The 57,671-nt window shown below is 31.5% G+C and carries 48 protein-coding genes (1 of these 48 running past the window's edge); 14 read left to right on the top strand and 34 right to left on the bottom strand.

The genetic code is table 11. The features are described 5' to 3' along the window. The 5 genes from arfB to G6N05_RS12400 form a co-directional block, all read right to left on the bottom strand. Positions 1-373: the 5' portion of an alternative ribosome rescue aminoacyl-tRNA hydrolase ArfB gene (arfB, locus tag G6N05_RS12420; protein WP_166129863.1), read on the bottom strand. Its footprint begins 29 nt before the window's first position; the window shows 373 of its 402 coding nt (coding positions 1-373); it begins with the start codon at positions 371-373; its stop codon lies beyond the left edge, outside the window. Next, complete coding sequence (locus G6N05_RS12415; RefSeq protein ID WP_166129859.1) at positions 373-1,926, bottom strand: DUF4301 family protein; 1,554 nt, start codon at positions 1,924-1,926, stop codon at positions 373-375. The genes arfB and G6N05_RS12415 overlap by 1 nt, the downstream gene beginning before the upstream one ends. Beyond that, positions 1,902-2,507, bottom strand: a complete 606-nt coding sequence (pnuC, locus tag G6N05_RS12410; protein WP_166129856.1) for a nicotinamide riboside transporter PnuC — start codon at positions 2,505-2,507, stop codon at positions 1,902-1,904. The genes G6N05_RS12415 and pnuC overlap by 25 nt, the downstream gene beginning before the upstream one ends. A 1-nt stretch (position 2,508) precedes the next feature. Next, positions 2,509-3,225: a geranylgeranylglyceryl/heptaprenylglyceryl phosphate synthase gene (locus tag G6N05_RS12405; protein ID WP_166129852.1), complete on the bottom strand. Its 717-nt coding sequence runs from the start codon at positions 3,223-3,225 to the stop codon at positions 2,509-2,511. 118 nt (positions 3,226-3,343) lie between these two features. After that, a complete protein-coding gene (locus G6N05_RS12400; protein ID WP_166129848.1) occupies positions 3,344-4,009 on the bottom strand; it encodes a 4'-phosphopantetheinyl transferase family protein in 666 nt (221 codons plus the stop codon). 147 nt (positions 4,010-4,156) lie between these two features. Here G6N05_RS12400 and ahcY point away from each other — a divergent pair, with 147 nt between their 5' ends. Beyond that, positions 4,157-5,473 (top strand): adenosylhomocysteinase, encoded by a 1,317-nt coding sequence (gene ahcY, locus G6N05_RS12395; protein ID WP_166129845.1) that lies wholly within the window; start codon positions 4,157-4,159, stop codon positions 5,471-5,473. A gap of 55 nt (positions 5,474-5,528) precedes the next feature. On the opposite strand, the gene G6N05_RS12390 is transcribed toward ahcY, so the two are convergent. The 3 genes from G6N05_RS12390 to G6N05_RS12380 all read right to left on the bottom strand — a co-directional run bounded on the left by G6N05_RS12390 (position 5,529) and on the right by G6N05_RS12380 (position 7,596). Then, positions 5,529-6,551: an alpha/beta hydrolase gene (locus G6N05_RS12390; RefSeq protein WP_166129842.1), complete on the bottom strand. Its 1,023-nt coding sequence runs from the start codon at positions 6,549-6,551 to the stop codon at positions 5,529-5,531. Between the two features lie 75 nt (positions 6,552-6,626). Next, the gene (locus G6N05_RS12385) at positions 6,627-7,025 is read right to left on the bottom strand and encodes a hypothetical protein (RefSeq protein ID WP_166129839.1); all 399 of its coding nucleotides are present in this window, start codon (positions 7,023-7,025) and stop codon (positions 6,627-6,629) included. Continuing rightward, positions 7,006-7,596: an RNA polymerase sigma factor gene (locus tag G6N05_RS12380; RefSeq protein ID WP_166129835.1), complete on the bottom strand. Its 591-nt coding sequence runs from the start codon at positions 7,594-7,596 to the stop codon at positions 7,006-7,008. The genes G6N05_RS12385 and G6N05_RS12380 overlap by 20 nt, the downstream gene beginning before the upstream one ends. A 148-nt stretch (positions 7,597-7,744) precedes the next feature. On the opposite strand from G6N05_RS12380, the gene G6N05_RS12375 reads away from it, so the two are divergent. The 4 genes from G6N05_RS12375 to G6N05_RS12360 all read left to right on the top strand — a co-directional run bounded on the left by G6N05_RS12375 (position 7,745) and on the right by G6N05_RS12360 (position 11,930). Further along, positions 7,745-8,089 (top strand): DUF6249 domain-containing protein, encoded by a 345-nt coding sequence (locus G6N05_RS12375; protein WP_166129831.1) that lies wholly within the window; start codon positions 7,745-7,747, stop codon positions 8,087-8,089. A 31-nt stretch (positions 8,090-8,120) separates the two neighbouring features. Then, complete coding sequence (locus G6N05_RS12370; protein ID WP_166129827.1) at positions 8,121-8,888, top strand: CPBP family intramembrane glutamic endopeptidase; 768 nt, start codon at positions 8,121-8,123, stop codon at positions 8,886-8,888. Between the two features lie 71 nt (positions 8,889-8,959). After that, positions 8,960-10,489 carry a serine hydrolase domain-containing protein gene (locus G6N05_RS12365; RefSeq protein WP_166129823.1) on the top strand — a complete coding sequence of 510 codons (1,530 nt, stop codon included), beginning with the start codon at positions 8,960-8,962 and terminating at the stop codon, positions 10,487-10,489. Between the two features lie 346 nt (positions 10,490-10,835). Continuing rightward, complete coding sequence (locus tag G6N05_RS12360; RefSeq protein ID WP_166129819.1) at positions 10,836-11,930, top strand: DUF4407 domain-containing protein; 1,095 nt, start codon at positions 10,836-10,838, stop codon at positions 11,928-11,930. 179 nt (positions 11,931-12,109) lie between these two features. On the opposite strand, the gene rpmA is transcribed toward G6N05_RS12360, so the two are convergent. Together rpmA and rplU are read right to left on the bottom strand one after the other, a co-directional pair. Beyond that, complete coding sequence (gene rpmA, locus G6N05_RS12355; RefSeq protein WP_091310265.1) at positions 12,110-12,370, bottom strand: 50S ribosomal protein L27; 261 nt, start codon at positions 12,368-12,370, stop codon at positions 12,110-12,112. A gap of 31 nt (positions 12,371-12,401) precedes the next feature. After that, positions 12,402-13,076: a 50S ribosomal protein L21 gene (rplU, locus tag G6N05_RS12350; RefSeq protein ID WP_166129815.1), complete on the bottom strand. Its 675-nt coding sequence runs from the start codon at positions 13,074-13,076 to the stop codon at positions 12,402-12,404. A 179-nt stretch (positions 13,077-13,255) separates the two neighbouring features. On the opposite strand from rplU, the gene G6N05_RS12345 reads away from it, so the two are divergent. Next, positions 13,256-14,581 (top strand): M16 family metallopeptidase, encoded by a 1,326-nt coding sequence (locus G6N05_RS12345; RefSeq protein WP_166129812.1) that lies wholly within the window; start codon positions 13,256-13,258, stop codon positions 14,579-14,581. A gap of 14 nt (positions 14,582-14,595) precedes the next feature. After that, complete coding sequence (locus G6N05_RS12340; protein ID WP_187003026.1) at positions 14,596-16,656, top strand: insulinase family protein; 2,061 nt, start codon at positions 14,596-14,598, stop codon at positions 16,654-16,656. A gap of 105 nt (positions 16,657-16,761) precedes the next feature. Here G6N05_RS12340 and G6N05_RS12335 read toward each other — a convergent pair whose 3' ends face one another. From G6N05_RS12335 to rplM, 8 genes are all read right to left on the bottom strand, one after another. Then, positions 16,762-19,650: a T9SS sorting signal type C domain-containing protein gene (locus G6N05_RS12335; protein ID WP_166129808.1), complete on the bottom strand. Its 2,889-nt coding sequence runs from the start codon at positions 19,648-19,650 to the stop codon at positions 16,762-16,764. Between the two features lie 269 nt (positions 19,651-19,919). Continuing rightward, on the bottom strand, positions 19,920-22,148 hold the full coding sequence (locus tag G6N05_RS12330) for a C25 family cysteine peptidase (RefSeq protein ID WP_166129804.1): 2,229 nt from the start codon (positions 22,146-22,148) through the stop codon (positions 19,920-19,922). Positions 22,149-22,224: 76 nt separating this feature from the next. Beyond that, positions 22,225-23,118 (bottom strand): DMT family transporter, encoded by an 894-nt coding sequence (locus tag G6N05_RS12325; RefSeq protein ID WP_166129801.1) that lies wholly within the window; start codon positions 23,116-23,118, stop codon positions 22,225-22,227. A gap of 187 nt (positions 23,119-23,305) precedes the next feature. Next, on the bottom strand, positions 23,306-24,580 hold the full coding sequence (locus G6N05_RS12320) for an NHL repeat-containing protein (RefSeq protein ID WP_166129798.1): 1,275 nt from the start codon (positions 24,578-24,580) through the stop codon (positions 23,306-23,308). 317 nt (positions 24,581-24,897) lie between these two features. Then, on the bottom strand, positions 24,898-25,722 hold the full coding sequence (tsf, locus tag G6N05_RS12315; protein WP_166129796.1) for a translation elongation factor Ts: 825 nt from the start codon (positions 25,720-25,722) through the stop codon (positions 24,898-24,900). A gap of 138 nt (positions 25,723-25,860) precedes the next feature. Then, complete coding sequence (gene rpsB, locus G6N05_RS12310) at positions 25,861-26,628, bottom strand: 30S ribosomal protein S2 (protein ID WP_166129794.1); 768 nt, start codon at positions 26,626-26,628, stop codon at positions 25,861-25,863. Positions 26,629-26,808: 180 nt separating this feature from the next. After that, positions 26,809-27,195 (bottom strand): 30S ribosomal protein S9, encoded by a 387-nt coding sequence (rpsI, locus tag G6N05_RS12305; RefSeq protein WP_091310242.1) that lies wholly within the window; start codon positions 27,193-27,195, stop codon positions 26,809-26,811. After that, positions 27,195-27,650: a 50S ribosomal protein L13 gene (rplM, locus tag G6N05_RS12300; protein WP_166129790.1), complete on the bottom strand. Its 456-nt coding sequence runs from the start codon at positions 27,648-27,650 to the stop codon at positions 27,195-27,197. Before rplM ends, rpsI begins: the two co-directional genes overlap by 1 nt. 211 nt (positions 27,651-27,861) lie before the next feature. On the opposite strand from rplM, the gene G6N05_RS12295 reads away from it, so the two are divergent. Next, entirely contained in the window at positions 27,862-28,893 is a 1,032-nt protein-coding gene (locus tag G6N05_RS12295) for a LacI family DNA-binding transcriptional regulator (protein ID WP_166129786.1), read from the top strand. On the opposite strand, the gene surE is transcribed toward G6N05_RS12295, so the two are convergent. Beyond that, on the bottom strand, positions 28,888-29,643 hold the full coding sequence (surE, locus tag G6N05_RS12290; RefSeq protein WP_166129782.1) for a 5'/3'-nucleotidase SurE: 756 nt from the start codon (positions 29,641-29,643) through the stop codon (positions 28,888-28,890). The two genes, G6N05_RS12295 and surE, sit on opposite strands and share 6 nt — an antisense overlap. Before the next feature lie 133 nt (positions 29,644-29,776). Here surE and G6N05_RS12285 point away from each other — a divergent pair, with 133 nt between their 5' ends. Further along, positions 29,777-31,993, top strand: coding sequence for a carboxy terminal-processing peptidase (locus G6N05_RS12285; RefSeq protein WP_166129779.1), 2,217 nt, complete (start codon positions 29,777-29,779; stop codon positions 31,991-31,993). Positions 31,994-32,065: 72 nt separating this feature from the next. Here the strand turns inward: G6N05_RS12285 and G6N05_RS12280 are convergent, their stop codons facing one another. Then, complete coding sequence (locus G6N05_RS12280; RefSeq protein ID WP_166129776.1) at positions 32,066-32,635, bottom strand: hypothetical protein; 570 nt, start codon at positions 32,633-32,635, stop codon at positions 32,066-32,068. A 61-nt stretch (positions 32,636-32,696) separates the two neighbouring features. Between G6N05_RS12280 and G6N05_RS12275 the strand changes: the two genes are divergently transcribed. Then, complete coding sequence (locus G6N05_RS12275) at positions 32,697-33,494, top strand: DNA/RNA non-specific endonuclease (protein WP_166129773.1); 798 nt, start codon at positions 32,697-32,699, stop codon at positions 33,492-33,494. Here G6N05_RS12275 and G6N05_RS12270 read toward each other — a convergent pair. The 7 genes from G6N05_RS12270 to purH all read right to left on the bottom strand — a co-directional run bounded on the left by G6N05_RS12270 (position 33,491) and on the right by purH (position 41,197). After that, positions 33,491-33,910 (bottom strand): hypothetical protein, encoded by a 420-nt coding sequence (locus G6N05_RS12270; RefSeq protein WP_166129770.1) that lies wholly within the window; start codon positions 33,908-33,910, stop codon positions 33,491-33,493. The two genes, G6N05_RS12275 and G6N05_RS12270, sit on opposite strands and share 4 nt — an antisense overlap. An 18-nt stretch (positions 33,911-33,928) precedes the next feature. Beyond that, positions 33,929-35,185, bottom strand: a complete 1,257-nt coding sequence (rodA, locus tag G6N05_RS12265) for a rod shape-determining protein RodA (protein ID WP_166129767.1) — start codon at positions 35,183-35,185, stop codon at positions 33,929-33,931. Continuing rightward, on the bottom strand, positions 35,182-37,149 hold the full coding sequence (locus G6N05_RS12260) for a peptidoglycan D,D-transpeptidase FtsI family protein (protein ID WP_166129764.1): 1,968 nt from the start codon (positions 37,147-37,149) through the stop codon (positions 35,182-35,184). The genes rodA and G6N05_RS12260 overlap by 4 nt, the downstream gene beginning before the upstream one ends. Beyond that, positions 37,146-37,652 (bottom strand): rod shape-determining protein MreD, encoded by a 507-nt coding sequence (locus G6N05_RS12255; protein ID WP_166129761.1) that lies wholly within the window; start codon positions 37,650-37,652, stop codon positions 37,146-37,148. Before G6N05_RS12255 ends, G6N05_RS12260 begins: the two co-directional genes overlap by 4 nt. After that, positions 37,652-38,488 carry a rod shape-determining protein MreC gene (mreC, locus tag G6N05_RS12250; protein WP_166129758.1) on the bottom strand — a complete coding sequence of 279 codons (837 nt, stop codon included), beginning with the start codon at positions 38,486-38,488 and terminating at the stop codon, positions 37,652-37,654. The genes G6N05_RS12255 and mreC overlap by 1 nt, the downstream gene beginning before the upstream one ends. Before the next feature lie 11 nt (positions 38,489-38,499). Beyond that, positions 38,500-39,528, bottom strand: a complete 1,029-nt coding sequence (locus tag G6N05_RS12245; protein ID WP_166129755.1) for a rod shape-determining protein — start codon at positions 39,526-39,528, stop codon at positions 38,500-38,502. A gap of 142 nt (positions 39,529-39,670) precedes the next feature. Continuing rightward, complete coding sequence (purH, locus tag G6N05_RS12240) at positions 39,671-41,197, bottom strand: bifunctional phosphoribosylaminoimidazolecarboxamide formyltransferase/IMP cyclohydrolase (protein WP_166129751.1); 1,527 nt, start codon at positions 41,195-41,197, stop codon at positions 39,671-39,673. A gap of 157 nt (positions 41,198-41,354) precedes the next feature. On the opposite strand from purH, the gene G6N05_RS12235 reads away from it, so the two are divergent. Beyond that, on the top strand, positions 41,355-42,605 hold the full coding sequence (locus G6N05_RS12235) for an ABC transporter permease (protein ID WP_166129748.1): 1,251 nt from the start codon (positions 41,355-41,357) through the stop codon (positions 42,603-42,605). Between the two features lie 67 nt (positions 42,606-42,672). Further along, on the top strand, positions 42,673-44,541 hold the full coding sequence (asnB, locus tag G6N05_RS12230; protein WP_166129745.1) for an asparagine synthase (glutamine-hydrolyzing): 1,869 nt from the start codon (positions 42,673-42,675) through the stop codon (positions 44,539-44,541). A gap of 50 nt (positions 44,542-44,591) precedes the next feature. Here the strand turns inward: asnB and G6N05_RS12225 are convergent, their stop codons facing one another. Further along, complete coding sequence (locus G6N05_RS12225; protein ID WP_166129740.1) at positions 44,592-47,309, bottom strand: TonB-dependent receptor; 2,718 nt, start codon at positions 47,307-47,309, stop codon at positions 44,592-44,594. Positions 47,310-47,380: 71 nt separating this feature from the next. Next, a complete protein-coding gene (locus tag G6N05_RS12220; RefSeq protein WP_166129737.1) occupies positions 47,381-48,304 on the bottom strand; it encodes a GLPGLI family protein in 924 nt (307 codons plus the stop codon). A gap of 94 nt (positions 48,305-48,398) precedes the next feature. Here G6N05_RS12220 and G6N05_RS12215 point away from each other — a divergent pair, with 94 nt between their 5' ends. Beyond that, positions 48,399-49,163 carry a hypothetical protein gene (locus G6N05_RS12215; protein ID WP_166129734.1) on the top strand — a complete coding sequence of 255 codons (765 nt, stop codon included), beginning with the start codon at positions 48,399-48,401 and terminating at the stop codon, positions 49,161-49,163. A gap of 3 nt (positions 49,164-49,166) precedes the next feature. Beyond that, a complete protein-coding gene (locus tag G6N05_RS12210) occupies positions 49,167-49,781 on the top strand; it encodes a deoxynucleoside kinase (protein WP_166129730.1) in 615 nt (204 codons plus the stop codon). A gap of 72 nt (positions 49,782-49,853) precedes the next feature. Here G6N05_RS12210 and G6N05_RS12205 read toward each other — a convergent pair whose 3' ends face one another. From G6N05_RS12205 to G6N05_RS12185, 5 genes are all read right to left on the bottom strand, one after another. Then, entirely contained in the window at positions 49,854-52,484 is a 2,631-nt protein-coding gene (locus G6N05_RS12205; RefSeq protein ID WP_166129726.1) for a sodium-translocating pyrophosphatase, read from the bottom strand. A gap of 110 nt (positions 52,485-52,594) precedes the next feature. Continuing rightward, the gene (locus G6N05_RS12200; protein ID WP_166129723.1) at positions 52,595-53,125 is read right to left on the bottom strand and encodes an inorganic diphosphatase; all 531 of its coding nucleotides are present in this window, start codon (positions 53,123-53,125) and stop codon (positions 52,595-52,597) included. A gap of 79 nt (positions 53,126-53,204) precedes the next feature. Further along, positions 53,205-53,795 (bottom strand): DNA-3-methyladenine glycosylase family protein, encoded by a 591-nt coding sequence (locus G6N05_RS12195; protein ID WP_166129720.1) that lies wholly within the window; start codon positions 53,793-53,795, stop codon positions 53,205-53,207. A 6-nt stretch (positions 53,796-53,801) separates the two neighbouring features. Continuing rightward, positions 53,802-56,282, bottom strand: coding sequence for a DUF5686 family protein (locus G6N05_RS12190; RefSeq protein WP_166129716.1), 2,481 nt, complete (start codon positions 56,280-56,282; stop codon positions 53,802-53,804). Between the two features lie 188 nt (positions 56,283-56,470). Continuing rightward, positions 56,471-57,448, bottom strand: a complete 978-nt coding sequence (locus G6N05_RS12185; protein ID WP_091310144.1) for a pyruvate dehydrogenase complex E1 component subunit beta — start codon at positions 57,446-57,448, stop codon at positions 56,471-56,473. Between the last annotated feature and the right edge of the window lie 223 nt (positions 57,449-57,671).

The following is a 57,671-nucleotide window of genomic DNA, read 5'->3' as shown; positions in this document are numbered from 1 at the left end:
TAATTTCACCAGCTTTTTTCTTTTCTTGAATACGTCTTTCGTTAGCGCCTTTTGTTGATTTTGTAGCTATTCTTTTTTTAGGTTTTACTAAAGCTTTTTCTAACATTTCGAAAAATCGTTTGATGATAATTCGTTTGTTTTTAAGTTGACTTCGGTCTTCATCGCAGGTTAAAATCAATAAATTTTCTTGAGAAATTTTTGTTTTTAATTTGGTTTGAAGTAGAAGTTTTTCAGCATCATCTAAACCTTGTGAAGTGGCCACATCAAAAATTAAAACCATTTTTGAGGAAACTTTATTTACGTTTTGTCCGCCAGCGCCACTGCTTCGTACTGCTTTAAAATTTAGTTCTGAATTTAAAATTTCAACTTTCATTATAAAGTAGAATTAGTGTCCAAATTACTAGGTTGGTGTGCTGGTTTCAATAAATCGTTTACTTTTTTTACAGGATTGAAGGTTTCAATTGGAACTTCAACAAAAATAGTCGTCCATTTTGCCATGGCACCATTCCATAATCCCGGTAATTCAAAGGCTTTTATAGGTTTTCCATTTTTGGTTTTTTCCGTAATAAAAGCTGCTTTGTTATCTACAAATTTGGTTAAATCAAACTTATTGTTTTCAAAATCTTTGATACTACAAACGATATCAACTGGATTAAAATGGGTAGAGTTTTTAAAAATTTTGCGTTGGTTTTCATTTGTTAAATCTACCTGAGAAGATTCCACAATTTGTAAATTATGACGCCCTTTTTCGTCTTGAACCCAAAATGGTCCGCCACCAGGTTCTCCTTCGTTTCTTACCATTCCACAAACACGAATCGGTCGGTTTAGAATTTTAATTAAATATTCTTTTTGATATTCAAATTGAAACATTTTAAATTCGCTCGGTAAAGGAAACGACATTTTTTCTTCCACAAAAGCAATAATTTCTTTAATATTGTTTTCGTTGATTTCGTTGTTTACTAGTTTTTTTAATGAGATTTCGACTTGGCGTTTTGTGTAAAGTAAAATCCCGCCAATTAATTTTTTATAATTTAGAATAAGTTCTCTATTATTTTGCGAAACATTATCAATATTCTTAATAAAAACTACATCTGATTGTAATTGGTTAAGATTTTCAATCAAAGCGCCATGTCCGCCAGGACGAAAAAATAACTCATTTTCTTCCGTACGAAATGGAGAGTTATCGGCATTTACGGCTATCGTATCGGAAGTTTCATTTTGATAAGAAAACGTAATTTCTAGGTTGTCATATTTATTGGTAATGTTCAAAAAATCGTTTTCAAATTCTTTTGAAATGGTGAAATGTATTTTCGATTTCTCATTAGGTTTCTTATAGAAATCCGTTTCAAAAACGTGTTCATCTATTGGTGTTAAAATTTTATCAATTTGAATATGGAATGGTAAAATCCCTTTTGGTTTATTGGCGAAATTTAAACCTTCTTCTGTTAGTAATGTTTTGACAATCGCATACACTTTTTGATCAGAATTATATGTTGGATACTCTGTAAAAAGTGCTTTAGTTTTTTCTTTTAAATCTTTATAAAAAGGAAAACTTCTTAATCCGACTATAAAAAGTGATAAATCTTTGTCTTTGTTAAGATTAACATAAGAATTTATCGTGTCTTTTTTTGGATTAAAAGCGTTTAGAAATTCGTTTAAAGAATTAAACATTCTTGTTGCTGCGCCACTTGCAGGAACAAATTTTTCTATAGTATATTTGTCTTTGTGTTTGTCGAAATAAGTGCAAAATTCTTCTATTTCCGATTCAGAAAATTGAAAAATTCCATCTTTTAATGATGCAATTTTATATAAGTTGATATTTGGAATTCCGTTTTTGAAATAATGCAATTGTTGCATGATTTTTTCAAGAGAATTTCCGCGTGTAACTATTTGTTTTAAATCTATTTCGCTAAATATTTTTTCCATTCTAAGTAAGCTGAGATGGCTAAAATAGTAAAAATTATGTATTGAATGGCAATTATGTAAAGTTGTCTGTCGAAAAATATATAAACACAAATCGCATCACCAATAATCCAAAGAGTCCAATTTTCAATTTTTTTACGAGCCATATACCACATAGCTGTGAAAAATATTGCGGTGGTGAAAATGTCTAAATAATTGTTAATCTGTAATTTATAATCGAAAAATTGATAAATAAAAACACAAACTATAGCTGTAATAATAAATAAAATTACGCCAATACATTTTTCTTTAGTGTTGGTTCTAGAAATGGAAAGAGTTTCTCCATTTGTGACTTTTTTCCATTCATACCAGCCGTAAATACTCATTACAGAATAATAAATATTAATGCTCATGTCTGCAAAATATTTAGCATGGTACATGATGTAAATTGAAAAAATTGTTGCAATAATTCCGGTTGGATAGACTAAAATATTCTCTTTTTTCGCAAAATACACGCTTAAAATACCGAATATAAAAACGATAATTTCAATGCTAATTTGCCAATTTGGAATGCTTTTGTATTGATTGATGATGGTTTCGAACATGTTATGTAGTAAAAAAGTTTGAATCGTTTTCAAAAGCTGTTCCAATTACTACTAAATCTGCTCCAGCTTTAAAAATTTCTTCAATTTTTGTTAGATTTCTAATTCCGCCACCAACTATTAAAGGAACAGAAATATTTTTAGAAACAAAAGAAACCATTTCTATTGAAACGTGATGATTGGCGCCACTTCCGGCTTCTAAATAAATGAGTTTCTTACCTAAATATTCGCCTGCTTTTGCGGTTTTGTAAACTAATTCGATATTTGTATTTTCGATAGGTAAAGTCTGACTCACACGTTGAACAGCAGTTTCGTTTCCGCCATCGATTAAAATGTAACCGGTTGAAATAATTTCTAAAGTTGAATTGGTTAAAATATCTACGGAATTGATATGAAGTTCAATTAAATAATCTGGATTTCTGCCTGAAAGTAAACTTAAAAACAAAATCCCATCCGCTTCATTTGAAATTTGCGATGGATGCCCGGGAAAAATTAGAATAGGTAAGTGGCAATATTTTTTGATTTCGATAATTAGAGAATCGATGCAAATTTGTTCCACAATACTACCGCCGATAAAAATATGAGTGGCTGGAGATTCATTTATTTTTTGAGATAAATTTTCAATTTCGCCGACTTTAGTCTTATCTGGATCAATCAAAATAGCCAACAATTTTTTGTTTGCTTGTTTGGCAGCTAAAATATTTTGGTAGATGTTTTTCATTGCTTTGCGAAAGTAAGAATTATAACGCAAAGATTCGCAAAGAGATTTCGCAAAGATTCACGAAGTTTTTTAATTTTTGTGAATCTCTGTGTTGACTCTGCGTAACTCTGTGAAATAGCTAAACATTCATGACACAAACGAAAACATAATCGTCTACAAAATCAAACTGAAATAGAAAATCTTCTGATGCGTTATTAAAATTTATATGAGCTTTTCCCTTTTTATCTTCTAATTGAAAACGCGATTCGGAAATATGATTTGGGAAACTAATTCCTTTTTCGTTTTTTAATTTAAAAACACTCTCTTTTACGCCCCAAACAACAGTTGCTTTTGCGATTTTATCTGCTTCTGAAAGGTTTTCTAAATGCGAAATATCCATAAATCGGGGTGCGATTTTTAGGGTTTTTTCTTTGCGTTTTTCTAAATCAATTCCAATTGATTGATTGCTAATACAAATACAAGAAAATTCATGAGAGTGTGAAATGGAAATATGTTGGTTATTAGATTCTAAACTTTTGCCTTTTGCCTTTTTACTTTTATCTTCTAAATGAGGCTTTCCGAATGCATCATAAAACAAATCAAAATCAGTAAAACCAATATGTTGTAATAACATTCTCACCGTTAAAAATCCTTTTTTATGTTCGATGGAACTCATCGTTTGCAATCTAGTACTTGACTTTTCATTAAGTGGAACATTTTCAAAAAGCCAATCGATATCTTCGGAAATTTTCCAAAAATAAGCGGTTGTATGTTCGTTAATCTTAATTTCTTTAAAAAAAGGCATATTTATTCTGAGTTATAAAAATTTTATATAATTGTTAGTCAGTTGTTTAGCGATGTGAACAAAACATAAATATCAATAATTTATTTCTGAATTTGAAACTTATGTTGTACCTTTGCGGACTTAAATTAAAATAAATATACAAATATAATGAGTACAACAACAATTCCTTACGTACCATACAAAGTTAAAGATATTTCTTTAGCAGCATGGGGAAGAAAAGAAATTTTATTAGCAGAAGCTGAAATGCCAGGATTAATGGCGCTTAGAGAAGAGTTTGGTGCAAGTCAACCTTTAAAAGGTGCTCGTATTGCTGGATGTTTACACATGACAATTCAAACTGCGGTTTTAATTGAAACATTAGTAGCTTTAGGAGCGGATGTTACTTGGTCTTCTTGTAATATTTTCTCAACTCAAGATCACGCTGCTGCTGCAATTGCTGCTGCTGGAATTCCAGTTTATGCTTGGAAAGGTATGAATGAAGAAGAATTTGATTGGTGTATTGAGCAAACGTTATTCTTTGGTGAAGAACGCGCGCCTTTAAATATGATTTTAGATGATGGTGGAGATTTAACAAACTTAGTGTTTGATAAATACACTGAATTAGTAAAAGGAATTAAAGGTTTATCTGAAGAAACTACAACTGGAGTTCACCGTTTATACGAAAGAATGAAAGCAGGAACTTTATATATGCCAGCTATCAACGTAAATGATTCAGTTACTAAATCTAAATTTGATAACAAATACGGTTGTAAAGAATCTGCAGTAGATGCAGTTCGTAGAGCAACTGACGTAATGTTAGCAGGAAAAAGAGTAGTAGTTTGTGGATACGGAGATGTTGGTAAAGGTACAGCAGCTTCATTCCGTGGCGCTGGTTCTATTGTAACAGTTACTGAAATTGATCCAATTTGTGCTTTACAGGCAGCAATGGACGGTTTCGAAGTTAAAAAATTAGATTCTGTTGTAGCTAATGCTGATATTATCATTACCACAACTGGAAACAAAGACATCGTTTTAGGTCGTCACTTTGAAGCAATGAAAGATAAAGCTATCGTTTGTAACATTGGTCACTTCGATAACGAAATAGATATGGCTTGGTTAAACGGAAACTTCGGACATACTAAAAACGAAGTTAAACCACAAGTTGATATTTACACTGTAAACGGAAAAGAAGTTATTATTTTAGCTGAAGGACGTTTAGTAAACTTAGGTTGTGCTACAGGTCACCCAAGTTTTGTAATGAGTAACTCGTTTACTAACCAAACTTTAGCGCAGTTAGAGTTATGGGCAAACAGTGCGAACTACAAAAATGAAGTATATATGTTGCCTAAACATTTAGATGAAAAAGTAGCTGCTTTACACCTTTCTAAATTAGGAGTAGAGTTAGAAACATTACGTGACGATCAAGCTGCGTATATTGGAGTTGAAGTGGCTGGACCATTTAAACCAGAATATTACAGATACTAATTTTATATTTAAAATTAGATTAAAACAAAAAGCCTCTCCAATTGGAGAGGCATTTTTATTTTAAAAACAATTTCATGGCTTCTAAATATTCGTTAGGCTTTTCGATATACACATCGTGACCTGCCTTTTCTATTATTTTTAATTGGCTATTTTTGAAAATTTCAATATATTCATTTGTGTTTCCCCAAGGAACATTATCGTATTGTCCTTTTATTATTAAGGTTGGAATAGTATTGTTCTTAAGTTTTGGTCGTGGGTCTTTGAGTTTACTATAGCTTGGTGGCGTTTTAATGTTACAATAACCGCCTCCGCCTCCTTCTTCTGGCAATGTTTTTGTAGGATCATAAACAAGTCCCTTAGTAAATCCCGATGCCATTTTGTTTAAATAACTATCAGCTTCTTCATCTGTTCCAATTTTTTTTCCTAGGAAAGCCCAAAAGCGAATTGCGACGTATCTTGGTTTTAACGCAAAAGCAATTGTTTCACTGTTAACATCTATTGGGTCTTTAAGATTTAGACTATCTGGAGCTTTTAATTTTTCTACTGATTCATCAATTGGTTTAATTGCTCCTGGACAAGTTAGAATTAATTTGTCAACTTTGTTAAGATTATCTCCAGCATACATTGTTGCTAAAGCTCCGCCCCAAGATTGTCCCACTAAAATTACTTTTTTTGCATTTAAAAGTGCCACAATTGATTCAAGGTCTTTTTGATGACGAGTTGCGGAATACTCATTTACATTTTCGAGTCTTCCAGATAAACCACTGCCAATTTGGTCATATAAATAAACATCGTAACCGTTTTCTGAAAGCTGTCCAAGCACTTCAATAACTTTTGAATGTATATATCCGCCTGGACCTCCATGTAAATAAATAATTGGATATGGTTTTTTGTTACCTTTCCCTTCAATAAAAGTATATGCAATTTTAGAACCTGTATTTAGGCTCCAATATTTGGTTGATTGCCTTGGTTTAATTACAGCTGTGTCTTGTTTTGAAGGAATGCAAGCTCTAATGAAAAACTGACAGATAAATAGTAAGAATCCCCATTTTATTATTTTTTTTATTTTTTGTTTCATTTTTTTAATGATAATTTTTTATGATTTTATATTGAGATGTTACATCCGATATTTTAAGAGGGATTTATCAGCAACTCAGACTTTTTTGAAATGATTTTTTAAAAATGAAATTTGTATAAAAAACATGGCAGTAGCCACTACAACACTGTAAATAGTTATTTTTGAAAAGCGTATTGATTTCAAAAAATAATTATCATAAAGCAAACTAAAATCGATATAAGTTAACTGCTGATTACCAGTGTTTGGCTGTTCATTTAAAGCACAGTAGGCGATCAAAGCAATAATAAATCCAATAATACCTATCAAAATAGGTTTTGAAATTAAGGGTTTATATACTTTGACTTCATTTGTTTTAGCAGCGGTCATTTGCGCCATTACTTTTGAAGTAAAATCGATAGAAGGTGCCTCTAAAGTTTGATCTTTCATTATATGATCAACCAATTTTTCTAAATATTTATCTTCGTCCACTTTCATAATAATCTAATATTTCTGGTTCTAATTTATTCTTAAAAATAATTCCTACTTTTTTTCTAACTCTAAATAATTTTACCTTAACATTATCTGTACTTGCATTAATAACTTTTGAAATTTCATCAACCGATTTCCCATCAAAATAATACAACGTTAATAAAAAGGCATCTTCAGGAGGAAGTTCTTCCAAGCAATCTTGGATGGCTTTATTTCTTTCATTTTCATCAATTGAATCTAAAATCGTTTCAATAGCCTTTGCCTGATGCTCGTCAAAATCTTCTAAATAAGAAACTGTTTTTTCTTTTTTCTTTTTTTTCAAACGATCTAAACAAGAGTTGTAGGTTATTTTATAAATCCATGTGGAGAATTTAGAATCACCTTTAAAGTTGTTTAACGAGTTGTATACTTTGATGAAAGTGTCTTGTGCTACTTCTTCTGCTTCTTCTCTATTATTTAGTATTTTTAAAGCCAATGTAAAAACCAAATTCTTATAACGGTCAACTAATACAGTAAATGCATTTTGATTTCCGTTACGGATTAAATTTATATAATGTTGATCTTCTATATTAGCCATATAACTGTAAGACGACTAAAAGTCAAAATAGGTTACAGAAATATTTAAAAAAAAAATATTTTTATTATTTCTGTAACCAAAATGGAACTCTTGTCGTCATAGCTTATGAACAAATAAAATAATTTATCAATTTTTAAATCAATCAATCATGAACGAAGAAATTTTAATTCCAATTAGCTTATTCTTAGTAGTTTTCGGTATTTTTTACCTTTATTTATCAACAAGAAACAGAGAGCGATTAGCTCTTATAGAAAAAGGCATAGATGCTAGTATTTTTATGGGGAACAACAAAGGTTCAAACTCATTTTCTAAAATACTACTGCTAAATTTATCATTATTATTAATGGGTATTGGATTGGGTGTTTTTGTAGCATTATTGCTTTCAACTTATACTTCTTTAGATCAAGGCGCCTTATACCCTGCAACAATTTTCACAACGGCTGGAGCTGCGCTTTTTGTAGGTTATAATATGACTAAAAAACTTGATAACTAATATTATTTAAAAGTTATAAACTAAAAAAATCATGTTTAAAAATATTGCTTTTAATTCTGAGAAGAAATTAAGAAATGGTTGGTGGATGTTAATTTTCTTTCTTGTTTTAGCTTCCTTTTTGTTTCCGCTAATTTTTTTAGCCAATCGATTTTCTTTTGAAATAACAATGACGCATCAAACGATACTTATTTTGATTGCCTCAGTAATTTGTCAATTATTAAGAAAAGATTCCATAGCTAATTTGGTTGGGAAAATCAATAGTTGTTGGTTTAAAGAACTTTTTTTTGGAATTGGAATTGGTTCAGTGTTAATGGCTTTACCCGCATTAGTATTAACTTTTTTAGGTTATATCAACTGGGATTTAAATGTTTTTTCAGTATCAACATTGCTATCAGGGCTTGCGCTTTGTTTTAGTGTTGCCTTAGCAGAAAAATTATTTTTTAGAGGTTTTCTATTTCAACGATTTAAAGAGGGGTTAGGAATATGGCCAACACAAATCATTATAGCGGGTTTGTTTTTACTTACTCATATTAACAATCCAGGAATGATAGGTGTTGTAAAAATGTTTGCTTCAATTAATATATTTATTGCATCCATTTTATTTGGTTTAGTTTATTTGAAAACTAAAAGTTTAGCAATGCCCATCGGATTGCACTTTATGGCAAATTTAACTCAAGGAACTATATTGGGATTTGGAGTGAGTGGAAATACAGATCTAAGTTTACTTCTTCCAAGTTTTACTACTTCGAAATTATGGATAACTGGTGGTGATTTTGGTCTCGAAGCCAGCGCTATATGACTGTTTTTTTTAGTTTTGACAATAATTATTGTCTACTTTCAAAGCACAATTAAATTAAAATTAATTAAATTATGAAAAATACATTAATCAAAAAACAGAAGATTACAAAGTGTTTTGCAATTGCTGCAATTGCACTTATAAGCATCTCATCAAATGCTCAGAAATTAGACTCTAAAAAAATAAATGGTTTTATTGAAAAAACAATGGAATCCTGTTCTTCACTTCCCGGATTAGGAGTTGCAATTGTAAAAGATGGTAAGCCTATTCTAGTTAAAGGATATGGCTATTCAAATTTTTCAAAATCAGAAAAAGTAAAGGACTATACCTCATTTTATATTGCCTCTACTACTAAATCTTTTACAGGATTATTAGCTTTAATCCTTGAGTCTGAAGGAAAAATTAATTTAGATAAGAGTCTAACAAATTACAAGCCTTTTAAAAATCTTAAAAATAATGCAATTTTTGAGAATATAACTATTAGAGAATTACTAAATCATACTAGTGGAATTGAAAACGGTTACATAACATGGAGAGAAGCCTATACTGGAGATAAATCTCTTGAAACATTAACAATGCTTCTTGAAGAAAAAACAACCGTTAGGACAGAAGGAAAAACTTTTTCTTATGACAATTTGGGCTATAATATTTTTACCCTTTTATTAAAAGCAGAATACGGCTTGGATTGGCAAGTTTTGTTGAAAGAAAAAATATTTACTCCTTTGCAAATGGATAAAACTAGTGCTTACATTTCTGATGCTTACAAATCTAAATGGAAATTGGCAATACCTTATAAATTTGCTTATAATGATTCGGTGAAGTATGTCGAAGAAATAATTAAAACAGACAATATGATGCATTCTGCTGGTGGAATGATCAGTTCTGTAAAAGATGCTGGAAATTGGTTGTCGTTTTTTCAAAACAAAGGAAAATTTAATGGTAAACAAGTAGTTTCTGAAAAAATAATTGAGAATGCATTATTTGCTACTGCAAAAACCGATAGAGAAAGAGAATTAATTAAAGATACGGGTTACGGAATTGGATGGAGAAGTGCCACATACAAAGGGAACCAGATTGAATATCATACAGGTGGGTATCCTGGAAGTTATTCTAAAGTTGCTATGATGCGTCAAAATAATCTTGGAATTGCAGTATTTGCTAACGAATCATTATTGGGTGAAAGAATAGCGTTTTTAATTGAAGAATTTATTTATGATTATTATTTAGAAGGCGCTCAATTTGATGAACAAGTTTATTATAAAAAGCTGGATAAATTGGTTAGTGAAATTCCTGCTATGCAATCTGGTTTTGCGAATCACGTAAAAAAAAATAATGAAAGACCTTGGAAACTTTCGCTAGAGAAAAAATTGTATTGTGGAACTTTTTTCAATTCGTTTGCTGGAACCATTAAAATTGAACAAAACTCCAATGGTTTAATTGTAAAAATGGGTGATATTTCAACTATTGCTACAGCTTTTAAAGATGAAAATACGATTCGTGTACAATTTGCAAATAACGGAAGTGTGCTTTCTTTTAAAATAAATAACAACCAAGTTGTGAGCTTAAGTTTTGAAGATGATATCTTTGAAAAAGTTCAATTGTAAATATAAACGAATGCAAAAATAAAGTTTATATGTTGCGAAATATTAGATGAAAAAGTAAACAGTTTAAATATTTGTTAATCCCCATTCGAAAGATTGGGGATTTTTTTGTTCTATAATAATCGATATTAATCTGTGAAAATTTGTGATAATCTGTGTTTAAAATAAATGATACTGTGCGTTATTTGGCACAACTCTGAGAATCAATTAAATAATAAATCTAAAAACCTGTAACAAAAAACCACTTTTGGCAACAAATTTGTAATCATCATCATCAATCATCAACTGACCATAAGTGTTTTCTTTCCGACAAGTCAGAACAAGTTTATGGTTTTTAAAACGAATCGTTATGTTAATATCATTTTTTATCCTTTGTTCAGGAGCGGACAAAGATATTGTTGCCTCTTGCTCCAACGGAGAACAGAATAAATACGCCGGAATTGGCGCTACTGTTTTTTTTACTGCTATTATGGCTTTCGTGGCCTGTTCTTACGCTTTATATACGGTTTTTGACAATGTATATATGGCGACATTCTTCGGATTAATTTGGGGTTTGTTGATTTTTAATTTGGACCGATTTATTGTTTCAACCATCAAAAAACGTGATAGTTTTATGGATGAATTCATTCAAGCGTCTCCGCGAATTGTATTGGCCATGATTATCGCAATCGTAATTTCAAAACCTTTAGAAATTAAAATCTTCAAAAAAGAAATTGATACGGTTTTATTGAAAGAGAAAAACGAAATGGTAATTGCGAATAAAAAACAAGTCGCCAATTTCTTTAAAACCGATGTGGATAAAAACCAAGCCTCGATTGATAGTTTAAAAAGTCAATTAACTGCTAAGGAAAAAGAAGTAGCAACTTTATATCAATCGTACATTACAGAAGCAGAAGGAACGGCAGGAACTAAGAAAATGGGAAAAGGTCCGATTTATAAGGAAAAGCGTGATGCTTACGATTTGGTTTCGAAACAATTGGATTCTTTAAAAGTTTCTAATGGAAAACTAATTGCAGAAAAAGAAACAAAAGGCAAATCATTGCAAGCTGATCTAGATAAAAAAGTCACCGATTCTCAACCAATTATTGATAGTTTCGATGGTTTAATGGCACGAATTAATGCGTTGGATAAACTACCGTTTTTGCCTTCTTTGTTTATAATGTTGTTGTTTTTAGCTATTGAAACCTCACCAATTATCGCCAAATTATTAGCTAGTAAAAGCGAATATGATTTTAAATTAGAAGATGCGGAAATTAGTTATAAAACATTAATCGAACAAAATAGTTACCAACGCGATTTGCAAAAGAAAACAGATGCTTCAATTTACGATGAGGTGTATTCGGAAATTAAAACCGACAAAGAATTATATAATCTGAAGAAGAAAAATGCGACTGAGATTATGAAAATTCAATCGGAAAATTATTTAGCAAAGTTTAAATCGTAATTAGGTACGCGGATTTAGTAGATGCTTCGCAACGCAGATTTTAAAGGTTTTCTTTTAGTTAAACTTAAATGATTTGTGTTTCTCTGTGGTAATCTTTGCGAAACTCCGTGTTAAAACGTAAACACAAAAAACCCGTCAAGTTTTAAAACAAGACGGGTTTTGTATTTGTAATCTTAAGATTATGCTTCGAATGGAAGAATAGAAACCCAAGATTTGTTCTCACCTTTTTTCTGGAATTTTACAATTCCATCAACTTTAGCATGTAAAGTATGATCTTTTCCCATGTAAACATTTTCACCTGGGTTGTGTTTTGAACCTCTTTGTCTAACAATGATATTCCCTGCAATTGCAGCTTGACCACCATAAATCTTAACGCCTAAACGTTTTGATTCTGATTCTCTACCATTTTTCGAACTACCGACACCTTTTTTATGAGCCATGACGTTTTGGTTTTATAAGTTAATACTAAAATTAAACTGCTTTACCGCCGTTTAATTCATCTTGTAATTTTTTTAATTCATCCATTTTACCATCAGCAGCTAATTGAGCTTGTTGTGCCCAAGTAGTTGGATCTAAATGTTGTACTTTAGCTTCAGCTCCGTCTAAAATTGCATTTACATCAGAAGCAGCAGTAGCAGCTAATTTTGCAAATGTGTCAATTCCAGCAGCAACTAATACATCAGCAGCTTTAGGTCCAATACCTTCGATAATTTTTAAATCATCACCTTTTGCAGCTTTAGCTTTAGTAGCTTTTGGTGCAGCAGGAGCATCAACTAATTTTTCTGCTTTTGGAGCAGCTTCTTTCTTAGGAGCAGCAGCTTTTTTTACAGAACCAGAAGCAACAATGCTTTCAATGATAATTTGTGTAAAAGATTGACGGTGACCGTTTTTCTTTTTGTATCCTTTTCTTCTTTTCTTTTTGAAGACGATTACTTTGTCACCTTTAAGGTGCTTTAATACTTTGGCTTCAACAGAAGCTCCTTCTATAGCTGGGGCGCCTAATGTTAATGCTCCTCCGTTATCAATTAATAAGACTTTGTCAAAAGAAACTTTTGCGTCTACATCACTTGCTAAACGGTGAACAAATAACCTTTGGTCTTTGCTTACTTTGAACTGTTGCCCTGCTATCTCTACGATTGCGTACATAACAATGTGTTTAGATTATTATTTTTTCAGTTTGCAAATATACAATTATTTATTAATCACACAACATAACTTTTCTTTTTTCTTCAATTTAAATATAATAAAGAAGTTTTTCGCTTTTTATGTAACAATTTATATCTTTCGCAGACTAATTATCACCATTTATAATTATAAATTTACTTATGAAAAAAACGTTAATGGCTTTAGGAACAATGGCAATGTTAGGAAGCACGGCAAATGCACAAAAAGTAGCATTCGAAGAATTTGATTTAGATAACGGATTACACGTTGTTTTACATCAAGATGATTCTGCACCAGTAATTATTACTTCAGTAATGTATCATGTGGGTGCAAAAGACGAGCAACCAAATCGAACTGGTTTTGCTCACTTTTTTGAGCATTTATTGTTCGAAGGGACAAAAAATATTGGTAAAGGAGAATGGTTTAAATTAGTTACTTCTAATGGTGGTAATAATAATGCCAATACTTCTGATGACAGAACGTATTATTATGAAGTTTTTCCTTCGAATAATTTAGAATTAGCCATTTGGATGGAATCAGAAAGATTAATGCATCCAGTTATTGATCAAAAAGGTGTTGATACTCAAAACGAAGTTGTTAAAGAAGAAAAACGTTTAAGAATTGACAACTCACCTTACGGTAATTTATTAAAAGCTGTTAAACAAAACATGTTTAAAGTTCATCCATATAAATGGACTACTATTGGAGAAATGGAACATTTAGATGCAGCTACTTTAGAAGAGTTTAAAGCATTTAATAAAAAATTCTATATTCCAAATAATGCCGTACTAGTTGTTGCAGGTCAGTTTGACAACGCTCAAGCTAAAACGTGGATTAAAAAATATTTCGGAGCAATTCCAAAAGGAGAACCTATTAAAAGACAAAAATTTGAGGAAGCTCCAATTACTACAACAATTAATGCAACTTGGGAAGACCCGAATGTGCAAATCCCAATGACTGTTACTGCTTATAGAACACCTTCTATGAAAACGAAAGATGCTCGTGTTTTAGACATGATTTCTTCTTACTTATCTGAAGGTAAGAGTTCGAAATTATACAAAAAAATGGTGGATGAGAAAAAAGTAGCTTTACAAGTTAATGCCTTTAATTATAGCCAAGAAGATTATGGAACTTATTTTATTTTTGGATTGCCAATGGGTGATGTTACATCTGAAACTTTAATAAAAGAAATTGACGAAGAAATTGTGAACATCCAAAACAATTTAATTTCTGAAAATGATTTTCAAAAACTTCAAAATAAATTTGAAAACAATTATGTAACTTCAAATTCAACTGTTGAAGGGATTGCTGAAAATTTAGCTTCATACTATTTATTATATGGTGACATTAATTTAGTAAATACTGAAATTGAAATTTACCGTTCAATTACAAGAGAAGATATTAAAGAAGTTGCAAAAAAATATTTAAATCCAAACCAACGTTTGATTTTGAATTATGGTCCTGCAAAAGAAAAAACAGCTAAATAATTTTTAAGATAAAGATGAAAAAGTATTTATATATCGCAGCCAGTTTATTACTAACAATAACTATGCAAGCACAAGACAGACCAATGCCTAAACAAGGGCCAGCACCAAGTATTAATATTAAAAAACCAGTAACTTTCGTTTTAGAAAATGGTTTAAAAGTATTAGTAGTTGAAAATAATAAATTACCAAGAGTTTCATACAACTTAACTTTAGACAATTCACCTTTCGCTGAAGGAAGCAAAAAAGGAGTAACAGATTTAGTAAGCGCCATGATTGGTAATGCTACTGAAACCATTTCAAAAGATAAATTTAATGAAGAAATTGACTTTTTAGGAGCTACTATTAATTTTTATGAATCAGGTGCTTCTGCAAATGGTTTGTCTAGATATTCAGCAAGAATTTTAGAATTATTAGCAGATGGAGCTTTAAACCCATTATTTACTCAAGCTGATTTTGATGCGGAAAGAGCTAAATTAATTGAAGGTTTAAAATCTGACGAAAAAAGCACTTCTGCAATTGCAGCCCGTGTTCAAAATGTTTTAACTTTCGGAAAAGACCATTATAGTGGTGAATTTACTTCTGAAGAAACATTGAAAAATGTGACTTTACAAGATGTAATCAATCATTATAACACGTATTTTGTACCAGCTAATGCTTATTTAGTTGTAATTGGTGATGTGAAAACAAAAGAAGTTAAGGAAAAAGTAGAGCAATTATTTGGAGCAGATGTTTGGAAAAAAGCTACAGCGCCAAACTTAACTTATAACGACCCAAAAGATTTACAGTATTCTCAAATTAATTTTGTTGATGTGCCAAACGCAGTTCAATCTGAAATTGCTTTAGTAAACTTATCAAGATTAAAAATGAATGATAAAGATTATTTCGCTGCTATTTTAGCTAACCAAATTCTTGGTGGTGGTGGAGAAGGTCGTTTGTTTTTAAATTTAAGAGAAAAACACGGTTGGACTTACGGTTCGTACTCTAATATAGGAGCTGGGAAATATATTTCTAAATTTTCTTCTACAGCTTCTGTAAGAAATACAGTTACTGATAGTGCAGTTGTAGAAATTTTTAACGAATTAAAAAAAATCAGAACAGACTTAGTTTCTGCAGAAGATTTAAGAAATGCAAAAGCAAAATACATTGGTAATTTCGTAATGCAAATTGAAAAACCTGCTACAATTGCACGTTATGCATTAAACATTAAAACGTTAGGTTTACCAGAAGATTTTTACGAAAATTATGTAAAAAATATCAATGCGGTAACTCCAGAAGATGTTAGAAATGCAGCCAATAAATATTTCTTAGCTAATAACACAAGAGTTGTAATTGTTGGTAAAGCTGCCGATGTATTACCAGGTTTAGAAGCTATGAGTGCCAAAGAAAAAATGCCAATTTTCTATTTTGATAAATTCGGAAACAAAACAGAGAAACCAGTAGTGAAGAAAGAAATTCCTGCAGGTGTAACCGCACAATCTGTAATTAAAAAACACGTTGATGCTATTGGTGGAGAAAAAGCCTTAAAAACGGTTAAAACATTATTAGTGACTTCAAAAGGAACTATTCAAGGGCAATCTTTGGATATGATTTCTAAATTTTCTAGTAAGGGAATGTCTGCTATAGATATTTCTATGTCTGGAATGTCAATGATGAAACAAGTAATTGGTGACAAAATGGGTTACCAAACTGCAAGAGGTCAGAAAAAAAATATTGAAGACGATGAATTAGTAAAAGAGAAAAAAGAAGCTATCCCTTTCATCGAATTAAATTTATTATCTGATAAAACAATTGTTCTAAATGGAATTGAAACAATTAACGGTCAGGATGCTTATGTAATTCAAGCTGGTACTTCAAGACATTTTTATGATGTGAAAACAGGATTAAGAGTTGCTTCTGAAAACGAATCAGGTGAAGGTGCTCAAAAACGAAAAGTGATCACATCATTCAATGATTATGTTGATGTAAAAGGAGTGAAAGTTCCATACAAAATTACTTTAGACGTTGGAATGCCATTAGAATTTATTACACAAGATGTAAAAATTAATGAAGGTGTGACTGATAAAGATTTCGAATAAATTTTTATTTTGATATTGAAAAAGGATTGCGAAAGCAATCCTTTTTCTGTTTTATATCTTTCCTTATTTCTTATTCTGTGTAGAAATTTCAAAAGTTTGAGCGGATTAATAAGCAACTTTTTTAGTTATAACTACATCATTTTCAAGTTTAACTTTAGCTATTAAAACGCCAGTTGTTGGTTTTAATTCAGATAAAATGATTTCTTGTTGACTAATATTTTTTCTATACACAAGCGTTTTTCCTAAAATATCATAAACAATGATTTCTTTAATCAATTGACCTATTGATTTTACATTGATGTGATTGTTTGTGAAAATAATTACTTGATTGGTAAACATATTTTCATCTGTAGATAATGTTTGATTTGTATATCGTAATACAAATCTATCTAAAATTTCACCTTGAACTCCTGTGAAAATGTACGGAGAAGTTTTTAAATCGTGAATTAAATTTAATTGTTTGTCTTCTAAATAAATGTTTTCATTAGTTAATAATCCGTCAATTTCTTTGATGGCAATAGTATAGTTACCAGCAGTTGGTAATTTAACTGCTATTGAAACCTGATCGTTTTGGTCAAACGGCACGCTTCTTCCCTGAATAAGATTCCTGTCATAACCTTCTAATAAAGAATAAATATTGAAACTTGCACTTAAATCTGCTTGTGCATCATACATTAAGTCTTTTTGATTAGTTGCGCCATTTTTATAGGCAATAAGTATTGTATTACTAGATGTTGAAGATACTAAATCTATCCAAATTCTTCCTTCAGGATGATTGTTTGTGTTTGTATTTGTAGTTTTGTAAAACTGATCGTTACGATAACCACTATTTCTCATAGAGTTGTTAAATGTTGCTGTCATTGAAGTTGATGAACTTAATGGGTTCATTAGTACAAAAAAACCTTGTCCTGTACCAATGTAGCCATCAAAACCTAATGGAGAAGAAGGTCCAGAAAGATTGTACGTCAAATAATCTGATGCATCATAATTATACGCATAATTGTTATAAAAAGGGTCTGAAGCGGTTGTGCTTGGTGCGATTCCATGTCTCCAGATATTAATATAACCTCCAATTTTAGTAGCGTTTGTTGTTAAAAAAGCATCAGCTGAAAGTGAAGATGGATAGGGGTTTCCTAATAAGTTCCAATTGTCATCATCCTGTGTTGCGTTTACTGGTGAATTTGGAGAAGGATACGTTCCTACAGTATTGTATGTACCTCTAGAAATGGGTGTTGAGATATTTCCATTATTTGGAACGCCAGTAAATGTCGATGTGAAGTTTACAGGTGAGTTTGTAGGTGCGTTGTTGAGACCTCTTTCAATATATCCTTTTCCTAATATCATAGTTTCTGATGCGCTAGCCCAGCTTCCGAATTCGCCTATGCCATTTCCTGGAATAGTTGGGATCCATTTGTAAAGATTAGCATTGTTTGATGTGGGTGAAATATTTGCGGAATTAAATCCTGCTACCGGACTTGACCAATACACATAATCAGTAGTATCCACAAAAGCGATTCTTTCCATATTGATGTTTCCAGTATTGCTTACATTGTTGATTTGAATCAAACTTCCATTGTTTCTAATATTGAAGATACCGTTTGTGTTTACATTTATAAAATCGGTAACTTCCAATATTCCAGTTGATGTTATTTCTAGATTTCCGCCACTAGGTATTGTAATTGAATATGCATATGCAACTGCAGGTCCTGAAATTACAGGACTATTTCCAATATTTGTAATTGTAGCACAATCTGTAGCAGTCGGTATATTATTTGGTGTCCAATTAGCTGGTGTAAACCAATTTGAACTGCTTGAACCATTCCAAACTTTATTTGAAGAAATAATATTGACACTACTACTCGCAACAGAAATACAACCACCACTATTAGTTACCGTGAAGGAATAGCTCGCAGGAACCAAACCACTAACAGTATAACTACTTCCACTTCCCGAAATTGCTCCAGGATTTATTGTCCATGTTCCTACTGGTAAGTTGTTTAATTGCACACTTCCTGTTGGTAAAGCGCAAGTTGGTTGTGTAATTGTACCAATTGTAATTGTTCCTGGACGTGGATTTACAACAATAGAAATTGTTTCGTAATTATTATAAGTATTTCCACTATATGTGGTTGTGCAAGTAAGTGTAGCTGTGTAAGTTCCAACTACAGCATTTGCTATAACAGGATTTTGTATGGCAGATGAACTATTTCCTCCACCAGGTGCCACAATTGTCCAGCTATATGTTACAGCAGTACCAAACGTACCTAAATAACTTCCTAAAAGATTAATTTGACTGCCTTCACAAACTGGAGTGTTTGAATTTGGTGTGGAGTTTAAAGTACCATCACCAGCCATCACTTCAGCGAAAGTTAAAGCTGTTGTTCCACCTCCGTTGCAATACGCATAAACGGAAGAACCTATGTGAATGTCTTGATTGTGATTACAATCTCCTATAAGTCCAAAATAATCAGGGATTGGAGCAGTGTCTGAAGTAACAGAAAGTACAGCATTAGAAGGTAACATTAGATCTATTTTATCAGTAAATCTAATTGTACCTAAAAGAGGAGTAACTACTATCAACTGTGTATTAAAAACAAAGTCTGTTCCGTTGTTTCCTCCACCAGTAGTTCCTGTTAAACCTAATTCTCCACTTATGGTAATTGATCCGATTAATCCAGTATTTATTCCAGTATTTCCAATGGTGATAATGTGTCCTGCTTGAATTGTAACATTTCCTGTTCCTGTTGGGTTTTGCCCAGGATAAGTTGGAGCTGCTGTCCAGCTACTACCGTTGTAATATTGCCAACTGTTCGTGTTAGTCCATAGACCGCCAGAATTCGACCTATAATCGCCAATAGATTGGCTATAAATTTGAATTGAAAAGAGAAAAAATAATATCAAATACAAACTAAATTGTTTTTCTCTGTTGTTAATTTTCTGAAGTAGGTTTTTGTAATTGAGGGGCTTTCCTGAAGTGAAGTAAATTTTATACATATCATTTTCATTTAATTATTACAAAGTTAGAACATAATCTAAAGCTGGTTAAAAATTAAATTGTCTTTTAGTCTTGAAAATCAATCAGTTAATCGAAAAATTTATGAGAAATGCAAAAATATCAGACCAAAAGTAAAAGTCAATAAAACTTAAAAACAAAAAGAGCCCGATATACTATCGAGCTTATTTTTTATTAATGTTAACTATAAAGTGATTAATCTTTGTGGATGATTTAAAAGAAATCCTTTTTCGTTTTATATATATTCAAATTATTTTATTTGAATTTTTTGAATTTTTCTATTTGCACCATCATTTATTTCTAACAAATATAAACCACTAGCTATTTCAGAAACAGGTAAAGAAAATTTAGAATCTAGCGACATGTTTTGCTTATTAATAATAACTCTTCCGTTTAAATCGAAAAGTTTAATATTGGCGTTGTCAATTATTTTTGAAGATTCAATTGTAATAAAATCTGATGCTGGATTAGGATAAATTACAAAATAGTTTTCAAATTCAGATAAACCTAAAGTGTTAACGGTAATAGTTCCTCTATAAGGTTTTCTGTTATCTTTAGTTAATGTAATACTTAAATTATTTTGTGAAGTAAGTGCTGGAATAACAACATTTGCAGTTCCACCAATAATTTCAGATTTTACCAGTATTTCATTATTTTGAGAAATACAAATAGTTGCTCCTTCAGTATTTGAAGTTACTGTAATAGCGCCTCCATTTTGATTTATTTGAGCAGGATGAGTTGCAGTAATATCAGTAGTTATTTTACTTCTAAATTCTGTAGATGGGTCACCGAAAAATATCCAAGTTTGCATTACTTCTTGTGCACTTGCATTTAAATTGTAAGTTTCAAGCATGCTTACTAATCCATTATTAAAAATACTTCCTAAAGTTGTTTTTATGTTTTGATTGTCACTTCTAATAATTAATTCTGTTATTTCATCTTGTACTTGCATAGGTTCTGCCCAAGCCATTAATATGGAAGAACCACAAGCTGCAATCGCACCTGCTGGTGAATTATTATAGTTCAATCTTGTAAAAGCCTCACATAAAGAAGTCTGATTTACAAAAGTCCCATTATTACATGCCACCGAAATTACAAATGGATATTTACCATTATTTGTTAGCGTATTTACATTTGCATTTGTATAATTTCCTGTAACCATTAGGTCAATATCTCCATGACCAGTATAGTTTAACAAACCAGTACCTTGATTAATAGCATTTGAAATTAGCGCCGGAGTAGGTTCGCCAGCTGCGTCATTACCACCTTGTGAACCTTGATAAAATTCATGAACTGTAGAATAACCAAAGTTAATTAGTTTAGTTGCAATAGCTCTTAAATGAACATAATCTGCTTGGCCTTCGTCACCTGCTCCAGCACCTTCGTTAGAGGCAATACCGATAGCTTTTGTCATCCAATCTCCAGCTAATGGATTTGTTTCGTACTCAATTACTCTAGCAACCATAGTTTGCACATTTGTGGTTGAGCCAGAAAATCTTCCCACCATAACTTCAGGAAATAAATCGGTACCTTCTAATTGTCCATAAAAAGAATCGCTCCATAATTGTTCATTAGCTCCTGTTAATCCATAAGTATAACTTGGTAAATTCTCATGATCACCAACTAAGACTACATAGGCTAAATCTGGATTAGCTGTGTAGAAATTTTGAATATAACTTTTTATTGTAGTGGCAGTATTGCCAGTTTGAGTTAAAGTGGCTACCGTTGTTTTAATTCCTTTTTCAATTTTCCAATTTACAAAGGGTTGAATAGTTGTAACATATGAAGCTGGTGTGATAATCAACATATCTCCTTTGTCTACGACAGGATTAGTGACTGCAGCATTTATATATAAATTTTTGTACATTTCTTGAAAATCTGAACTTGTTTCGTTTGATCTAGTTTTCAATTCATTTAATCCTGTTTCCTCAGTTGATGTAATAATTTTTGCAGAAATATTTTTATATACTCTTAATGTTTTAGTAACTGGATTGTATTGATAAGGATAAAAAGAAATTGTTGCTCCTCTCGTACTTCTAAAAATAAAAGGGGCGCTTACAGCTGCTAAATTTCCAGGATAAAAAGTGTTTTGCGAATATTCTTTTCCAAAAACATAGGGTATGTTATCTGGATTTACATTCCTTTTTAAACTTCCTTTAGATGGTAAAATATTAATATTCGAAAATTCTTCATAACTATCATATGATATTTCAAACGACACTTTTCCTGAGTTTGAAATTTCTACAGATTCAGAATAGAAAGGCAATGCAGGCGCGTTTTTTTCTAAAGTTACTACTTTAGTTGTTTTTGAAAAATCTTCATAAGAAATATTTTCTACTGTTTTCTTCGATGAAACATATTTTTCTGAGGTGTTTTGAATCGTAAAATTGTTTTTTTCGGTTGAAACAATTTTTTGTGTTTGTGCAAATGTTAATATACTAGCACATACTAAAAATGCAATTGTTAGTTTTGTTTTCATTGGTTAGTAGTTAAAGTTGATTTGGTTTACAAATATATATAAATTAATAACACAATTTTAATTACAAATAAGTATTTCATTTTCTGTTAGTTATATAAACCCCAAATAATATTATTACTGTTCCTAAAACTTGTAATAAGGTTACGCCTTCGTTAAAAATCATACTCCAAATTGTAGCAACAATTGGTATTAAATAAGTCACATTTGATGCGAAAATAGGTGACGACATTTGTATCAATCTATAAAAGTAAATATTGGCTAATCCGGTTCCGACAATTCCTAAAATTGCAACATAAATTAAAGGATGAATGTTATCGGTAAAATCCAAACCATCTGAAACTTGATGAATCGTTTGAAAATCATATCCAATATAAAGTAAAATTAGTACAGCTGGAATCAGTAAAAATGCAAAATTTCCTACCGTAATGGAAAGTGGTGAAACATCGGATAAATATTTTTTTACCAAATTAATATTTGCAGCATAACACCAAGATGCTATAATTACTAAAAGTGCAAACCAATAATTTTTGGATGGATTGCCTGAAGCGCCAGCATAAACTAATACTAAACAACCAATAATTCCGATAAATAAACCTAAGATTTGTTTTCTACTAAAGGTTAAACCGAAAAACAGACTTCCAATTATTAGTGTGTTTAATGGAGTGAACGAGTTTAAGGTAGAGCTAATTGAACTACTTATTTCTGTTTGTGCTAATGCGAAAAGGAAAATAGGGAAGAAATTACCTAGTAATCCAGCTAAAAAGATATATTTAATTTTTGTACTCTGAATTTTAAAAAATTCTTTTCCGAAAAAAACACCTAAAAAAAGTGAAGTAAAAATGATTCGGTACGCTCCTAGTTGATAGGCATTCATTCCGCCATCTAAACCTTTTTTCATTAGTATGAATGAACTTCCCCAAACTACTGCTAATACTAGCAAGATATACCATTTTGAATTTTTGTTTCCCATAAAAAGCTTGTAAAAAAATAAGGCTGTCAAATTTGACAGCCTTAAAGGTATAGATATTATTTGTCTTATTCTTTAATTTAGGTTTTAGCATCTAAAATTTCTCCGTTTACTACTAAAGCTACAGTATAGAAACCATTGGTGTAGGTTGAAATATCTATTGTAGTTTCTGAATTGTTAATGTCTAAAATTAATTTACGAGTAAACTTTTAGTAAAACTGCCTTTTTCTGTAGTAACAACAATTTTGTACATACCCTTGTTTAAAAATTTGTTTTGGAACGTGTAGGAAAAAGAAGAATTAGTATTTTCTGTAAAAACCATTCTGCCTAACACATCATAAATACTTACTTTACTGATAGTTGTATTTGGTACTTCAATTGTAAAAGCACCAGTGGTTGGGTTTGGAAATAGTTTAAAATTGTCAGACTCAAAATTTTCAGAACTTAAATTACTAGTAATTTTTCTGATTTTATCGCTACCTCCTTCCGAAACGTATATTACATTATTTTTAATATGTATTGCCCATGGATTACTAAATAAGGCATTATTTAAGCTACCATCTAAATAGCCATTATTTTCACTACCCGTATAGGTGCTTACCATACCACTAAGTGTTATTTTCCTTATCATATTATTACCTGAATCTGTAACATATAAATTACCACTTGTATCTCTACCAATACCTGTAGGATATCTAAATTGTGCGGTAGTACTTTGTCCGTTAGTAAAACCCCAAGTGCTACCTGCTACGGTGCTTACTACACCTGTTGGTGTAATTTTTCTTATTTTGTGGCTAAAATATTCTGCAACATATAAATTATTGTTTCCATCAATACAAATACCATTTGGATAGTCAAATTTTGCTATAGTACCTACCCCGTCTAAATATCCAGATGTTGTGCCAGCTACTGTTGTAACCGTGCCGCTAGGTGTAATTTTTCTTATTTTGCTATTTCCTGCATCGGCAACATACAAATTGCCTAAGGCATCAATACATATTTGTTCTAAGTAGTCAAATTGTGCAGCTGTGCCATTGCCATTTGCAAATCCTTGCGTGCTCCCTGCCAGTGTGGTAACTACGCCAGTTGGAGTAATTTTACGTATTTTAAAATTCCAGAAATCTGTAACATATAAATTACCTAAAGCATCAATACAAATTCCAGTGGGTGCCCCAAAAATAGCAGAAGTGCCTATGCCATCTGCGTAACCCTCTACACCACTACCTGCAATCGTTGTAACCATGTTAGTACCCGAAGCGTCAATTTTTCTAATTCTGTTATTAGACCTATCTGCAACAAAAATATTGCCATTATTGTCAGTGCAAATGCCTAAAGGGTCTTTAAATTGGGCTATGTTAACTGACCCATCTAAATAACCTGAAGTTGTACCAGCAACAGTACTCACCGTTTGTGAAAACCCAAAGAAGGTATTAAAAACGGTTATAAAAAATAGAAATTTAGCCATAATTTGTGGTTTTTTACTTGCTAGATGCTTTTCTTATAAAAAGGTTGCGTTGTAAATGTAAGAAAATATTTAATGTAGAATTTTATTTTGTTACTAATTTAAAAGCATGTTATCTTGAAGAGGTAACGTGCTAATTTTTTAATACTATTATCCGCTTATTTGTTTTAAATTAGAATTTTTAGAAACGGTTTTACTTAAAATAAAAATTTTGTAAGGAAACCCAATTAATTTGTGCTTTAAATAGGGTTGAGGTGAGGCCAAAAAAATAAGGCTGTCAAATTTGACAGCCTTAAAGGTATAGATATTTTTAAGATATATTATCCTAAAGCAGCTCTTTTGAATCCTGTTACAGTTAAACCTGAATCTACAGATTTAATGTAAGCAGCAACGCTCATAGAACTATCTTTAATATAATCTTGGTTTACTAAAGTGTTATCTTTAAAGAAACGTCCTAATTTACCTTTCGCAATGTTTTCAATCATAGCTTCTGGTTTACCTTCAGTACGTAACATATCTTTTGCGATTTCGATTTCTTTTTCGATAGTTGCAGCATCAACACCAGCTTCGTCTAAAGCGATTGGCGCCATTGCAGCAGCTTGCATTGCAACGTTTCTAGCAGCTTCAGCACCACCTTCAACATTTGCAGATAAAGCTACTAAAGTAGCAATACCATTTCCAGCGTGAATGTAAGAATTAACAAAAGCACCTTCTAATCTTTCGAAAGAACCGATTTCAATTTTTTCTCCAATTACACCAGTTTGCTCAATTAATTTTTCAGCAACAGTAATTCCACCGAAGTCAGCAGCTAAGAAAGCGTCTTTATCAGAAAAATTTAAGGCTAAGTTTGCGAAATCATTTGCTAATTTTACGAAACCTTCGTTTTTACCTACGAAGTCAGTTTCACAATTTAAAGAAACAACAACACCAGCAGTATTATCACCATTAACAACAGCAATAACAGCACCTTCTGTAGATTCTCTATCAGAACGGTTAGCAGCAACTTTTTGACCTTTTTTTCTTAAAATTTCAATCGCTAATTCAAAATCACCTTCAGCTTCAACTAAAGCTTTTTTGCAATCCATCATACCAGCACCAGTTGTAGTTCTTAATTTGTTAACTTCAGCAGCAGTTATATTTGACATTTTATTATATTTTAAATTATTAATGTAAAAAAAGAAATTCCAATCGTAAAAATCCAAATTCCAGTTTTATATAATTTATAACAAATAGTTATTAAATTAATTTGGAATTTGGAATTTTACTTTCGGAATTTATATTATTTATGCTTCAGAAGAAGTTTCTTCAGCTTCAGCTACTGGAGCTTCAGTTGTAGAATCTGTAGTTTCTTCTTTGTCTGATTTTCTCTCAGATAAACCTTCTGTAATAGAAGCAGTTACTAAAGATAAAATTTTATCGATTGATTTAGAAGCATCGTCGTTAGCTGGGATAACGTACTCAACCAAACGAGGGTCAGAGTTTGTATCAACCATTGCGAATACTGGAATGTTTAACTTTTTTGCTTCTTTTACCGCGATATGTTCAGCTTTAATATCTACTACGAATAATGCAGCAGGAATTCTTGACATGTCAGCAATTGAACCTAAGTTCTTGTCTAATTTTGCTCTTAAACGATCAACTTGTAAACGTTCTTTTTTAGAAAGCGTCATAAAAGTACCGTCTTTTTTCATTCTGTCAATAGAAGCCATTTTTTTAATAGCTTTTCTGATAGTGATGAAGTTTGTTAACATACCACCTGGCCATCTTTCAGTGATGTAAGGCATGTTACAAGCAGCAGCTTTTTCAGCAACGATATCTTTTGCTTGTTTTTTGGTAGCTACGAAAAGTATTTTTCTACCAGATGCAGCAATTTTTTTCAAAGCGTCATTCGCTTCTTCAATTTTTGCAGCAGTTTTATATAGGTTAATGATATGAATACCATTACGTTCCATATAAATGTAAGGAGCCATGTTTGGATCCCACTTACGAGTCATGTGTCCAAAATGAACACCAGCCTCTAATAACTCTTTAACGTCAATTTTGTTTGCCATTTTGTAATAGTTTACGTTCCGTGTTCTAGCAATCTTTAAGTAGTAACTTGCGCTAGTCTTAAAAATTTAGATGCTAAACTAATTTCTTTTTCAATAAAAAGAAATATCGACAACTTGTTTTTAAATTCTAATTTTGTTGTAAAAATGTATCTGAAAAATAATACAGGAACAAGTCCAGTATTAACGTTTCGAGAATTGGAATCTCTTACGTGCTTTCTTCTGACCGAATTTTTTACGTTCTACCATTCTTGGATCTCTTGTTAGTAATCCTTCTGGTTTTAAAACCAATCTGTTTTCTGCTTCAACTTCACACATAGCTCTTGCAATAGCCATTCTCACAGCTTCTGCTTGACCAGTTGCTCCACCACCATAAACATTAATTTTAACGTCGAAATTGTTTTCGTTGTTAGTTAATGTTAAAGCTTGTTTCACTTTGTACTGCAATGTAGCAGTTGGAAAGTAAACAGCAAACTCTCTTTTGTTAACTGTAATGTTACCAGTTCCTTCTGAAACATAAACACGTGCAACTGCACATTTTCTTCTTCCGATTTTGTGAATTACTCCCATTACTTAAGATCGTTTAGGTTAACAGTTTTAGGAGTTTGTGCTGCATGTTTATGAGCATCTCCTACGTTAACATTTAAATTACGGAATAATTGAGCTCCTAATTTGTTTTTAGGCAACATTCCTTTAACTGCTTTTTCTACTAATAATGCAGGATTTTTTTCCTTCATTACTTTTGCAGTTAGACTTCTTTGTCCTCCTGGATAACCTGTGTGGCGGATGTAAGTTTTCTCATCCATTTTGTTTCCAGTAAGATTGATTTTTTCTGCGTTAATAACAATCACGTTATCTCCACAGTCAACATGCGGCGTATAACTTGGCTTGTACTTACCTCTTAATAGCATAGCTACTTTAGAAGCAAAACGACCTAAGTTATGACCTTCAGCGTCTACAACAATCCACTGCTTGTCTGCAGTAGCCTTGTTTGCCGAAATTGTCTTGTAGCTTAATGTGTTCACAATACTAATTTTTAATTAAACATTCCATTCCTATTCCCGAACTTCGGGTTTAGGGGTGCAAAAGTACAATTAATTATTAAAATTACAAACTCTAACCTAAATTTCTTTTGTATTGATTTTGAACTCTTTGAATTCTATTCTAAATTTATATTCATTTTGATACAATTATTAGCGGCTATTTTATATTTTTGAATTTGATTAAAGTATCAAAATGAAATCAAAAGCCACATTAAAAGAATTAGCAAAAGAATTAGGTGTTTCTACTTCAACAGTTTCTAAAGCTTTAAGCAATAGCCCAGAAATTAGTGAACAAACTAAAATTAAAATTAAAGAATTTGCTGAACTTAAAAATTATAAACCCAATAGTATCGCTAAAAATTTAAAAAATCAGCGTTCCTATACGATTGGTGTGGTTTTTCCCAATATTTTAAATCCGTTTTTTGCGAAAGTTTTTTCTGGTATCGAATCCTATGCGAATGAAAAAGGATATAATTTAATTACGTGTACCTCTAACGAATCTTTGGAAAAAGAAAAACAAATGATTGAAATGTTAGACAATGGTGCGATTGATGGTTTTATTTTGGCCTTGGCTGAAGAAACTCAGAAAGAAAATAATTTTACACACATATATAATGTATTGCGTCACGGAACACCAGTTGTTTTGTTTGATAGAATTGCAGAAGAATTAAAATGTGATAAAGTTATTGTAGATGATTTCGATTCTGCTGTAAATGCGACACAATACTTAATTGATACCAATTGTAAAAAAATCGCTTTATTTTCTACAATCAATAATTTAAGCGTTGGCGATTTAAGAGAAAACGGTTACAAAGAAGCGTTGCGTAAAAATAATATCAAATTTGATAAAAACATTTCTTTATTAATGGGTTCTGATGTGGGCTTTGATGAAAAAATGGGGACACTTATTTTAGAAAAAAAACCAGATGCTATTTTTGCTATTGACGAATATGCCGTAGTTACTGCGATGAAATTTTGTTTGAAAAATGGATTGCACGTTCCTGATGATGTGTCAATAATTGGTTTTGCTGATGGTTTATGGTCGCGCCGAATGACGCCAAGTTTGTCGACAATTAGTCAACACGCACCAGAAATTGGACAAAAAACAGCGGAATTAATCATCAAGCGCATTGAAGAAATTCCGGATTCTGAATCAGAAAAAATATTTGAAACCGCAGTAATTAAAACCGAATTACGAAAAAGAGATTCGGTTCGAAAACTATAAATTCCAATTATTCAATTGCTGAATTGCGTGATAAGCGGTCAAATCAAAATGAACAGGCACAATCGAAATGTAATCATTTGCTAAAGCCCATTCGTCTGTGTCTTCGCCATTATCATAATTCACAAATTTCCCAGTTAGCCAATAGTATTCTTTTCCCATTGGATTGGTACGTTTGTCAAATTCTTCTTCCCAAGCCGCTTTCGCTTGACGACAAATTTTAATGCCTTTTATGTTATCTGTTTTTGGAAAATTTACATTTAAAATTACGCCTTCTGGTAATCCTTTTTCTAAAACTTCTAATGCGATTTTTTTGATAAATGGTTTGATGTTTTCAAAATTCGCATCCCAACTATAATCACATAATGAAAATCCAATCGATGGAATGCCTTCAATTCCTCCTTCAACCGCAGCACTCATCGTGCCAGAATAAATCACATTTATAGAAGAATTCGAACCATGATTGATACCAGAAACACATAAATCTGGTCTGGTTTTCATTAATTCGTGAATACCCATTTTTACGCAATCTACGGGAGTTCCAGTGCAGCTATATGCGTTTTCAGTTCCTAAAAAACCTGGAATATGTTTCAATTCTAATGTGCTATTTATGGTAATGGCATGTCCCATTCCGCTTTGTGCGCTGTCTGGAGCAATAATAAAAATTTCACCTAATTCGTGCATCACTTCTGTCAAGGCTTTTATTCCTGGAGCAGCAATGCCATCGTCATTAGTAATTAGAATTTTTTTCATTTGGACTGAAGTGTTAAATTATTTGCTAAATTATCATATTTTATGATTTTATTGTACATAAAAATATTAAATTTGTTTTCGTACTTTAAAAAAGTATCCGAATACACTTTTGGCACGATTTTAGAAATTAGAAATGAAAAATATAATAGAATTTATGAAAAGGAATTATAAGGTTTTATTGGTTGTTGGAATATTATCTGCGGGATTGTGGAGTTTTATTCCGACTCAAAAAACGTCTGGCGACGATAAAGATAAAATGTTAATTGAGTTGTTGTCTTTTGTTTTAGAAAAAGGGCATTTTTCGCCAATTGAATTAAACGATACTTTCTCTAAAAAAGCGTATGCGTCTTATATTGAATCGTTAGATCCAACAAAAAGATATTTCATTCAATCGGATATCAATGAATTTCAAAAATATGAGAATTCAATTGACGATATGATTAGAAGTAAAGATTTGTCTTTTTTCGATTTAACCTACAAAAGATTAATGCAAAGAATGAAAGAATCGAAAGTAATTTATACTTCAATTCTTTCAAAGCCATTGAATTTAAAAGACGATGAAACGATTAGTGTAGACTATGAAAAACTACCTTATGCGGCATCAACAAATGATTTAAATCAGAGATGGAGAAAGCAATTAGAGTTTGCTGTTTTAAGTGATATTACGGATAAAGAAGAAATTCAAGATGCCTTAAAAAATGATGACAAAACAGTTACAGAAGCTACTGAAAAGAAAGAAGTAGTTAAGTCTGAACCAAAAACTTTCGAAGAATTAGAAGAAAAAGCTAGAAAAACAACGGAAAGTAATTTAAATAATAACTTTGGTTTTATTGCGGAATTAACTCGTGAAGATTGGTTCTCCATTTATCTTAATGCGATTGTAACGCAATATGATCCGCATACTTATTATTTTTCTCCAGAAGATAAAGAGAAATTTGATGTAAGTATGAGTGGAAAATTTGAAGGAATTGGAGCCCGTTTACAAAAGAAAAATGAAGGAATTGAAGTTTCAGAATTAATCAGCGGCGGTCCAGCTTGGAGAGGAAAATTATTAGAACAAGGAGATGTTATCATCAAAGTAGCTCAAGGAAACGAAGAGCCAATTGATATTGCAGGAATGCGTTTAGATGATGTTATTAAAAAAATAAAAGGACCAAAAGGAACTTTAGTAAAACTTACCGTTAAAAAAGTGGATGGAACTGTAAAGGTTGTGCCAATTGTTAGAGACGAAGTAGAAACTGAAGAAACTTTTGCAAAATCAACTGTGGTTAATAAAGAGGGGAAATTATTTGGTGTAATTTATTTGCCAAAATTTTACCAATCTTTTGAAAACAAATCACAAAGAGATGCTTTTAAAGATGTAGCTCAAGAAATAGAAAGATTAAAAGAATTAAACGTTCAAGGAATTGTAATGGACTTACGCGACAATGGTGGTGGTTCTTTAGAAACAGTTGTGAAAATGACAGGTTTGTTTATTGATAAAGGACCTGTAGTTCAAGTAAAACCAGCTAATGGGAAAGCACAAGTTTTAGCAGATTCAGTTCCGAATGCGCAATGGGATGGACCGTTAGTAGTTATGATTAATAATTATTCGGCTTCAGCTTCAGAAATTTTTGCAGCTGCCATTCAAGATTATAAAAGAGGAATTGTAATTGGAAGTAAGCAATCTTACGGAAAAGGAACCGTTCAAAATGTATTTGAATTAAACGAATTTGTTCGAGGAAACCAATACGGAGATTTAGGAGCGTTGAAAACAACGACTCAGAAATTCTACAGAGTTAATGGTGGTTCTACACAATTAGAAGGAGTGAAAAGTGATGTGGTAATGCCAGACCGTTTTAGTTTTATGGAAACTGGTGAAAAAGATGAAAAAAGCGCTTTACCTTGGGATAAAATTGAACCAGCAGTTTATTCTCCTTTAAATGTAAGCTTTGATAATGTTATTGCTAATAGTAAAAACAGAATTGCAAGTAATGAGAGTTTTAAACTAATTTCGGAAAATGCAAAATGGATAAACGACAGAAAAGAAGACAATACAATTAGTTTGAATTATGCTTCTTACAAAAAAGAGTTAGCTGAAATTGAAGAGCAGACTAAGAAATTTAAAGTCATTGAAAAATTTAAAAACAACTTAACGTTTACTTCTTTACCATATGAATTAGAATTAATGGCTAAAGATGAATTGCTAAAAGAAAAACGCGACAGATGGCATGCAGAATTAGTGAAAGACGTTTATATGACTGAAACGTTAAATGTTTTGACTGATTTAACAGGAAAAGATGTAAATACAACTTTAGTGAAAACTAAAAAAGCAAAGAAAACTAAAGAGAAAAAGTTAGCTTCAAAATAGTTGAAGTTTTAAATATAAAAAATGCCATTCGTTTTGAATGGCATTTTTTGTTTCTATAGATTGGTAAAAAGCTTATCTTATTTTATCTAATTTAATAGTAGCTTTTTCTAATTTGTTTTGTAAATCTGTACTTTTTTTAAGAAGTTTTTCTATTTTTTCTTGACGTTTTATTTCGTCATTTGGAGATAATTTTCCTTTCTTTTTGTCTTTCTCAAACTTCTCTTTTTCGTCTTCTAATTTTTCTTTATTTTTAAGAATGTCCTCTTTTAAATCGGCAACATTGTCTCTTGCATCTGCAAGTTGTTTTCTTTCTTTTTCAAGTTTTTTTCTTTCTTTTTCTGCATTTTTTCTAGCTTTTTCAGAAGCTTTAAGTTCTTTTGTTAAAGCGTTTTTTTCTTTTTCAATTTCCTTTTGTTGATCTCTTAATGCTTTTTCCGCTTTTTCCTTTTCTTTAGCAGTATCTTTGTCTGCTTTCTCTTTCGTTTTTAATGCTTCTTTTTCTGCTTTTTCTTTTTCGAACTTTTCTATTTCAACTTTTTGAATCGAATCATTTGATCTGGCTGTAGAAGGTGGAACTATATCTTGTGCGTTTGCATTTATGGCAAACAAACCAAATGCCATGATTGTTAGTGTTTTTTTCATAATTGTAGGTATTAGGTAAAACTTTTTTTTGTTTACTTTTACAAAGATAATAAACTTAATTATGCGAATTTTTTTTTTAAATATATTTATTCTTTCCGTTTTTACATCTTGTCAAATTAAAAATGAAAGTAAAGCAGAAACCACTGAAACAAAAATTGTACCAACTTCTGAAAAACCAACAGAAAATACAGAATTTTCGTATTTACCAACTTCAACATCAAATGCCATTTATGAACATAAAGGGTATACTTTTTCTTATGTAGAAGCGCATGAACAAAGCGAATGGGTTGCCTATTTGTTAGAAGACGGAAAATGGAAATATTCTAATTTAGAACGCCCACTTTTTGAGCAAGATCCGATAGTGGAAACCGAATCTGCACATTGGAGAAACTATAAAAAATCGGGTTATACGAAAGGACATTTGTGTCCGGCAGGCGATAGAAAACAAACTCAGGAATTGTTTGATGAAACCTTTTTCACAAGCAATGCTTCACCACAATTATATGATTTTAATGCAGGTGTTTGGAATCGTTTAGAAAACAAAGTGCGTTATTGGGCAGGAAAATATGATGGAATTTACGTAGTAACTGGCGGCGTTTTAAATGACGATTTAGAGACTATTGGCACAGAAGATGTCTCCGTTCCAAAATACTTCTACAAGGTCTTATTAACGAAAGACAAAACCAGAATGATTGCTTTTTTAGTCCCACATGAAAAATCAAATAAACCGTTATATGAATTTGTGGTTTCAGTAGACGAATTAGAAAAGAAAACAGGAATAGACTTTTTCCCTAAATTAGATGATACTTCAGAAAATAAATTAGAAGCTAGTAAAGATTATAAAGGTTGGAGTTTTTAGATTTTATTAATTTGAGCAATAATAATGATTATTGTAATTAATGGAATAAATAGTTGAATGAACATAAATAGATAATCTGAATATTTAACTCTTCTGTTTTTAGGAAATCCATTCCCCATAACTTTTGCTCCTATTTTCTCTCTAAATGGCATATAAGGATATTTTCCAATAAAAGGTTTTAATAGTTTAGAAGATAATTCAAAACAAATCAATTGTATTAATGGTAAAAAGCTAAGTGTTATGTAATTGAAGTTTTTAGGTTTTGTCAAGAATATTTCAAAAATTATTCCTATAGTTAAGAAAATTATTGCTATTACAAAAAGCTTCCTTTTGGAAATTTTATCATGTACTTTTGAAGATAAATCCACATATATATAAGCGGAAGTTAAGATTAAAAGTATATTAAATATAGTCATTGTATATTGCTTTAATCCTTACCACTCATTTACTTTATTCGCATCCATCTTAATAAAGATAAAAAGCATAATGGTAAACGCCCATAAACTTGAACCACCATAAGAGAAAAAGGGTAGTGGTACTCCGATTGTTGGGAACAAACGAATTAACATCGCAATATTTACAAAAAAGTGGGTAAATAAATAGGTGGCAACGCAATAGCCATAAACCCTGCTAAATCGGGTTTTTTGCCTTTCGGCTAAATATAAAATTCTAATGAATAAGCATACAAATATACTCATGACTAATAGGTTTCCTACAAATCCCCATTCTTCACCAACGGTTGTAAAAATATAATCAGTATGTTGTTCTGGTACGAAACCACCTTTGGTTTGAGTGCCTTCTAAATAACCTTTTCCGAGTAATCCTCCAGAACCAATGGCAATCATCGATTGATTTAGATTATAACCTTCTTTTTTCATATTCACATCTTTTCCTAAAAGCACGTTAATTCGGTCTTTTTGATGTGGTTCTAAAACTTTATCGTACATATAACTTACCGAAAAAGCAAAACTGGATATGGCTATAAATATCAAACCATAAACAATTGGATTTCGAGAAATTAATCGATTAAAAATATAATGGATTACCATAAAAACTCCAATAAATGAAATTAGGAATATGGGTTTTATAATTAAAGCCAAAAGGAAAGTAGCAATAGCAATAGCACCAGTCCATAAATACCAGCCAGGTAATCCTTCTCTAAACAATACAAAAATTAACGATAAAAATATCATCGCACTTCCAGCATCTGGTTGCATTAATATTAAAAAAACAGGTAAACCAATTATGGCAAAAGCAATATATTGGAAGTTTCTCTTAGCTAAATTTACTTGCGCATCACTTAAATATTTCGACAATAATAAGGCGACAGCTGTTTTAACAAATTCGGAAGGTTGAAATCCAAATCCACCAAATTGATACCAGTTAGTTTGCCCTTTTTTGGAAACTCCAAAGACAAATAATCCCAGAAGAAGTGCTATTCCGACACCATAAAAAACAAAAGAGAACCTTTCAAATATTTTTGAATCGACAAATAAAATAGCAAAGATAATTGGTATGGTAATGATCATAAAAATCATTTGTCTTCCATAATTTAAGCTAAAATCAAAAGTATATTCTTGATCTGGTGGTACGGTTACTGAATAAATAGTCATCCATCCAAAAACAACAAGGATAATGTATAACAAAATTGTTATCCAATCGATTGAACTACTTATATCTTGGTTTTTCATTTTTTTACAGAATCTTTTTTCTTACCCGTTGCTTTATTCTTTTTTTCTTCCTCAATTTCTTTTTTCGATTTTAACTTCATTCGAACGGAGTCTGTTTTAGTTAATTTCGGTTTATTTATTGAATCTTTAGCTTGGTATAATTTTCGATATTGATAGTTTAAATTACCTTCTAACATTCGTTTTTCTAAATCTTTTCGGGTAATTTTTTTATTCAAATATTTTTCAATCATTAAAGTTGCAATTGGTCCAGCCCAAGTATTTCCATAATGTCCGTTTTCTACAATTACAGCAATAGCAATTTTAGGTTGTATTCTTGGTGCGAAAGCTACAAACTCAGAGTGATCTTCTAATTGCACACGTTTCCCATTAATTTTTGCGAAGTTTTCCGCGGTACCAGTTTTTCCACAAATTTCTAAACCTACCACTCCTAAACCTGAAGCTGTCCCTCTGTTGTAAACATCAAATAAACCATTCACAACTGGGTCGAAATATTTTCTATCGATTGTAGTAACGTGTTTTGTGGTGTATTTTGCGTCAATTTTTCTGCCTTTAATTTGTTTGATGATGTGAGGTGTATAATAATAGCCTCTATTAGCAATAGTTGCCATCATATTTGCTAATTGAATAGGTGTCATAGAAACTTCTCCTTGACCAATTGAATTGGAAATAATAGTTGTAGAACGCCAACCACCATTTGGATAAAAACGTTCATAAAACTTAGAAGTTGGAATATGCCCTTTTCTACCAGTGGGTAAATCATAACCCATAAAATTTCCTAGACCAAAACTTTTTAAATGATTTGCCCAAGCGTTAACACCGTCTTTTGGTTTTTTGTATTTTTCTATGGTACGTTTATAAGTATTTGCGAAATAAGTATTACACGATTTATAAATTCCGAAATTTAGTTTAATATGACCGCCCGGACAGTGACATTTCATAAAGGCACCACGACCGTAATAAAAACCTGGTCCGCAACTAAATGATGTTTCTTCGTTAATTACGCCTTCTTGTAATCCAATTAATCCAGTTAAAATTTTAAATGGAGAACCAGGAGGAAATTCTCCTAATAAACCTCTGTCATATAATGGTTTCGCAATAGAGTCGTTATAAAGTTTGGTGTAATTTTTGGAACGTTGTCTTCCAACTAATAAAGCTGGATCGTAAGTTGGAGCAGTAACTAGTGCTAAAATTTCACCCGTACTTGGTTCGATGGCAACAATTCCTCCTCGCTTATTTATCATCAATTCTTCGCCATATTTTTGAAGTTCTCCGTCAATAGATAACGTTAAATCACTACCTTGTTTGGCAATCGTATCAAATTTTCCTTCTTTATAAGAACCGATTTCTTTATTGTGTTTGTCTTTTAAAATATATCTAACGCCTTTTACACCTCGTAAAATTTCTTCATAAGCTTCTTCAACACCTTGCATTCCAATTAAATCACCACTTTTATAGTAGGGTTTTTTAGCAATAATGTTGTCGTTTACTTGTGTGATAAACCCAAATACGTTTGCACCATTTTTGGTTTGGTATTCTCTTAAAGCACGTTTTTGAATGTAAAATCCGTTGTATTTTCTAATTTTTTCTTGAAAACCAGCAAATTCCATTTTATTTAATTGTGGAAGAAATAGCGAAGGTAATCTTGGACTATATACTTTTGCTTTGGCAATTTTTTCTAAAAATTCTGGTTTTGTAATTTGAAGAATTCTGCAAAATTCAAGTGTGTCAATTTCTTTAACTTCGTTAGGCACAACCATAATATCGTACGATGGCTGATTGGCAACTAAAAGTTTTCCGTTTCTATCATAAATATAACCTCTTTCTGGGAAGTCGTATTTAATTTTAATAGCGTTATTTTCTGATTTAATTTTTAAGGTGTCATCAATAATTTGTAAATAAAAAAGACGCGCCAATAAAATTATCGAAGTTACTATGATAATGGTTGGTAATAAGGTCTTTCTCATCGTTTATTAGGTTTTATTAAATAAATACTGATGATGCAAATTATGAATGTGAAAATTGTGCTTAAAATGGTACGCGTGATGACTTCGAAAAATAAATCGAAGCGATATAATTCTAATGTAAAAAGCACTAAATGATGAAATAAAATCGCAGACATGATAAATGTAAATCGGTCAACAGACAATTTGTCGGCAATTCTAATAGTTTGGTATTCGTAACTTAAACCAAAGGCAAATTTTAAAAAACCTGGTCTGAAATAGGCAAGAAGTAAACAAGCTGTTGCGTGAACTCCACCGCTATCGCAAAATAAATCCATTACTAAACCGAGGCAAAAACTTGCAGCAATGAACCCTGATTTGTTAGAGTTAATTGGATATAAAATTATGAATAGTATGTATAAATACGGATTTATCCAACCGCCAAATTTGACTTGTTCCAACACAACAATTTGTATCGTTAATAAAACGATAAAACGGATTAAATTTAAAATGAAATTACTGTTCATTATTTTTTAGTTGGATCTTTTTCGGTTTCTGTTTCCAGAGCTTGTTGTTCTTTCTTCTTTTTGTTTTCAATAATGTAAACATAGCCTAAAGAAGTCATGTCGTTAAATAATCTAATATTGATTACATATTTATTGGTTGCTTTTTCTTCAAAGATTCTATCAATTTTTCCAATTGGAATGTTTTCTGGAAATATGGCAGATTGTGCTCCAGTAACAATAGTATCGCCTTTTTTCAAAGTAGCTAATTTTGGAACATCAATCAATTGTACATAACCAGCATTTTTCCCATCCCAAGTAATAGATCCAAAATGTTCTGAATTTTTAATTTTTCCGTTTAAAGGGTTTTTAGTGTGTAAGATACTAATAACCGTAGCAAAATTTTTCGAAGTTTTTTCAATAATTCCAACTACACCTCTGTCGCTTATTACAGCCATATCAGTTCTTAATCCTTCAAATGCACCTCTGTCTAAAGTTAAAAAATTTTCTTGTTTACTGTAAGAATTCTTAATCACTTTAGCTTGTCGAACTGTATAGTTTGATAAAATATCTGGTACCGTAAATTTACTTTCTAAAACAGTGTCTTTTTTATTGAAAAGAATTTCTTTTAAACGCGCATTTTCTCTAGCTAAATCTTCGTTTTTTTGTCGTAAACCAAAATATTCTTTTACGCTATTGATTTGGTTATACGTATAACCAGATACAGCGTTGGAAGAATTGATATACTGGCTTCTGTGGTAAGAATGTGATTTTACCGTAAGTGTTAATGAAACACCCAAAAGCAGCAAAAACAGCAATTTATAGCTGTTTTTTATAAGAAAATTTATAATTTGCTGCATGTATTACGTGCTTATTTAATTAAGATATTTTTATACTTCGCTAAGTTTTTAAGTGCCATTCCTGTTCCTCTAACAACAGCTCTTAAAGGGTCTTCAGCGATATAAACTGGTAAATCTGTTTTTAACGAAATACGTTTGTCTAATCCTCTTAACATAGATCCACCACCAGCTAAATAAATACCAGTGTTGTATATATCTGCTGCTAATTCTGGAGGAGTTTGAGAAAGAGTTTCCATAATAGCATCTTCAATTCTTTGAATAGATTTGTCTAATGCTTTGGCGATTTCTCTGTATGAAACATCAACTTGTTTTGGTTTTCCAGTTAATAAGTCACGTCCTTGAACCGACATATCTTCTGGAGAGCTTTCTAAATCTTCGATAGCAGCACCAATTTGAATTTTAATTTTTTCTGCAGTAGTTTCACCCACAAATAAATTGTGTTGTGTTCTCATGTAGTAAATGATGTCATTTGTGAAAACGTCACCGGCAATTTTTACCGATTTATCACAAACAATACCAGCTAATGCAATGACAGCAATTTCTGTTGTTCCACCACCAATATCTACAATCATGTTTCCTTTTGGTTGCATAATATCAATTCCGATACCAATTGCAGCCGCCATAGGCTCATGAATTAAGTATACTTCTTTTCCATTTACACGTTCTGCCGATTCTTTTACAGCACGCATTTCCACTTCGGTAATTCCAGAAGGAATACAAATTACCAAACGTAGCGCAGGAGTGAATAATTTTTTCTTTAAAGCTGGAATACTTTTGATAAACATTTGAAGCATTTTTTCAGACGCATCAAAGTCGGCAATAACTCCATCTTTCAATGGACGAATTGTTTTAATGTTTTCGTGCGTCTTTCCTTGCATCATGTTGGCTTCTTTTCCAACAGCAATTATTTTTCCAGTTATTCGGTCCCTTGCAACAATTGAAGGGCTATCTATTACAACTTTATCGTTGTGAATTATCAGTGTATTCGCGGTACCAAGGTCAATTGCGATGTCCTCAGTCATGAAGTCAAAAAATCCCATATTTATATCAAGGGTTTAGTATTTTGTATGTTTATATTCAACTAACAAAAGTATAAAATTTATTTGGAATTATTTAAAATAAAAACGCATTAAAAAATAAATTTTTAATGCGTTTTAAAATATAGGTTTTGTGGGTAATTTTCTAGTGTTTGAAATGACGAACTCCAGTCATAACCATTGCTACTTTGTTGTCGTTGCAATAGTTGATACTTAATTCATCTTTTATAGAACCACCTGGTTGAATAATTGCTGTAATTCCTGCTTTATTTGCGATTTCTACACAATCAGGGAAAGGGAAAAAAGCATCACTTGCCATTACAGCACCCGTTAAATCAAATTCAAAAGTTTTTGCTTTTTTAATGGCTTGGTCTAAGGCGTCAACTCTAGAGGTTTGTCCTGTTCCTGAAGAGATTAACTGACGGTTTTTTGCAAAAACAATAGTGTTAGATTTTGTATGCTTACAAATTTTAGAAGCGAATAATAAATCTTCAATTTCTTCTGCAGTTGGAGCAGTTAAAGTTGCTGTTTTTAAGATAGCTGCTGAATCTGTAATGTTATCTTTATCTTGAACTAAAATTCCATTCAAACAGGTACGAACATTTTTAGCAGGTAAATCAACATCGTTAATTACTAAAATAATTCTGTTCTTTTTTTCTTCTAAAATATCAATAGCTTCTTGATCGTATGAAGGAGCGATTACCACTTCGCAAAATAATTTATTAATTTCTTCTGCAGTTGCTACATCAATGTTTCCATTCGCAATTAAAACACCACCAAAAGCAGAAGTTGGATCACCAGCCAATGCATCTAAGTAGGCCTCTTTCATTGTTTGTCTTGTTGCTAAACCACAAGCATTATTGTGTTTTAAAATGGCAAATGTTGGTTCGTTGTTTTTGAATTCATTCATTAAATTCACTCCGGCATCTACATCTAACAAATTGTTGTATGATAATTCTTTACCGTGTAATTTCGTGAACATTTTATCGAAATCACCAAAGAAAAACCCTTTTTGATGTGGGTTTTCTCCGTAACGTAAAACTTGTCCTTTTTCTTCGCTAATTTTTAAATAGGTATCTTCTGTGTTGAAGTAATTAAAAATAGCTGTATCGTAATTTGATGAAGTATGAAACGCTTTTGTGGCTAATAATTTTCTTTGTTCGATTGAAATTGAGCCATTATTTTCAGTATAAAAACCTAAAAAAGTAGCGTATTCATCAACAGAAGCCACAATAGTTGTGTCTTTAAAGTTTTTTGCTGCGGCACGAATTAAAGAAATTCCACCAATATCAATTTTTTCAATGATATCACCTTCACTAGCTCCAGAAGCAACTGTTTTTTCAAATGGATATAAATCTACAATTACCAAATCAATTTGTGGGATATCAAATTCAGTCATTTGAGCCACATCACTTTCATTGTCTTGACGGTTTAAAATTCCACCAAAAATTTTCGGATGTAATGTTTTTACTCTTCCGCCTAATATTTCAGGGAAAGAAGTAATGTCTTCTACAGCTACAACAGGAACATTTAAGTTTTTAATGAAATCTTGCGTTCCTCCAGTAGAATAAATTGTTACATTATTTTGGTGAAGTGCTTTAATAATTGGTTCTAAACCAGTTTTGTCAAATACGGAAATTAATGCCGATTTGATTTGTTTTGTGTGAGTCATTGTATTGTTGTTTGTTTTAAAGTGCAAAAGTAAGTATTTGAATAAGAAAATGCAATAATTTCATTTTCTAAATTACTATATAAAGTACAAAAAAACTCCACTAGAAATTGTAACATTTTTTGCTTTTGAGCTACATATGTTTAGAATATTGATTTTTATGATACTATACATTCGTTTACTAAAAGAAAGTTTTGCTTTTGCGATTAATGCCTTGAGAAATAATAAATTACGAACGCTATTGTCTTTGTTAGGCGTTACGGTTGGTATTTTTTCTATTATTGCGGTTTTAGCAGCAGTTGATTCTTTGAAAAAAAATATTGTAGATAGTTTAGATGGTATGGATAAAAATACGATTTATGTTTTTAAATATTCTTTCGGGCCAACCGATGTTGAAGAATGGAAACGCGATCAATTTCCTCATGTAAAATATGAAGAATATCAATATTTACAGAAAAATATGGATGATATTGATAAGATATCCTTCAATTTTTTTACAGGTAATCAAACGATAAAATATGATGACAATACGGTGAATTCTATTCGTGTAAAGCCATCTACTAATGAATTTTTCGAAATCGAACCTTTTAAAGTCGAAAAAGGAAGACTTTTTAATGAAGCGGAATCCAATTCTGGAACCGCTGTTATAGTTATTGGAAGTGAAGTTGCTGAAGGTTTGTTCAAAGGAAATGAGCCTATTGGAAAACAAATTCGGTTATATGGTCAACGTTATACCGTAATTGGTGTGTTGAAAAAAATGGGAGAAAACACCTTTGGTGATTCCAATGATGTGGCAGTTTTTTTACCAGTGAATAATATTAGAAAATTATATGGAGACAATAGTGCTATTTTTACACCAGCGATTTTAATTAAGCCAAAAGCAGATGTTGATATTGAAGAGTTTAAGGCTGAAGTGGCTAATAAAATGAGAAATTTCAGAGGATTAAGAGCTGGTGAGATTAATAATTTTTTCGTAAATATTCTTTCAGGATTTACCGATTTTATTGATGATATTATGGGACAAATGAACATTGCCGGTTGGGGAATTAGTATTTTCTCGCTTTTAGTTGGTGGATTTGGAATTGCCAATATTATGTTTGTATCTGTTAAAGAAAGAACCAATTTAATTGGAATTCAGAAAGCTTTAGGAGCGAAAAATAAATTTATATTGTTTCAGTTTCTATTTGAAGCGGTAATTTTAGCAATGTTTGGTGGATTAATTGGAATTTTATTGGTTTGGATTATTGCTATGATATTAACAAGCGCATTAGATTTTGAATTTGTTTTGAGTACTTCAAATATAATTTTAGGTTCAAGTTTATCAATTGCAATTGGCTTAATCTCAGGAATTTTACCCGCAATTTCGGCTTCCAAGTTAGATCCTGTTGAAGCGATTCGTACTGGAATGTAAAATATTGATTTTATGTTGTATAAAATGAATTTTATACTATTTTTGTACTTCTAAACCCCTAGTTTAAATGTGCGGCATATCCGGTTTTATTAATAAAAATCTCCCTGAGAATAAAAAACAAATCTTGGTAAAAGGTTTGAGTGAACTACAAATACACCGTGGTCCTGATTATTCAGGAGAGTGGAATAAAGTAGCTAATGCTCATTTTTTTCACCAAAGACTGTCTTTAATTGATGGGAATAGTCGTTCCAATCAACCTTTTTTTAATGATGATTTCGTATTGTGTTTTAATGGAGAAATTTATAATTTCTTAGCCTTAAAACAACATTTGCCAACTGTAAATTTTACTACAACTTCAGATACTGAAGTGCTTTTTCAATATTTAATTCATTTCGGAATTGAAAAAACGCTTCGAGATATTAAAGGAATGTTTGCTTTTTCTTTTTATGATGTAAAAAAGAAAGAACTTTTTTTAGTTCGCGATCGTTTCGGAATAAAGCCCTTGTTTTTTGTAAATAATTCAGAAGTATTTGCCTTCGCTTCAGAATCGAGAACTTTAGCTAAAGGTTTGCAATTGAAACCGGATAGTTATAAAACAATGTTGTCTTTAAATAGTACTTTAGAAGGAAGTTCTTCTTATACTTTGTTTAATGAAATTGTTAACGTAGAGCCAGGAACTGTTGTTAAAATTGCTTCCAATTTAGAAATTTCAGAAGACTATTATTATAAACTATCAGATCAAGTTGATGCGAACTATCATAAAGATTTAGCTAAAAAACCAAAATCAGAAATTGTCAAAGAATTTGATGCGTTGTTGTCAAAATCTGTGGATGAAATGTTAGTTTCAGATTTTCCAATGGGTGCATTTGTGAGTGGTGGAATTGATTCTTCAGTTTTAACGGCAATGGCCAAAAAATCACAGCCTAATATTCAATTGTTTACTGCTGATATTGTTGGGAAACATTCAGAATATTCAGATTCATTAGCTTTAGCAAAACATTTAGATTTACCTTTACATAAAACAGAATTTCATCCCGAAGATTTTTTAAATCATTGGGTTACTGCAACAGAATATAATGCAGGACCAATTGTATATTTTACGAATGGTGTCCCGATTTCAAGAGTCGCGCATTTGGCAAGACAAAACGATGTAAAATCCGTAATTTGTGGTGAAGGATCTGATGAATTGTTTTTAGGTTATTCCAAATTGATGGCAGCTCGTTACAAAAAAGCATTATTGTTACCTCAAGAAATTTTAAAGAAATTTTACAAAATATATCCTGCTTTAAATAATTATTTATTTCCTTCAGAATCCTCAAATTTGGATAGTTTCAATGTTCGTTTAGCAAATGGTTATAAAAGCGAAATGTTGTACGAAGAAGGTTCAGAACTGTTTTCTTTCGTGTCAAAAAATGAGCAAAAGTATTATTTAGATTCTTTCGAAATGATGCAAAAACATTTACAAGCTTTATTGTATCGAAATGACAGAATGGGAATGATTTCTTCTATAGAAGTACGTTTTCCATTTTTACATGAAGATGTAGTGAAATTTGGTTTAAACTTACCTTTAGAATACAAAACACGTTGGACTACTCAATTACACAATAAAAAACATCCTTTTATTACTGATAAATGGATTGTGCGTGAAGTGGCTAAAAAATATTTACCTCAAAATTTAGTTGCCAAAAAGAAAAATGGTTTACCAATAGACGGATTAAATGGGGTGCGTTTTACAAAAGAATTTTTCAAAAACGGCTATGTGGTACAGCATTTACAATTAGATGATGCAACTTTAGATTATATGCTACAAAACGAAAATCCTTATTTTATTGGAAAACTAGCTTCGGTAGAATTGTTTGGTTTGTTGTATGACTTTAACGAATCACATCAAGAGATTCAACAAAAAATAGATAAGTTTTCTAAAATGAAAATATAAAAAAATCCCGATTTGAATTTCAAATCGGGATTTTTTTTATTAATTATTTCTTATAAATTATATTTTAAGCTAAAAATAACATAACGTGGTTGCACATAATAACTTGAAAAGTTAGTTGAACCACCTAAGGCATTAAAAGTATTGTCGTTTAATGAAGTGGTGTTCAATAAGTTTGTAGCGCTTAGTTTATATTCTAATTTGCTGTCTTTTTTCTGATACGATAATGATGCCGTTAAGAAATCATATTCGGTGTCAATAGTTTTAGCTTTATTCCTGTTATGGTAAAAACTATATTCAGATGTAAAAGAAAAGGCATCTAAAAAGAAATATTCTAAAGTTACTGAAGGATTATCTACATAATTCACTTGGTCTTGGAAATCGTTAATTGTGAAATCATAAGCCAATTCAATGTTAGGTAGGTTTTTTAAATTTGTTGAAAATCCGATGTCATAGTTTTGTGTAAATGATTCTGTGTTTTGAATGTATTCTGACTTGTCAAGATTCACACGAATGTTGTTGTTTTTACTCCAAGCAACACTTGCGCCTGCATTTGCTTTGAAATATCGGGCAAACGAACGACCATAATTAAACATTCCAGAAAGTGATTCGTTTGGAAAATTAGAATTCATATTGACTGAACTTGAAATCTGATTTACATTTAACGGCTCTATAAAAGCTTTGTTAGTAATAATGTCCGTTTGTTTTGTATATATTAAGTTAGCAAAAATATTTTCCATATTAAACATGCTAAACTTAAAGAAACGCAACGAATGAACTTGAGAAACAGAGTTTTCTAAGAATCGATTTCCACTATATAAACTGTTGTAGTTTGAAAACACATAGCCTTGAGAAAGTTTAACTATATCTGTAAAATTGTTAGTTAATGAGAAATTATAGGTTAATGATTGCGATTTTTTCATTTGCCATAACGCATAGAAATCTGGTAAAACTCTATTGAAACTCATTTTGTTTGAACTGTTCAATTGCGTATCGTTCGTGTTAAATTGGTGTAACGAAACTCCAGGATTTAAAGTAAATTTCCCAAATAACATTTTGTAATGTAAGCCAACAAAAGCATCGTTGAAAGCATAATCTACATCATTAGTATTAGAACTATCTGTTAAATTGTTTTGTGTTCCGTTATCTAAAATTTGGAACATACTAGAATTGAAATTTTGGTACGAATAAGTGTTTCCTATAGTAACATTAATATTACTTTTTGGGGTTACCATATAGTAATAATCAAACTTAGCATCTGTTTTATTTGTTTTTACAAATCTGTTTTGATTGACATCATTTCTTGTTTGAAAAGGAGTATAACCCACTAAAACAAAAGGTTGCGTTTGTAAATTAGCATTGTAAAATGGATCTTCTTGTTGAAATAAATTTTGTACTTCAAATGCAAATACATTTTTGTCATTTAACGTGTAATAGTAATTTAGGTTTTGACTTACAGATATTGGTTTTTGACTTTTTTCTGTAAAGATATTTCCTTGTAAATTTGAAATTACATTCTGACTTTCCAATTGGTCTGACGTTTTTAACAAAGCATCGTAATCTAAATGCATTTTTGCAGATGGCACATAACTTGAACTTAATTTAAACAAGCCTAACTTGGTTTTTTGTTTTGAATTATCTTGACGATTTTCTGTTACATTTATAGGTGTTCCGTTTGGTAATTTATCCGAACGATTGTAAATGTTATCCGTTTGTAAATCGGTTTTATTGTACGAATAAATTCCGAAACCACTAATTGTCCAAGCTTTTGATGGATTGTAAGAGAAGTTTGCAGCGCCAAATTTGGCATCAATGTTTTTAGCGCGATTGTTTCTCATTCCCATAATTCCCAAATCGTTAGAAGAAACCCCGAAATTAGAACCACCTTTTTTCATCATATTTTTAAAACCACCCGTAAACTTGAAATAGTCTTGCATGGTTAAAGGTAATTCACCAATATTGTTTAAATTACCAATTAAATTAACGCTGTATTTTGGGCTATAATAAAACAATTTTGGATTTAATATACTTCTGCCTTCGGTGTCGCCAACTCCAGCTCCAGCTAGCATATCACCAAACCAAAAATTCTTTTTACCTTCTTTTAGTTTGATATTAATGGCTACATTGTCTTCGTTATTTTCTAAGCCCTTTAAGTTAGAAACTTCATTGTAGTTTCTTAAAACTTGAATTTTATCTAACGCATCTGCAGGAATATTTTTAGTAGCAATTTTGGTGTCGCCATCAAAAAAATCTTTTCCTTCAACCATTACTTTTTGTACTTTTTTACCTTCAACCTCAATTTCACCATCTTTATTTACGGAAACTCCTGGCAATTTTTTTAGTACATCTTCTAATTTTTTCTCCGTTCCATTTGTAAACGAATCCGAATTATAAATAATGGTATCACCACTAATTCGAACAGGCATTTCTTTAACAATTTCAACTGTTTCAATGGTATTTGTACCCGTTAAAACAATATCGAAAGTCATGTTTTCTTTTGTGGTTGTGATTTTTCTCTCGAAAGGGGCATAACCAATATATCCGGCTTTAATGATGTATTCGGTATTGGCTTTTAAATTTAATGAGAATTCTCCTTTTTCACTAGTAATATTATAAGCGTCCATGGCTTTTGTAACTTGGTTTACTGCCATAACATTAGCTGTTTCTATAACTAAATTGTCGGAGTCTTTTAAGATTCCCGTTACTTTAACAGATTGTGCAGAAATTGAGCCTGAGATGAAAATGGCTAATAGTAAAATTATTTTTTTCATTTGATATTTAGAATTGTAATATAAATTTAAGTCGCCATAAGGCGACTTAGTTTTTCTTTTTTATGTGAAAATTATCTTCCCATTCTCATTTGCATTCCACCTTTTGATCCTGGACCGCCATTCATTTCACTCATTTCTTTCATTTTCTTAATCATAATGTCGTCAAATTCTTTTTGAGTTACTTTATCGCCACCAGTTGGAGCTTTAATCTCCATTTTGTCTTTCACGTTCATCACCAATTTAGAACACATAATAACTGTTTTTCCATCGTTAACTTCCATAATTAATCCTGGCAAACCCCAATATTCATCAGGACCTTGATTTACTGGAATTTCTGGGCAATACCAAGCTGTTACCGTAATTTCTTTAGGTAAATCTATTTCGTCGAAAAAGTTAGTTTTCTTTTCGTCTTTTTTTTCAGTAGGAGCGCTTTCGTCTTTCTTAATTTCTTCTGTTTTTACAGCTTCTTTTTTCTTTTCGTCTTTTTTTCTATAGTTTCTAAAATCAGATTTACTTGCCTCTTTCACAGCTGTTGCTTTAAAACAAGTGTAGTCTCCAATTTTTTTAGATTCTTCAGATAAAACCCATTTCAAATTTGGTAAAGAATCTTTAATTAAAAACTCTTTTCCAAAAACTTCTTTGTCTACAGTGTATTGTTTTTCTTTTACGTTTTTGTAATAAGTTCCGCCTCCGCCCATTAAGCTTGCCATCATTCTTCCACCTCCGTTTTGACCTGGAGCATCTAATTTTTCTTCTTCTTTATAAATAGATGATGATTTATCGAAATTTAGAACAAACGTTTTTTCAAACATTTTTTTCATTCTTTCCATAATTTGAGATTTCATTTCTGGAGTAATATCTTTGTTACCTTCGAAATTTTTCGCAAAATCTGCTGTAGAAGTCTTAGATTCATAAACAGCCATTCCTTGGAAATCCTTTTGTGCAGTTGCTATAAAAGTGGATAAACCCAATACAGCTAAAAATATTTTTTTCATTATTACGTGTTTTTTTGTTTCGATATCTATTTAGACAACAAAAACCTGAAATAGTTACATGCTAATTTGTTATTTTTGTGTTAATATTGAACTTATGAGAATCTTACTTCTGTTTCTTTTTACCACTTTTTGCTCTTCAGCTCAAAATATTTATTTTGAGAAAGTAGGAGTGAAGTCTGCAAATTATGAAGTTTTCTGGGGGAATGATATTTCTGGAAATAATTATTTTTCTTCAAGTAATAATTTGTACAAGATTAATGAAAAAGATACTTTAAATTATACAAATAATAAATTTGGAAAAATAACCGGCGTGGAAACGTTTAATATGTTGCAAACACTAGTTTTTTATAAACAAAATAACGCTTTTGTTTTGTTAGATGCTCAGTTTAACGAAATTAGTTCCACCATTTTTTCTGAAATTAATAGCGAAATTTTAAAACCAGCTTCCCAAAATGAATTGTGGTTTTATGATAGTTTAAGTCAGCAAATTGGGTTGTATAATTTAAATTCTAAAAATTATAAATTACTTTCAAATCCAATAAATAAAGCGATTAAGTATTCACATTCGGATTATAATTATTTATATTGGATTGATGGTGAAAACGGAATGTATTCCATTAATAAATTTGGAAAAATCGCAAGCCTTGGAAAAGTAAAGCCTTTTGAAAAAGTAATTTTTTCTGACAAAAGCGATTTATTTTATCTTTTTAACGATAAAATGTATTATTATTCCGTTGAAAATCAGATAGAATTGAATATTACAATTGATGAAAAAATGATTAAAAATTTCTTCTATAAGGATGGAATTTTGTCTATTTTTACCGACTATCAAATTAGTACCTATCAAATTAAAAAATAAAATATGCATATAGCTATTGCTGGAAATATTGGAGCTGGAAAAACTACATTAACCAAAATGTTGGCCAAACATTTTAAATGGGAAGCGCATTTTGAAGACGTTGATGATAATCCGTATTTAGACGATTTTTATCATTCAATGGAACGATGGAGTTTTAACTTGCAAATTTATTTCTTGAATAGTCGTTTCAGACAAATTTTGGAAATTAGAAAGACAGGTAAAAATACCATCCAAGATAGAACCATATATGAAGATGCTTTTATTTTTGCACCCAATTTGCATGCAATGGGTTTAATGACTAATAGAGATTATACCAATTATAAATTGCTTTTTGATTTGATGGAAGATTTGGTTGGTCCGCCAGATTTAATGATTTATTTACGAAGTTCTATTCCGAATTTAGTAAAACAAATTCATATGCGTGGTCGTGATTATGAAAACACCATTTCGATTGAATATTTGAGTCGATTAAATGAAAGATACGAAGCGTGGATTCAAACGTACGATAAAAGTAAATTAGTAATTATTGATGTTGACAATATAGATTACGTGAATAATCCAGAAGATTTAGGAGCTATTATTCAAAAAATAGATGCTGAAATAAACGGATTGTTTTAGTGTTTTAAATAAATAAAAAAAAAGCCTCAATTGAATTTTCAATTGAGGCTTTTTGGTAGGTACTATTTTGTGTTATTTTTTATCTAGTTCTGCAATTTTTGCATCAACTTCTGCATTTGTACCTTCAAAAACTTTAGTGTCAACGTTTTCTTTTCCATCAATTGTAGTTGTAATATTTACAGTTGCTTTCGTTTTTCCGCCTTTTAATTCTTCTCTTTTAATTTGAATTTTTTGAGATTCTTGTTTGGTTACAACTGCACTATTATCTTGGTGATGTTTATCGTAATCTGCATCGTGACCATGATTACAATTTTGACTATGAATATGCATATCTCCGGTATATTTGCCGTTTTCATCGTATTGTGACATACAGTTATCTTTACATTCTTGAGTACAACCATTTTCTTCACACATTTTAGCACATTCCTCTTTTGACATAGTAGCACATTTCGATAAATCACATTTACCTTCTTTGCAAACCATTTCCATTTTGTCTTTAGAGCAACAAGCTGCTTTTCCATTATCAGAATGTCCACTTCCTAAGATAGGAGCAATTACTAAACCAATTAAACACGTTAATTTAATTAAAATGTTCATTGATGGTCCAGATGTATCTTTAAATGGATCTCCAACCGTATCTCCGGTTACCGCAGCTTTGTGAGCGTCTGAACCTTTGTAAGTCATTTCACCATTAATCATAACTCCAGCTTCAAAAGATTTTTTAGCATTATCCCAAGCACCTCCGGCGTTGTTTTGGAAAACTGCCCAAAGCACTCCAGAAACAGTAACTCCAGCCATATAACCACCTAACATTTCAGCAATTAATTGGTTGTTGTCTCCATAAACTAGTTTCCCTAATAATACGATTGCGATTGGGAAACCGATAGTCATAATTCCTGGTAACATCATTTCGCGTAAAGCGGCTTTTGTAGAAATGTCTACACATTTTGCGTATTCTGGTTTTCCAGTTCCTTCCATAATTCCTGGAATTTCTTTAAACTGACGACGCACTTCGTAAACCATATCCATGGCTGCTTTTCCAACAGAATTCATCGCTAAAGCTGAGAATACTACTGGAATCATTCCACCCACAAATAACATCGCTAAAACGGGTGCTTTGAAAATATTAATTCCATCAATTCCAGTAAATGTTACGTATGCTGCGAATAAGGCTAATGAAGTTAACGCTGCAGAAGCAATAGCGAAACCTTTACCAGTTGCAGCTGTTGTGTTACCAACAGAATCTAAAATATCTGTACGTGTACGAACTTCTTTTGGTAATTCACTCATTTCAGCAATTCCACCAGCATTGTCAGAAATAGGTCCGAAAGCATCAATGGCTAATTGCATTGCTGTAGTTGCCATCATTGCTGATGCCGCTAAAGCCACACCATAAAATCCTGCTAAAGCATAAGTTGACCAAATGGCTGCAGCAAATAATAAAACCGTTGGGAAAGTAGAAATCATACCAGTTGCTAATCCAGCAATTACGTTTGTTCCTGCACCAGTTGACGATTTTTGTACAATGGCCATTACTGGATTTGTACCTAAACCTGTATAATATTCTGTAACTGAAGAAATAGCTCCACCAACAAATAAACCGATTAATGAAGCATAAAACACACGCATAGACGAAATATCTTTAATACCTTCACCAAAGAAATTCATTTTCATATCTGCTGGCAACATATATTTTATAAGAAAGAAACAACAAACAGCAGTTAATAAAATAGAAACCCAGTTTCCAATATTTAATGCTTTTTGTACTTGAGCTTCTTTTGCATCATCACTTGAAATTTTCACTAACATAGTTCCTATGATCGAGAATAAAATTCCGAAACCTGCGATAGCCATTGGTAATAAAATTGGACCAATTCCTCCGAAAACATCATCAATTTTTCCGTTCATATCTTTGATCACATAGTTTCCTAAAACCATTGCAGCTAAAACTGTTGCTACATACGAACCAAATAAATCGGCACCCATTCCTGCAACGTCTCCAACGTTATCACCCACATTGTCAGCAATAGTAGCAGGGTTACGAGGATCGTCTTCTGGAATTCCAGCTTCTACTTTACCCACTAAATCGGCACCAACATCGGCAGCTTTTGTGTAAATTCCACCACCAACTCTTGCGAATAAAGCAATAGATTCTGCACCAAGTGAGAAACCTGCTAATGTTTCTAGAACGATGGTCATGTCTTCTGTAGAAGTCCAAACCCCATTCATGAAATATCTAAAAAATACAATAAAAAATCCTGTTAAACCTAATACTGCTAAACCAGCAACTCCTAATCCCATTACTGTTCCACCACCAAAAGAAACTTTTAGAGCTTGTGGTAAACTAGTACGAGCGGCTTGCGTAGTGCGGACATTTGTTTTGGTTGCAATTTTCATCCCCATATTTCCTGCTAAAGCAGAAAAGAAAGCTCCAAAAATAAAGGCAACAACAATTAGCCAATGTGTAGTAGGTACAAAAAAAGAAATGGCTCCAAGAACTACACTTGCGCCAATAACAAAAAAGGTTAATAATCGGTATTCTGCTTTTAGGAAAGCTAATGCGCCTTCATAAATGTAATCTGAAATTTCTTTCATTTTTCCATCTCCAGCATCTTGTTTTAAAACCCAAGCACGTTTCATTGCCATAAAAAGCAATCCAATTATTGCCATTACAATAGGCAAATAGATCATAAAATTATTCATAATTTAGTAAATAGTTAATGGTTAATTTTAATTCGTTTTAACAAAAATAAACAAAAAAGGCAATTATCCTAATGATAATTGCCTTTTTTAATAAATTTATTGAAAGATTTCTATTTTATACTAAATAATCCTTCTGGTTTATTTTCAATTGCGTTAAAACGATCAACACATTCTTTGATGATATTACGGGCTTCATTTACATCTCCCCAACCTTCAACATCTACTTTTTTATTTTCTAAGTCTTTATAAACTTGGAAAAAGTGTTCAATTTCTTTAACTAAGTGCGGGTTAACATCACTTAAATCGTTTAAAGAATTCCAAATTGGGTCTGATACAGGAACACAGATTATTTTTTCATCTTGTCCTTTGTCATCTGCCATATGGAAAACACCAATTGGTTTTACTTCGATTACACAACCTGGGAAAGTTGGTTTAGTTACTAATACTAAAACATCTAAAGGGTCGCCATCTAAAGCTAATGTTTCAGGAATGAATCCGTAATCTGCTGGATACATCATTGAAGAGAATAACATTCTATCAAAACGCATTCTTTTTAAATCGAAATCATACTCATATTTGTTTCGGCTTCCTCTAGGAATTTCAACCAAAACATCAAACGTTGTTATTTTATCTGCTGTCATTTTCTTATTATTTTCGGGTGCAAAGGTAGTGAAAAAGTGAAAAGTGAAAAGTGAAAAGTGAAAAGTTTTTTTAAAAATTTTATCTATTTCTTTTTCTAAGATAGTGATGCCATAATAAATACGTCGCTAAGGAGCGAAATGGTTTCCAATTATCGGCGTGATTTTCCATTTCTTCTAGAGTTTCTGTTTGGAAAAGTTCGCGCATGGTGTGTTGTACTGCAATATCTCCAATTGGAAAAACATCTTTTTTTTGTAAACAAAACATCAAATACACTTGAGCGGTCCATTTGCCAATTCCCTTCAATTGGATTAATTCAGAATACACTTCTATTTCGGTTTTGGATTGAAAGCTTTCTAAATCAATTTTATTTTCTTCAATACAAAGTGCTAAGTTTTTGATATAACTTATTTTTTGTCGGGATACGCCACATGATTTTAGTTCTTCATCGGAAACATCTAACAATAATTTTGGTGTGAAACCATTTAAATACTTTTCAATCTTATCATAACAAGCTTTTGCCGAAGCAATTGAGACTTGTTGCTCTAAAATTAATTGCGAAAGTGCTACAAATCCAGATGGGCGAGTAGTGATAATAGGATGCCCATAAGTGTCAATAATTATTTGAAACTTAGGTTCGATTTGTAATATTTCTGGTAAATTAGAAAGCATTTTATGTTAAAAATAAAAACCAAAGCCTATTTTTATAGTGAATTTTCGTGCTTCAGGAATGTCGAAATAACTTCCGCGCCAAGCTGCATCTACACGCATTACTTTAAAAATATTACCAATTCCTGCAGAATACTCGTAATAACCATCAACAGGAGCAACATAATTTTGTCCAGAAGCATTGATTGCTCTATTTTGGTCTGAAACCGAACCATAGACAGCTTTCATGCCAATAATTTCTCTCCAATTTAACTTGCGTAATAATGGAATTCTTGAAAATAATTTTCCGTTGAAATTATGCTCTAAATGTAGCGAAGTGTATTGGTCGGCTACGAAATCGTAGTAATTTAATAAGTTATAAGTGTTATCGATTATGAAATACGATTGATTTCCTGGAATTATACCCATCAATGATAATGGAACAGTTCCGAAAGTTTTTCCAACTTCTAAAGTAGAGAATAATCGTCCAAATCCACCAATTAATAAAGGTTGGCGATAATATAATTGCAGTTTCGAATAGTTGAAATCGCTATCAAAAACCCCTTTTAAACCTTGAGAATAACTCACGAAAATTCGAGGATAATTTAAATCAACGTCAATTCTATCCACACCATAACCTACCATTTTGCGTTTTGGTGTATAGTTTACTAAGAAGTTAACTTCAGATTGTGTTATGTTATTTGATGTAGTAGTAAAAGTATTATCTGTAAAATAATCTAATTTAAATTCTGGTGAAGCTGAAGACAAGGTTCGATAAGAGAAACTACTTTCGAAAACTAAATTTTTTACAGGTTCAATTTCAAAACCTAAATTAGTAAGATTTACGTTGGTTAATTTGTTATTGGTTCCGCTTGAGAAAAAAGAAGATGAAGCAAAACTTCTGCCTAAAACATCATTTGAAGTGGTTAAGCTTACTCCAATTTGTTCTACATCTCGACGGTTTCCTAGCGAAACAATAAAACGATTTTTCTTATCCAGCATTACGCGTGCGTTAATTCCGTATTTGACTTTATCGTCTTTAAAACCATACGCGGTGTAACCTTGAATACGCCACGGATCGTTGGCTCCGAAATACGTTCTTCCGCCCAAGCGAACTCGCTGACCTTCTACATCATTATATCCTAAAGTTGAGAAAATTGGGCCGATGTCAAATTTTCCAACTTGAATATAGCCACTTCCTAAAATAGAAACTAAATTGTAGAAGCGCTTAATTTTCGGGATGGTTTTTAAGGTGTCAAGCATTTCATAAATGCCTTTTTCATTGGAATTTAAACTTTCAAAACGATTTTCCTCCCAATATTCATTGGTTTTGGTATATACTTCTTTGTCAAAATTATTTACATCCTCTCGATAGAATTTATCATCTTTTGGCTGATTGAATTCGTGGTTTTTGAACATCGTGGTTCGTTTTCCATACATTCCTTTGGAACCTTCTTTTTTTGTCATGGCAAAATCCGTCATCATATGATCACGTTTCAATAAGAAAACAGAATCGTTTAAAACATCAAATTCTTGCTCAATATAAATATCTCTAACCCAGTTAATGTTGGCGCTTTTGCTGGCTTCCATATTGATGCTTTTTATAGCATATGTAGAGTCGTTTACCCAAAAATCACCTTTAAAAGTCAATTCATTTTTTCTTCTCGGATAGTATACAATATTATAGCACCATTTTTTGTCAATAAAAGTACTATCTGCTAAAACGTAATTATAAACCTGAATTCCAGTTCTAGATAATGGACTCACGAAATCTTTATCGAAAAATTTTAAATAATTGTTATAAATATCATAATCCGCATATAGATCTTTTAAAAAGGCATTTACACCATCGTTGTTTGCATTTCCAAATCCTGAATATTTATTGGCTTGAATTACATCTTTTGATCTGTTTTTTGCATTATCACCATACACTTTGCTCATAGTTTCATTAATGAAAATAGGCAGGAAGTTTTTACCAGTTATGGCTGAAGTGTCAACGTGTTGAAAAATAAATTCTACATTTTTGAAAATTTTACCTTTCATAAATGTACTATCAATAGAGTTAAGGTCAAATTCAATTTTCTCATATTTATCGTATTGATAGTGATTAAATTGACGCAAGCCGTTTTTCTTTTTTCGTTCCCAAATTTTACGTAAAATATCTATTGCAGGATTATTTTTTTTGGATGTTTTTCCGCCATAAATTTTTACCTCTGCAATTTCATTGGAATTTTCTAAAACAATTTTTAGATCGTAATTATGTTCTCCAGTTAGTTCGATGTCTTTGTCTTTGTAGCCAACAAAAGAAACCGCTAAAGTAGTATAGGTTTTTTTAGATTCTAAATAGAATTTTCCATTTTCATCAGCAATAACTCCTTCAGCTGAATTTTTAAAAGCTACAGTTGCGTAGGATACGGGTTGTTTGGCATCGTCTAAAATCACACCGCTCACTTTTGTTTGAGAAAAAGCAAGGGTTGAAACTAAAAGTATAAAGGCAAATAGGTTTTTCATTATAATTATTTTAAAAAAAAATCCCGATAATAAATATCGGGATTCAAATATACTTTTTTTTAGATTGTTAGACAAATTGGAATTTTTAGATTTTTAGAATCTATTAAAGTCTAATTCTGTCAGTCTCTGAGCAGAGTCGAAATGTCTAAATTTTAAGAAATCTAATAATCTAAGCAGTCTAATTTTGTCTATTTATACATTACTTTTTTAACAGCTTTTACCACATCGTTACTGTTTGGTAACCATTCTTTTAATAAAGTTGGTGAATATGGAGCTGGTGTATCAGCAGTTGTGATACGTTGAATTGGTGCATCTAAATAATCGAAAGCACGTTCTTGAACCATATATGTAATTTCTGAAGCAACAGAGGCAAATGGCCAAGCTTCTTCTAAAACAACTAATCTATTCGTTTTTTTAACCGAATTAATAATGCAGTCATAATCCATTGGACGAACCGTTCTTAAATCGATAATTTCACAAGAAATACCTTCTTTAGCTAATTCTTCAGCTGCAGCGTAAGCTTCTTTAATGATTTTTCCGAAAGAAACAATAGTTACGTCTGTACCTTCACGTTTCACATCGGCAACACCTAAAGGAATAATATAATCTCCTTCTGGAACTTCACCTTTATCACCATACATTTGTTCAGATTCCATAAAAATAACTGGATCGTTATCTCTAATAGCAGCTTTTAATAAACCTTTTGCATCGTAAACATTACTAGGAACAACTACTTTTAAACCTGGAGTGTTAGCAAACCAATTTTCAAAAGCTTGTGAGTGAGTTGCTCCTAATTGTCCAGCAGAAGCTGTTGGTCCACGAAAAACCATTGGCATTGGAAACTGTCCAGCCGACATTTGACGCATTTTCGCCGCATTATTTATAATTTGATCAATTCCAACTAAAGAGAAGTTGAACGTCATGTATTCTACAATTGGACGACAACCGTTCATAGCTGAACCTACTGCAATACCTGCAAAACCAAGCTCTGCAATTGGAGTATCAATTACTCTTTTTGGTCCAAATTCATCTAGCATTCCTTTTGAAGCTTTGTAGGCTCCATTATATTCCGCAACTTCTTCACCCATTAAATACACAGATTCATCTCTGCGCATTTCTTCGCTCATTGCTTCACAAATTGCTTCTCTAAACTGTATTGTTCTCATAAATTAATTCTAAAACTTAGTGAAAGGCAAAAATAATAAAATTTAACGAGTACTATCATTATTATTTTTAAATAATTTCACGCAATCGATTTCTTTACTAATTTTATATCTTAAATAAACATAAAAACCTTAAGAATCATATCTCTACAATCTTGTCATGCTGACGTAAGGAAGCATCCCATAATCAAAGTCAATCCTTTTAATCCTTTCAATCTGCGTGCCT

Source organism: Flavobacterium bernardetii (assembly GCF_011305415.1).
Classification (GTDB): Bacteria; Bacteroidota; Bacteroidia; order Flavobacteriales; family Flavobacteriaceae; genus Flavobacterium; species Flavobacterium bernardetii.
This window is presented reverse-complemented; position numbering and strand designations above follow the sequence as displayed.

Bases quoted from the DNA above. Each gene is read 5' to 3' on its own strand.
- G6N05_RS12370 (WP_166129827.1), top strand. From the start codon at position 8,121: ATGTTTAAAAATATTGCTTTTAATTCTGAGAAGAAATTAAGAAATGGT.
- asnB (WP_166129745.1), top strand. From the start codon at position 42,673: ATGTGCGGCATATCCGGTTTTATTAATAAAAATCTCCCTGAGAATAAA.
- G6N05_RS12255 (WP_166129761.1), bottom strand. From the start codon at position 37,652: ATGAACAGTAATTTCATTTTAAATTTAATCCGTTTTATCGTTTTATTA.
- rodA (WP_166129767.1), bottom strand. From the start codon at position 35,185: ATGAAAAACCAAGATATAAGTAGTTCAATCGATTGGATAACAATTTTG.
- pnuC (WP_166129856.1), bottom strand. From the start codon at position 2,507: ATGTTCGAAACCATCATCAATCAATACAAAAGCATTCCAAATTGGCAA.
- tsf (WP_166129796.1), bottom strand. From the start codon at position 25,722: ATGTCAAATATAACTGCTGCTGAAGTTAACAAATTAAGAACTACAACT.
- G6N05_RS12185 (WP_091310144.1), bottom strand. From the start codon at position 57,448: ATGAGAACAATACAGTTTAGAGAAGCAATTTGTGAAGCAATGAGCGAA.
- G6N05_RS12335 (WP_166129808.1), bottom strand. From the start codon at position 19,650: ATGTATAAAATTTACTTCACTTCAGGAAAGCCCCTCAATTACAAAAAC.
- G6N05_RS12385 (WP_166129839.1), bottom strand. From the start codon at position 7,025: ATGAAAGTGGACGAAGATAAATATTTAGAAAAATTGGTTGATCATATA.
- rpsI (WP_091310242.1), bottom strand. From the start codon at position 27,195: ATGGGAGTAATTCACAAAATCGGAAGAAGAAAATGTGCAGTTGCACGT.
- G6N05_RS12360 (WP_166129819.1), top strand. From the start codon at position 10,836: ATGTTAATATCATTTTTTATCCTTTGTTCAGGAGCGGACAAAGATATT.
- G6N05_RS12380 (WP_166129835.1), bottom strand. From the start codon at position 7,596: ATGGCTAATATAGAAGATCAACATTATATAAATTTAATCCGTAACGGA.
- G6N05_RS12345 (WP_166129812.1), top strand. From the start codon at position 13,256: ATGAAAAAAACGTTAATGGCTTTAGGAACAATGGCAATGTTAGGAAGC.
- ahcY (WP_166129845.1), top strand. From the start codon at position 4,157: ATGAGTACAACAACAATTCCTTACGTACCATACAAAGTTAAAGATATT.
- G6N05_RS12330 (WP_166129804.1), bottom strand. From the start codon at position 22,148: ATGAAAACAAAACTAACAATTGCATTTTTAGTATGTGCTAGTATATTA.
- rplU (WP_166129815.1), bottom strand. From the start codon at position 13,076: ATGTACGCAATCGTAGAGATAGCAGGGCAACAGTTCAAAGTAAGCAAA.
- G6N05_RS12405 (WP_166129852.1), bottom strand. From the start codon at position 3,225: ATGAAAAACATCTACCAAAATATTTTAGCTGCCAAACAAGCAAACAAA.
- G6N05_RS12325 (WP_166129801.1), bottom strand. From the start codon at position 23,118: ATGGGAAACAAAAATTCAAAATGGTATATCTTGCTAGTATTAGCAGTA.
- G6N05_RS12400 (WP_166129848.1), bottom strand. From the start codon at position 4,009: ATGCCTTTTTTTAAAGAAATTAAGATTAACGAACATACAACCGCTTAT.
- rpsB (WP_166129794.1), bottom strand. From the start codon at position 26,628: ATGGCAAACAAAATTGACGTTAAAGAGTTATTAGAGGCTGGTGTTCAT.
- G6N05_RS12390 (WP_166129842.1), bottom strand. From the start codon at position 6,551: ATGAAACAAAAAATAAAAAAAATAATAAAATGGGGATTCTTACTATTT.
- G6N05_RS12215 (WP_166129734.1), top strand. From the start codon at position 48,399: ATGAGAATCTTACTTCTGTTTCTTTTTACCACTTTTTGCTCTTCAGCT.
- G6N05_RS12220 (WP_166129737.1), bottom strand. From the start codon at position 48,304: ATGAAAAAAATATTTTTAGCTGTATTGGGTTTATCCACTTTTATAGCA.
- G6N05_RS12200 (WP_166129723.1), bottom strand. From the start codon at position 53,125: ATGACAGCAGATAAAATAACAACGTTTGATGTTTTGGTTGAAATTCCT.
- G6N05_RS12245 (WP_166129755.1), bottom strand. From the start codon at position 39,528: ATGGGATTTTTTGACTTCATGACTGAGGACATCGCAATTGACCTTGGT.
- G6N05_RS12270 (WP_166129770.1), bottom strand. From the start codon at position 33,910: ATGACTATATTTAATATACTTTTAATCTTAACTTCCGCTTATATATAT.
- G6N05_RS12235 (WP_166129748.1), top strand. From the start codon at position 41,355: ATGATACTATACATTCGTTTACTAAAAGAAAGTTTTGCTTTTGCGATT.
- G6N05_RS12365 (WP_166129823.1), top strand. From the start codon at position 8,960: ATGAAAAATACATTAATCAAAAAACAGAAGATTACAAAGTGTTTTGCA.
- G6N05_RS12225 (WP_166129740.1), bottom strand. From the start codon at position 47,309: ATGAAAAAAATAATTTTACTATTAGCCATTTTCATCTCAGGCTCAATT.
- G6N05_RS12340 (WP_187003026.1), top strand. From the start codon at position 14,596: ATGAAAAAGTATTTATATATCGCAGCCAGTTTATTACTAACAATAACT.
- G6N05_RS12280 (WP_166129776.1), bottom strand. From the start codon at position 32,635: ATGAAAAAAACACTAACAATCATGGCATTTGGTTTGTTTGCCATAAAT.
- G6N05_RS12415 (WP_166129859.1), bottom strand. From the start codon at position 1,926: ATGGAAAAAATATTTAGCGAAATAGATTTAAAACAAATAGTTACACGC.
- G6N05_RS12195 (WP_166129720.1), bottom strand. From the start codon at position 53,795: ATGCTTTCTAATTTACCAGAAATATTACAAATCGAACCTAAGTTTCAA.
- G6N05_RS12190 (WP_166129716.1), bottom strand. From the start codon at position 56,282: ATGAAAAACCTATTTGCCTTTATACTTTTAGTTTCAACCCTTGCTTTT.
- purH (WP_166129751.1), bottom strand. From the start codon at position 41,197: ATGACTCACACAAAACAAATCAAATCGGCATTAATTTCCGTATTTGAC.
- G6N05_RS12320 (WP_166129798.1), bottom strand. From the start codon at position 24,580: ATGGCTAAATTTCTATTTTTTATAACCGTTTTTAATACCTTCTTTGGG.
- surE (WP_166129782.1), bottom strand. From the start codon at position 29,643: ATGAAAAAAATTCTAATTACTAATGACGATGGCATTGCTGCTCCAGGA.
- mreC (WP_166129758.1), bottom strand. From the start codon at position 38,488: ATGCAGCAAATTATAAATTTTCTTATAAAAAACAGCTATAAATTGCTG.
- G6N05_RS12210 (WP_166129730.1), top strand. From the start codon at position 49,167: ATGCATATAGCTATTGCTGGAAATATTGGAGCTGGAAAAACTACATTA.
- G6N05_RS12260 (WP_166129764.1), bottom strand. From the start codon at position 37,149: ATGAGAAAGACCTTATTACCAACCATTATCATAGTAACTTCGATAATT.
- G6N05_RS12205 (WP_166129726.1), bottom strand. From the start codon at position 52,484: ATGAATAATTTTATGATCTATTTGCCTATTGTAATGGCAATAATTGGA.
- G6N05_RS12295 (WP_166129786.1), top strand. From the start codon at position 27,862: ATGAAATCAAAAGCCACATTAAAAGAATTAGCAAAAGAATTAGGTGTT.
- G6N05_RS12275 (WP_166129773.1), top strand. From the start codon at position 32,697: ATGCGAATTTTTTTTTTAAATATATTTATTCTTTCCGTTTTTACATCT.
- G6N05_RS12285 (WP_166129779.1), top strand. From the start codon at position 29,777: ATGAAAAATATAATAGAATTTATGAAAAGGAATTATAAGGTTTTATTG.
- G6N05_RS12375 (WP_166129831.1), top strand. From the start codon at position 7,745: ATGAACGAAGAAATTTTAATTCCAATTAGCTTATTCTTAGTAGTTTTC.
- rpmA (WP_091310265.1), bottom strand. From the start codon at position 12,370: ATGGCTCATAAAAAAGGTGTCGGTAGTTCGAAAAATGGTAGAGAATCA.